This window comes from Microbacterium sp. PAMC22086, from assembly GCF_019443525.1.
Classification (GTDB): domain Bacteria; phylum Actinomycetota; class Actinomycetes; order Actinomycetales; family Microbacteriaceae; genus Microbacterium; species Microbacterium maritypicum.
Window position 1 is genome coordinate 3,238,280 of sequence record NZ_CP080380.1, and the last position, 52,734, is coordinate 3,291,013.

66 protein-coding genes and 1 pseudogene (2 of these 67 only partly in view) are annotated in these 52,734 nt (G+C 68.0%); 26 read left to right on the plus strand and 41 right to left on the minus strand.

Annotation, left to right across the window (positions count from 1 at the left end):
- The 8 genes in view from KY497_RS16020 to KY497_RS16055 are tightly spaced (at most 60 nt apart) and all read right to left on the minus strand, a layout consistent with a single transcriptional unit that may run on beyond the window.
- A protein-coding gene (locus KY497_RS16020) for a hypothetical protein (RefSeq protein ID WP_219869502.1) crosses the window boundary here: on the minus strand, positions 1 to 1,049 show its 5' portion. The gene continues 115 nt to the left of window position 1, outside the view; only the first 1,049 of its 1,164 coding nucleotides appear in the window; its start codon is at positions 1,047 to 1,049; the stop codon falls past the left edge of the window.
- Positions 1,018 to 2,157: a hypothetical protein gene (locus KY497_RS16025; protein ID WP_219869503.1), complete on the minus strand. Its 1,140-nt coding sequence runs from the start codon at positions 2,155 to 2,157 to the stop codon at positions 1,018 to 1,020. Before KY497_RS16025 ends, KY497_RS16020 begins: the two co-directional genes overlap by 32 nt.
- 4 nt (positions 2,158 to 2,161) lie before the next feature.
- Positions 2,162 to 2,647 (minus strand): hypothetical protein, encoded by a 486-nt coding sequence (locus KY497_RS16030; RefSeq protein ID WP_219869504.1) that lies wholly within the window; start codon positions 2,645 to 2,647, stop codon positions 2,162 to 2,164.
- Positions 2,644 to 3,711 carry a tRNA (adenosine(37)-N6)-threonylcarbamoyltransferase complex transferase subunit TsaD gene (gene tsaD / locus KY497_RS16035; protein WP_055870376.1) on the minus strand — a complete coding sequence of 356 codons (1,068 nt, stop codon included), beginning with the start codon at positions 3,709 to 3,711 and terminating at the stop codon, positions 2,644 to 2,646. Before tsaD ends, KY497_RS16030 begins: the two co-directional genes overlap by 4 nt.
- Entirely contained in the window at positions 3,708 to 4,196 is a 489-nt protein-coding gene (rimI, locus tag KY497_RS16040; protein ID WP_219869505.1) for a ribosomal protein S18-alanine N-acetyltransferase, read from the minus strand. The genes tsaD and rimI overlap by 4 nt, the downstream gene beginning before the upstream one ends.
- On the minus strand, positions 4,193 to 4,810 hold the full coding sequence (gene tsaB / locus KY497_RS16045) for a tRNA (adenosine(37)-N6)-threonylcarbamoyltransferase complex dimerization subunit type 1 TsaB (protein ID WP_219869506.1): 618 nt from the start codon (positions 4,808 to 4,810) through the stop codon (positions 4,193 to 4,195). Before tsaB ends, rimI begins: the two co-directional genes overlap by 4 nt.
- A gap of 60 nt (positions 4,811 to 4,870) precedes the next feature.
- Positions 4,871 to 5,242, minus strand: a complete 372-nt coding sequence (locus KY497_RS16050; protein ID WP_141387156.1) for a flagellar assembly protein FliW — start codon at positions 5,240 to 5,242, stop codon at positions 4,871 to 4,873.
- Positions 5,239 to 5,361 carry a hypothetical protein gene (locus KY497_RS16055; RefSeq protein ID WP_258185762.1) on the minus strand — a complete coding sequence of 41 codons (123 nt, stop codon included), beginning with the start codon at positions 5,359 to 5,361 and terminating at the stop codon, positions 5,239 to 5,241. Before KY497_RS16055 ends, KY497_RS16050 begins: the two co-directional genes overlap by 4 nt.
- A gap of 134 nt (positions 5,362 to 5,495) precedes the next feature.
- On the opposite strand from KY497_RS16055, the gene fliS reads away from it, so the two are divergent.
- Together fliS and KY497_RS16065 are read left to right on the plus strand one after the other, a co-directional pair.
- On the plus strand, positions 5,496 to 5,882 hold the full coding sequence (gene fliS, locus KY497_RS16060; protein WP_219869507.1) for a flagellar export chaperone FliS: 387 nt from the start codon (positions 5,496 to 5,498) through the stop codon (positions 5,880 to 5,882).
- The gene (locus tag KY497_RS16065) at positions 5,879 to 6,175 is read left to right on the plus strand and encodes a hypothetical protein (RefSeq protein WP_141387155.1); all 297 of its coding nucleotides are present in this window, start codon (positions 5,879 to 5,881) and stop codon (positions 6,173 to 6,175) included. Before fliS ends, KY497_RS16065 begins: the two co-directional genes overlap by 4 nt.
- Before the next feature lie 238 nt (positions 6,176 to 6,413).
- Here the strand turns inward: KY497_RS16065 and KY497_RS16070 are convergent, their stop codons facing one another.
- Positions 6,414 to 6,740, minus strand: a complete 327-nt coding sequence (locus KY497_RS16070; RefSeq protein WP_219869508.1) for a hypothetical protein — start codon at positions 6,738 to 6,740, stop codon at positions 6,414 to 6,416.
- Positions 6,741 to 6,823: 83 nt separating this feature from the next.
- Positions 6,824 to 7,669 carry a LuxR C-terminal-related transcriptional regulator gene (locus KY497_RS16075; protein WP_229778985.1) on the minus strand — a complete coding sequence of 282 codons (846 nt, stop codon included), beginning with the start codon at positions 7,667 to 7,669 and terminating at the stop codon, positions 6,824 to 6,826.
- A gap of 100 nt (positions 7,670 to 7,769) precedes the next feature.
- Here KY497_RS16075 and hxlB point away from each other — a divergent pair, with 100 nt between their 5' ends.
- Together hxlB and hxlA are read left to right on the plus strand one after the other, a co-directional pair.
- A complete protein-coding gene (gene hxlB, locus KY497_RS16080; RefSeq protein WP_140036070.1) occupies positions 7,770 to 8,372 on the plus strand; it encodes a 6-phospho-3-hexuloisomerase in 603 nt (200 codons plus the stop codon).
- 52 nt (positions 8,373 to 8,424) lie between these two features.
- The gene (gene hxlA / locus KY497_RS16085; RefSeq protein ID WP_140036071.1) at positions 8,425 to 9,048 is read left to right on the plus strand and encodes a 3-hexulose-6-phosphate synthase; all 624 of its coding nucleotides are present in this window, start codon (positions 8,425 to 8,427) and stop codon (positions 9,046 to 9,048) included.
- A 522-nt stretch (positions 9,049 to 9,570) separates the two neighbouring features.
- Here hxlA and KY497_RS16090 read toward each other — a convergent pair.
- Positions 9,571 to 10,708: pseudogene (locus KY497_RS16090) on the minus strand (IS3 family transposase).
- A 180-nt stretch (positions 10,709 to 10,888) separates the two neighbouring features.
- Here KY497_RS16090 and KY497_RS16095 point away from each other — a divergent pair.
- The 4 genes from KY497_RS16095 to KY497_RS16110 all read left to right on the plus strand — a co-directional run bounded on the left by KY497_RS16095 (position 10,889) and on the right by KY497_RS16110 (position 13,695).
- A complete protein-coding gene (locus tag KY497_RS16095; RefSeq protein WP_219869509.1) occupies positions 10,889 to 11,584 on the plus strand; it encodes a hypothetical protein in 696 nt (231 codons plus the stop codon).
- Positions 11,562 to 11,975, plus strand: a complete 414-nt coding sequence (locus tag KY497_RS16100; protein ID WP_046746438.1) for a phage holin family protein — start codon at positions 11,562 to 11,564, stop codon at positions 11,973 to 11,975. The genes KY497_RS16095 and KY497_RS16100 overlap by 23 nt, the downstream gene beginning before the upstream one ends.
- The gene (locus tag KY497_RS16105) at positions 11,972 to 12,535 is read left to right on the plus strand and encodes a DUF3618 domain-containing protein (RefSeq protein WP_218682270.1); all 564 of its coding nucleotides are present in this window, start codon (positions 11,972 to 11,974) and stop codon (positions 12,533 to 12,535) included. The genes KY497_RS16100 and KY497_RS16105 overlap by 4 nt, the downstream gene beginning before the upstream one ends.
- A 62-nt stretch (positions 12,536 to 12,597) precedes the next feature.
- Positions 12,598 to 13,695 (plus strand): YihY/virulence factor BrkB family protein, encoded by a 1,098-nt coding sequence (locus KY497_RS16110; protein WP_218682269.1) that lies wholly within the window; start codon positions 12,598 to 12,600, stop codon positions 13,693 to 13,695.
- A 32-nt stretch (positions 13,696 to 13,727) separates the two neighbouring features.
- Here the strand turns inward: KY497_RS16110 and KY497_RS16115 are convergent, their stop codons facing one another.
- Positions 13,728 to 14,114 (minus strand): TetR/AcrR family transcriptional regulator C-terminal domain-containing protein, encoded by a 387-nt coding sequence (locus KY497_RS16115; protein WP_258185978.1) that lies wholly within the window; start codon positions 14,112 to 14,114, stop codon positions 13,728 to 13,730.
- Positions 14,115 to 14,162: 48 nt separating this feature from the next.
- Between KY497_RS16115 and KY497_RS16840 the strand changes: the two genes are divergently transcribed.
- The gene (locus KY497_RS16840) at positions 14,163 to 14,804 is read left to right on the plus strand and encodes a GntR family transcriptional regulator (RefSeq protein WP_218682268.1); all 642 of its coding nucleotides are present in this window, start codon (positions 14,163 to 14,165) and stop codon (positions 14,802 to 14,804) included.
- Between the two features lie 630 nt (positions 14,805 to 15,434).
- Here KY497_RS16840 and KY497_RS16120 read toward each other — a convergent pair.
- Positions 15,435 to 15,746, minus strand: coding sequence for a putative quinol monooxygenase (locus KY497_RS16120; RefSeq protein WP_033107114.1), 312 nt, complete (start codon positions 15,744 to 15,746; stop codon positions 15,435 to 15,437).
- 107 nt (positions 15,747 to 15,853) lie between these two features.
- Between KY497_RS16120 and KY497_RS16125 the strand changes: the two genes are divergently transcribed.
- Positions 15,854 to 16,795, plus strand: a complete 942-nt coding sequence (locus KY497_RS16125; RefSeq protein ID WP_219869510.1) for a GlxA family transcriptional regulator — start codon at positions 15,854 to 15,856, stop codon at positions 16,793 to 16,795.
- Positions 16,796 to 17,426: 631 nt separating this feature from the next.
- Here the strand turns inward: KY497_RS16125 and KY497_RS16130 are convergent.
- Positions 17,427 to 17,606, minus strand: a complete 180-nt coding sequence (locus KY497_RS16130; RefSeq protein WP_141388300.1) for a hypothetical protein — start codon at positions 17,604 to 17,606, stop codon at positions 17,427 to 17,429.
- 71 nt (positions 17,607 to 17,677) lie between these two features.
- On the opposite strand from KY497_RS16130, the gene KY497_RS16135 reads away from it, so the two are divergent.
- Genes KY497_RS16135 through KY497_RS16145 form a run of 3 tightly spaced genes read left to right on the plus strand, consistent with a single transcriptional unit; the run spans position 17,678 to position 19,589 of the window.
- Positions 17,678 to 18,391 carry a flagellar hook-length control protein FliK gene (locus KY497_RS16135; protein WP_219869511.1) on the plus strand — a complete coding sequence of 238 codons (714 nt, stop codon included), beginning with the start codon at positions 17,678 to 17,680 and terminating at the stop codon, positions 18,389 to 18,391.
- A 14-nt stretch (positions 18,392 to 18,405) separates the two neighbouring features.
- Positions 18,406 to 18,849 carry a flagellar hook assembly protein FlgD gene (locus tag KY497_RS16140; protein ID WP_055870313.1) on the plus strand — a complete coding sequence of 148 codons (444 nt, stop codon included), beginning with the start codon at positions 18,406 to 18,408 and terminating at the stop codon, positions 18,847 to 18,849.
- A gap of 26 nt (positions 18,850 to 18,875) precedes the next feature.
- Positions 18,876 to 19,589 carry a flagellar hook-basal body complex protein gene (locus KY497_RS16145; RefSeq protein ID WP_308813123.1) on the plus strand — a complete coding sequence of 238 codons (714 nt, stop codon included), beginning with the start codon at positions 18,876 to 18,878 and terminating at the stop codon, positions 19,587 to 19,589.
- A 57-nt stretch (positions 19,590 to 19,646) separates the two neighbouring features.
- On the opposite strand, the gene KY497_RS16150 is transcribed toward KY497_RS16145, so the two are convergent.
- From KY497_RS16150 to KY497_RS16170, 5 genes are all read right to left on the minus strand, one after another.
- A complete protein-coding gene (locus KY497_RS16150; RefSeq protein WP_017828242.1) occupies positions 19,647 to 20,054 on the minus strand; it encodes an arsenate reductase ArsC in 408 nt (135 codons plus the stop codon).
- Positions 20,055 to 20,078: 24 nt separating this feature from the next.
- Positions 20,079 to 21,071 (minus strand): metalloregulator ArsR/SmtB family transcription factor, encoded by a 993-nt coding sequence (locus tag KY497_RS16155; RefSeq protein WP_219869512.1) that lies wholly within the window; start codon positions 21,069 to 21,071, stop codon positions 20,079 to 20,081.
- The gene (arsB, locus tag KY497_RS16160) at positions 21,068 to 22,165 is read right to left on the minus strand and encodes an ACR3 family arsenite efflux transporter (RefSeq protein ID WP_219869513.1); all 1,098 of its coding nucleotides are present in this window, start codon (positions 22,163 to 22,165) and stop codon (positions 21,068 to 21,070) included. Before arsB ends, KY497_RS16155 begins: the two co-directional genes overlap by 4 nt.
- Entirely contained in the window at positions 22,162 to 23,142 is a 981-nt protein-coding gene (trxB, locus tag KY497_RS16165) for a thioredoxin-disulfide reductase (RefSeq protein WP_219869514.1), read from the minus strand. The genes arsB and trxB overlap by 4 nt, the downstream gene beginning before the upstream one ends.
- 77 nt (positions 23,143 to 23,219) lie before the next feature.
- Positions 23,220 to 24,743, minus strand: coding sequence for a SulP family inorganic anion transporter (locus KY497_RS16170; RefSeq protein ID WP_219869515.1), 1,524 nt, complete (start codon positions 24,741 to 24,743; stop codon positions 23,220 to 23,222).
- 176 nt (positions 24,744 to 24,919) lie between these two features.
- Between KY497_RS16170 and KY497_RS16175 the strand changes: the two genes are divergently transcribed.
- The gene (locus tag KY497_RS16175) at positions 24,920 to 25,273 is read left to right on the plus strand and encodes a MerR family transcriptional regulator (protein ID WP_141387902.1); all 354 of its coding nucleotides are present in this window, start codon (positions 24,920 to 24,922) and stop codon (positions 25,271 to 25,273) included.
- A 101-nt stretch (positions 25,274 to 25,374) separates the two neighbouring features.
- Here the strand turns inward: KY497_RS16175 and KY497_RS16180 are convergent, their stop codons facing one another.
- Positions 25,375 to 25,470 (minus strand): 50S ribosomal protein L36, encoded by a 96-nt coding sequence (locus KY497_RS16180; protein WP_219870370.1) that lies wholly within the window; start codon positions 25,468 to 25,470, stop codon positions 25,375 to 25,377.
- Positions 25,471 to 25,481: 11 nt separating this feature from the next.
- Between KY497_RS16180 and KY497_RS16185 the strand changes: the two genes are divergently transcribed.
- The 3 genes from KY497_RS16185 (at position 25,482) to KY497_RS16195 (ending at position 27,924) form a co-directional block, all read left to right on the plus strand.
- On the plus strand, positions 25,482 to 25,850 hold the full coding sequence (locus KY497_RS16185; RefSeq protein ID WP_229779045.1) for a hypothetical protein: 369 nt from the start codon (positions 25,482 to 25,484) through the stop codon (positions 25,848 to 25,850).
- Positions 25,851 to 25,944: 94 nt separating this feature from the next.
- Positions 25,945 to 26,649 carry a TetR family transcriptional regulator gene (locus tag KY497_RS16845; RefSeq protein ID WP_258185764.1) on the plus strand — a complete coding sequence of 235 codons (705 nt, stop codon included), beginning with the start codon at positions 25,945 to 25,947 and terminating at the stop codon, positions 26,647 to 26,649.
- Positions 26,650 to 26,661: 12 nt separating this feature from the next.
- On the plus strand, positions 26,662 to 27,924 hold the full coding sequence (locus KY497_RS16195; RefSeq protein WP_219869516.1) for a glycosyltransferase: 1,263 nt from the start codon (positions 26,662 to 26,664) through the stop codon (positions 27,922 to 27,924).
- An 82-nt stretch (positions 27,925 to 28,006) separates the two neighbouring features.
- Here the strand turns inward: KY497_RS16195 and KY497_RS16200 are convergent, their stop codons facing one another.
- On the minus strand, positions 28,007 to 29,308 hold the full coding sequence (locus KY497_RS16200; RefSeq protein ID WP_219869517.1) for an NAD(P)-binding domain-containing protein: 1,302 nt from the start codon (positions 29,306 to 29,308) through the stop codon (positions 28,007 to 28,009).
- Between the two features lie 143 nt (positions 29,309 to 29,451).
- On the opposite strand from KY497_RS16200, the gene KY497_RS16205 reads away from it, so the two are divergent.
- Positions 29,452 to 29,733 carry a helix-turn-helix transcriptional regulator gene (locus KY497_RS16205; RefSeq protein ID WP_055871175.1) on the plus strand — a complete coding sequence of 94 codons (282 nt, stop codon included), beginning with the start codon at positions 29,452 to 29,454 and terminating at the stop codon, positions 29,731 to 29,733.
- 43 nt (positions 29,734 to 29,776) lie between these two features.
- Here the strand turns inward: KY497_RS16205 and KY497_RS16210 are convergent, their stop codons facing one another.
- Positions 29,777 to 29,953, minus strand: coding sequence for a hypothetical protein (locus KY497_RS16210; RefSeq protein ID WP_375140917.1), 177 nt, complete (start codon positions 29,951 to 29,953; stop codon positions 29,777 to 29,779).
- A gap of 199 nt (positions 29,954 to 30,152) precedes the next feature.
- On the opposite strand from KY497_RS16210, the gene KY497_RS16215 reads away from it, so the two are divergent.
- The 5 genes from KY497_RS16215 to csrA all read left to right on the plus strand — a co-directional run bounded on the left by KY497_RS16215 (position 30,153) and on the right by csrA (position 33,274).
- A complete protein-coding gene (locus tag KY497_RS16215; RefSeq protein ID WP_055870274.1) occupies positions 30,153 to 30,551 on the plus strand; it encodes a hypothetical protein in 399 nt (132 codons plus the stop codon).
- A 43-nt stretch (positions 30,552 to 30,594) separates the two neighbouring features.
- Positions 30,595 to 32,295 carry a long-chain-fatty-acid--CoA ligase gene (locus KY497_RS16220; RefSeq protein ID WP_219869518.1) on the plus strand — a complete coding sequence of 567 codons (1,701 nt, stop codon included), beginning with the start codon at positions 30,595 to 30,597 and terminating at the stop codon, positions 32,293 to 32,295.
- 142 nt (positions 32,296 to 32,437) lie between these two features.
- Positions 32,438 to 32,686 carry a flagellar FlbD family protein gene (locus KY497_RS16225; protein WP_055870268.1) on the plus strand — a complete coding sequence of 83 codons (249 nt, stop codon included), beginning with the start codon at positions 32,438 to 32,440 and terminating at the stop codon, positions 32,684 to 32,686.
- On the plus strand, positions 32,686 to 33,051 hold the full coding sequence (locus KY497_RS16230; RefSeq protein ID WP_258185765.1) for a flagellar biosynthesis protein FlhA: 366 nt from the start codon (positions 32,686 to 32,688) through the stop codon (positions 33,049 to 33,051). Before KY497_RS16225 ends, KY497_RS16230 begins: the two co-directional genes overlap by 1 nt.
- Entirely contained in the window at positions 33,023 to 33,274 is a 252-nt protein-coding gene (csrA, locus tag KY497_RS16235) for a carbon storage regulator CsrA (RefSeq protein ID WP_055870247.1), read from the plus strand. The genes KY497_RS16230 and csrA overlap by 29 nt, the downstream gene beginning before the upstream one ends.
- 13 nt (positions 33,275 to 33,287) lie before the next feature.
- On the opposite strand, the gene KY497_RS16240 is transcribed toward csrA, so the two are convergent.
- From KY497_RS16240 to coaA, 8 genes are all read right to left on the minus strand, one after another.
- Complete coding sequence (locus KY497_RS16240; RefSeq protein WP_141387868.1) at positions 33,288 to 34,424, minus strand: hypothetical protein; 1,137 nt, start codon at positions 34,422 to 34,424, stop codon at positions 33,288 to 33,290.
- Complete coding sequence (locus KY497_RS16245) at positions 34,421 to 36,019, minus strand: cell wall metabolism sensor histidine kinase WalK (RefSeq protein ID WP_219869519.1); 1,599 nt, start codon at positions 36,017 to 36,019, stop codon at positions 34,421 to 34,423. The genes KY497_RS16240 and KY497_RS16245 overlap by 4 nt, the downstream gene beginning before the upstream one ends.
- Positions 36,020 to 36,232: 213 nt before the next feature.
- Positions 36,233 to 37,060, minus strand: coding sequence for a response regulator transcription factor (locus KY497_RS16250; protein ID WP_141387864.1), 828 nt, complete (start codon positions 37,058 to 37,060; stop codon positions 36,233 to 36,235).
- Positions 37,057 to 37,542 carry a tRNA (adenosine(37)-N6)-threonylcarbamoyltransferase complex ATPase subunit type 1 TsaE gene (tsaE, locus tag KY497_RS16255; protein WP_371861308.1) on the minus strand — a complete coding sequence of 162 codons (486 nt, stop codon included), beginning with the start codon at positions 37,540 to 37,542 and terminating at the stop codon, positions 37,057 to 37,059. Before tsaE ends, KY497_RS16250 begins: the two co-directional genes overlap by 4 nt.
- The gene (alr, locus tag KY497_RS16260) at positions 37,539 to 38,645 is read right to left on the minus strand and encodes an alanine racemase (protein WP_055877255.1); all 1,107 of its coding nucleotides are present in this window, start codon (positions 38,643 to 38,645) and stop codon (positions 37,539 to 37,541) included. The genes tsaE and alr overlap by 4 nt, the downstream gene beginning before the upstream one ends.
- Entirely contained in the window at positions 38,642 to 39,001 is a 360-nt protein-coding gene (locus KY497_RS16265) for a holo-ACP synthase (RefSeq protein ID WP_017828216.1), read from the minus strand. Before KY497_RS16265 ends, alr begins: the two co-directional genes overlap by 4 nt.
- A 93-nt stretch (positions 39,002 to 39,094) precedes the next feature.
- Positions 39,095 to 40,942, minus strand: a complete 1,848-nt coding sequence (gene glmS / locus KY497_RS16270) for a glutamine--fructose-6-phosphate transaminase (isomerizing) (RefSeq protein WP_127481935.1) — start codon at positions 40,940 to 40,942, stop codon at positions 39,095 to 39,097.
- Positions 40,943 to 41,015: 73 nt separating this feature from the next.
- Positions 41,016 to 41,969 carry a type I pantothenate kinase gene (gene coaA / locus KY497_RS16275; RefSeq protein ID WP_017828214.1) on the minus strand — a complete coding sequence of 318 codons (954 nt, stop codon included), beginning with the start codon at positions 41,967 to 41,969 and terminating at the stop codon, positions 41,016 to 41,018.
- Positions 41,970 to 41,998: 29 nt separating this feature from the next.
- Between coaA and KY497_RS16280 the strand changes: the two genes are divergently transcribed.
- Both KY497_RS16280 and KY497_RS16285 read left to right on the plus strand, forming a co-directional pair.
- Complete coding sequence (locus tag KY497_RS16280) at positions 41,999 to 42,943, plus strand: Ppx/GppA phosphatase family protein (protein ID WP_141387860.1); 945 nt, start codon at positions 41,999 to 42,001, stop codon at positions 42,941 to 42,943.
- A gap of 508 nt (positions 42,944 to 43,451) precedes the next feature.
- Positions 43,452 to 43,730, plus strand: a complete 279-nt coding sequence (locus tag KY497_RS16285) for a helix-turn-helix domain-containing protein (protein ID WP_219869520.1) — start codon at positions 43,452 to 43,454, stop codon at positions 43,728 to 43,730.
- Between the two features lie 36 nt (positions 43,731 to 43,766).
- Here KY497_RS16285 and glmM read toward each other — a convergent pair whose 3' ends face one another.
- The 8 genes from glmM to KY497_RS16325 all read right to left on the minus strand — a co-directional run bounded on the left by glmM (position 43,767) and on the right by KY497_RS16325 (position 50,458).
- Positions 43,767 to 45,125, minus strand: a complete 1,359-nt coding sequence (glmM, locus tag KY497_RS16290; RefSeq protein ID WP_055870223.1) for a phosphoglucosamine mutase — start codon at positions 45,123 to 45,125, stop codon at positions 43,767 to 43,769.
- Positions 45,126 to 45,139: 14 nt separating this feature from the next.
- A complete protein-coding gene (gene rpsI, locus KY497_RS16295; protein WP_017828210.1) occupies positions 45,140 to 45,625 on the minus strand; it encodes a 30S ribosomal protein S9 in 486 nt (161 codons plus the stop codon).
- Positions 45,626 to 45,652: 27 nt separating this feature from the next.
- Entirely contained in the window at positions 45,653 to 46,099 is a 447-nt protein-coding gene (gene rplM, locus KY497_RS16300; protein WP_017828209.1) for a 50S ribosomal protein L13, read from the minus strand.
- 185 nt (positions 46,100 to 46,284) lie between these two features.
- Positions 46,285 to 46,953, minus strand: coding sequence for an endonuclease/exonuclease/phosphatase family protein (locus KY497_RS16305; protein WP_141387856.1), 669 nt, complete (start codon positions 46,951 to 46,953; stop codon positions 46,285 to 46,287).
- Positions 46,954 to 47,090: 137 nt separating this feature from the next.
- A complete protein-coding gene (gene truA, locus KY497_RS16310) occupies positions 47,091 to 47,939 on the minus strand; it encodes a tRNA pseudouridine(38-40) synthase TruA (RefSeq protein WP_219869521.1) in 849 nt (282 codons plus the stop codon).
- 42 nt (positions 47,940 to 47,981) lie between these two features.
- Positions 47,982 to 48,449, minus strand: coding sequence for a ribonuclease E activity regulator RraA (gene rraA / locus KY497_RS16315; RefSeq protein WP_218682069.1), 468 nt, complete (start codon positions 48,447 to 48,449; stop codon positions 47,982 to 47,984).
- 2 nt (positions 48,450 to 48,451) lie between these two features.
- A complete protein-coding gene (locus KY497_RS16320; protein WP_219869522.1) occupies positions 48,452 to 49,993 on the minus strand; it encodes an APC family permease in 1,542 nt (513 codons plus the stop codon).
- Positions 49,994 to 50,092: 99 nt separating this feature from the next.
- Positions 50,093 to 50,458 (minus strand): helix-turn-helix domain-containing protein, encoded by a 366-nt coding sequence (locus KY497_RS16325; protein WP_055877236.1) that lies wholly within the window; start codon positions 50,456 to 50,458, stop codon positions 50,093 to 50,095.
- Positions 50,459 to 50,551: 93 nt separating this feature from the next.
- Here KY497_RS16325 and KY497_RS16330 point away from each other — a divergent pair, with 93 nt between their 5' ends.
- Positions 50,552 to 51,400: an SDR family oxidoreductase gene (locus KY497_RS16330; RefSeq protein WP_219869523.1), complete on the plus strand. Its 849-nt coding sequence runs from the start codon at positions 50,552 to 50,554 to the stop codon at positions 51,398 to 51,400.
- 66 nt (positions 51,401 to 51,466) lie between these two features.
- Here KY497_RS16330 and KY497_RS16335 read toward each other — a convergent pair whose 3' ends face one another.
- The 3 genes in view from KY497_RS16335 to KY497_RS16345 are tightly spaced (each overlapping or abutting the next) and all read right to left on the minus strand, a layout consistent with a single transcriptional unit that may run on beyond the window.
- On the minus strand, positions 51,467 to 51,832 hold the full coding sequence (locus KY497_RS16335) for a hypothetical protein (RefSeq protein WP_219869524.1): 366 nt from the start codon (positions 51,830 to 51,832) through the stop codon (positions 51,467 to 51,469).
- On the minus strand, positions 51,829 to 52,452 hold the full coding sequence (locus tag KY497_RS16340) for an Asp23/Gls24 family envelope stress response protein (protein WP_219869525.1): 624 nt from the start codon (positions 52,450 to 52,452) through the stop codon (positions 51,829 to 51,831). Before KY497_RS16340 ends, KY497_RS16335 begins: the two co-directional genes overlap by 4 nt.
- Positions 52,449 to 52,734 carry the 3' portion of an RNA polymerase sigma factor gene (locus tag KY497_RS16345; RefSeq protein ID WP_218682729.1) on the minus strand. It continues 281 nt past the right edge of the window, so the window shows 286 of its 567 coding nt (coding positions 282-567); its start codon lies beyond the right edge, outside the window; its stop codon occupies positions 52,449 to 52,451. Before KY497_RS16345 ends, KY497_RS16340 begins: the two co-directional genes overlap by 4 nt.

Here is a 52,734-nt window from a genome sequence, read left to right on the forward strand (position 1 = left end):
AGATACGGCGTCTGCCACCTCGTGAACCGCGCCTCGACAACCGTCGAGCCGACCTCCGCGCCACCGAGGCCGTCGATCCGCGCGTCGATCCCCGACTCCCCCGCATCGCTGGGAGACTCGCACGTCGTCAGATCGCCGGCGTCGACGATGAGGCACTTCTCGACCTCGCCCTGCTCCGACACGCGGTCGCCGACCCATACCGGCTGCGTCCGGAACGATCCGACGATCGTGAGGGAGAAGGCGAAACCCTCGTCGGCCAGTTCCTCGGCCCGTGCGCGCTCTGCGCCGGCGTACTGCGAGGACAGGGCCGACGACATCGACCACCGCTGGAGAGCGACCATCGGCTCCCCCGCTGTCGACACGAGCATCGTTGCGCTCACACCCCCCAGACTCCGGGTATCGTCTTCGGGATCGTCGATCGGAACGGGGAAGGACACGCTCAGGCCACGTCCGATGTCGCCGGTGGGAAGGCAGTTCGACTGCGAACGGTCGCCGATGTCGAGGACCAGGCACACGACGCCGCCATCGTCCTTGGTCGCGTACCAGGCCAACGCATCCTCGTCCTGCGCGACCGCAAGGAGTGACCCGCTGTCGAAGTCGGCGGCGGCGAGCGCATCACGGCGCTCCTGCTGCGCGGCGGACAGGGCGATGCCGTCGGCGCGTGGCGCGAACAGCGCCCCACCGATGCCGACGCCGAGTGCCACCGTCATCACCGCGAGCGCCGACACGCCCACTCGGTACCTCCGCAGGACACGACGAACGGTGCTGAGCGAGCGCCGATCCTCGGTGACGGTTCCGGGCTCCGGAGCGTCGACGACGGCATGCCCGCCAGCGTCGTCGGGGACATCGGCAGGAGCGGGCGACGGCTGCTCGGGCGACGAATCCACACGGGTCTCGACGGCGGGGGGCGTCACCGGAGATCGTCTCGCGTCCTCCAGCTCCCGCAGCCGCCTGGTCTCGGCATCCGTGAGGATGCCGTCACGACCATAGGCCCGGCGGTGGAGCGCCCGCAGCTCGTCAGCGTCCGTCTCCGCCTGCACCGTCGGCACCCCCCTCACGTGTGATCATGAGCGAGGAGCTCCCGTCACTCCAGGTCGGAACCTCCAGGCGGACGACCTCGCCGCTCTCCTCATCGACCACGTTCAGCACCAGCGTGGCGCTCTGTTCCTGCAGAGTGAGCGCATCGGCGCAGACCCGAGGGAACCGGTCATCCGAGCCGTCGTAGATCAGACAGGTCTGAAACGACTCGAGCGCCATCCCCGTCCACACCGGCACCTCACCGTCGTAGCCGATGACCCAGAGCGAGTTGATCTCGAACCCCTGCGCCGCGATCCGCTTCGCCTTCTCCGCCTCACCGGCGTTCGCATATGTCACACCGTTGGTGGTGCCGGGTCCATACTCCGCCGTGTAGGTGGATACGGCGGGTTCGCCGGACGCGGTGAACATCATCTGCACGTTGAGCTCGCGCCTGATGTCGTCCTTCGACTCCACTGTGACCGCCCCGAAGAGCCCCGAGCCCTCGACGGTCTCCGTGCGCTCGCAGGTGGGCAGTGCCGACGCGGAGGTCGCCACAAGCAGGCAGGTGATCGCGCCGTCGTCCTTGGTCGCCGCTGAGATGACCGCCCCCTGCTCGACGGCGAGGGCGCGCACCGATCCCGGGTCGTAGCGCCCTCCGGCGATCAGCGCGCTCTGCCATTCCTGCTGCTGCGCGCTCAGGGCGACCGGGGTCGCAGCCGACCGGCCGAACAGCAGCCAGCCCACGCCGACCCCGACGACGAGCAAAGCCGCGACGGCGAGCACGGCGGGCCGCCAATGCGCGCGCCATAGGGATCGCGCGGACTCCCCGGTCCCCGGTGAGCCCTCTGCGACAGGCGACGGATGCCCCTCCGCCGCGTCGGGTGCCGCGGCCTCGACGCCCTGATCCCCTGCCTCAGCGCTCGCGGAACCAGCGTCGTCCGACGACTCCCCGCGGTCGGGAGGCGACACGGTATCGGCGGTCGGGGCGAAGTCGAGCCCCACGGGTTCGACACCCGGCGCAACACGGCGCTCCTCCAGCGCGCGCAGTCGCACGGCGTCGGCATCGGTGAGCGACGCCTCGCGTCCGTAGGCCCGCGCCTGCAGGGAGCGCAGCTCCTCGAGCTCGTCCGCGTCCAGCATCGGCTCAGCCGAGCCTCTCCAACTGCATGCCGGCCCAGACCAGCCAGCCCAGGCTGTAGACCGTCGCGCAGAGTCCGAGAACGAGCGCCCAGCGCGCGATCGCGCGACTCTCGACAGGGCGACGCAGAGACATGATTGCCGCGACGACCGCGACCACGGCGACCGGGATGCCCCAGCCGACGAAGAACGACGCCCCGAGCGCGACGATCGCCGCCAGCAGCGCCCACGGCGCCAATCGGGTGTCGTCGACCGGCATGGATCCCGTCGACGGCTCCCACTCCGTGTCGTCGGGAGCATCGATGTCGGGACCGGTCGCGACGACCGGCTCGATGCCGACCGGACCCGTCGGCAGCCTGGTGTATCCGTCTCGGCGGGAACCGGGAAGACGGGCGGAACCTGCGGGGTGCTCGACCTCGTCGCTGGGGCCTTCGATACGCGCCGCCGGCGTCGCCGAGGACCGCGCCTCGGGAGTACCGGGGACGTCACTCATACCGACACCGCCTCCGCGATCTGGATCTCGGTCACGGGCAGCGTCGAGTCCGCGCCGAATGCGAGGGTGGAGGGGCGCCGGCCGGAGGAGATCAGCTCGGACGCGAGGGCGGCGATCATCGCGCCGTTGTCGGTGCACAGCGACAACGGCGGGATGCGCACCGTGACGCCTGCGGCCTCGGCGCGCTCCAGAGCGACCTCGCGCAGACGCCGGTTCGCGATCACTCCCCCGCCGAGCAGCAGCCGCGGCACACCGAGGTCGGCGCAGGCGGCGAGCGCCTTCGTGACCAGAACGTCGACGACCGCCTCGCGGAAGCTCGCGGCGACGTCGGCGAGGGGAACCTCGACCCCCTCGGCTTCGCAGCGCTCGACCCAGCGGGCCACGGCCGTCTTCAGCCCCGAGAACGAGAAGTCGTAGCGGTGCTTCGCCAGGTCGGAAGCACGGGACAGGCCACGGGGGAACCGGATCGCCTCCGGGTCGCCGTCGGCGGCTGCACGGTCGATCTCCGGACCACCCGGGTACGGCAAGGACAGGAGGCGGGCGACCTTGTCGAAGGCCTCTCCCGCGGCGTCGTCCATCGTCTCCCCCAGCAGCTCGACGTCGGTGGTGAGGTCGCGCACATGCAACAGCGAGGTGTGACCGCCGGATACGAGCAGGGCGATCGTGGGGTACTCGAGCGGAGCGGAGTCGGCGGTGAGGATATCGGCGGCGATGTGGCCGACGAGGTGGTTCACGGCGTAGAGGGGCTTGTCGATCGAGACGGCGAGGCCCTTCGCCGCACCGACGCCGACCATCAGTGCACCGGCGAGTCCTGGGCCGCTCGTCACGGCGACGGCATCGAGATCATCCAGGCCCACTCCCGCCTCGGCGAGGGCGGCATCGATCGCGGGCTGCAGTGCCTCCAGGTGCGCCCTGGCGGCGACCTCCGGTACGACCCCGCCGTACCTGGCGTGCTCGTCCATGCTCGACGCGATGGTGTTCGACAGCAGGGTGCGTCCGCGCACGATGCCGATGCCCGTCTCGTCGCAACTCGTCTCGATGCCGAGAACCAACGGTTCGCTCATGCCTTCGCCTCCTCGGTGGCGGTGACGGGCACCGTGCGACGGCGCAGATCCAGACGCATCACGATCGCGTCGACGTCGTCGGGCTGATAGTAGTGGGGACGGCGAGCGATCTCCTCGAATCCCTCGGCGAGGTAGAGTCCCTCGGCCGAAGGGTTGTCGGCTCGCACCTCGAGGAACACCTCGCGTGCACCGCGTGCTGCGGCCTCCGCGAGCAGCGCACGCAGCAGGATCCTGCCCCGCCCCTGGCCGCGGTACTCGGCGAGCAGGGCGATGGTCTGGATGTCGGCGTCGGCGCTGCCGTGGAGGGCCCGCACTCCGCCGTATCCGATCACCGCACCGTCGTGCTCGTCGACGAGGTAGCGGCCATGCGGGCTCGCGAGCTCGGCGGCCATGGTCTCCGCGCTCCAGGCGTCTGTCGGGAAGGACCGGTTCTCGATCGCCATGATCGCGTCGAGGTCGTCGACCGTCGCGTCGCGAAGGGTCATGTCCCCACCTTCTTCGGCGCACCGGGAAGCGTCACATCGGGGTGACGCATGTAGAGGGGCTCCTCGCCGGCGAGCGTGCGACCGGTGGCAAGCGCGCGGGCCCCGACCCGCGCGAGATCCGATGCGGAGAGCGTCGTCACGTCGATGCGCCTGATGCCGTCGAGGTGCGCGTCGGCGTCGGCGGCCCGCACGAGCACGGTGTCGGCGACGACGACCGGGATGCCGTCGTCGTCGAGACCGTCGAACACGGTGATGGCGACCTCGCGCCGACGGGCGTCGGTGACGATCGCGAAGGGAGCGGTCTCGTTCTCCAGCACCGTCAGAGCCGCGGCGAAGTGGCTGGGGACGGGGACGACGGGCAGGCCGCGTCCGAGTGCGAAGGCACGCGCCGCGGCGATGCCGATACGCAACCCGGTGAAGGGGCCGGGCCCCATGCCGGCGACGACGTGGGTGATCTTCGCGTCACCCGCCTCGCGGAGCACATCGACGAGGAGGTCGCCGATGACCTCGGCGTGGCCGAGAGGGTCGACGGCACCGGCTTCGGCGCGTCGCTCCCCGTCGGCATCGATGAGGGCGACAGCCGTGCCCAGGGAAGTGTCGACGGCAAGGATCACGACTCCAGATTAGCCGCCGTCCCGCGAGGGAGCTCCCCGCAGGCGCCGGAGGCCCCGGGCTCAGCCGAGCGGAGCGCGCAGCGGGTAGTCCTGATCCTCGAGGATCACCTGCGAGGCGGCTCCCGTCGTCTGGTTCACGATCACGGGGGCGAGGAGGTTCACACTCACGCCCTCGGCGGACGGGTGGGCGACGACGAGGATCAGCGCGTCATCCGGCGATTCGAGCGCCAGACCGTCTGCCTGCTCGTCGGTGAGGGTCGGCGCGTACGCGCTCAGCACCGTTCGAGGATCCACCAGATACAGACGCAGCTCGGTGTCGTCCACGGCCCGCAGCGAGAACAGCCCGTCGGCACCGTCGACGGGAGTCAAGGCGAAATCGACGTGGGGTGCGAGTCCGGGCGGCGGGGCGAGGAAGGTCAGTGCGGCGGTCATCGGAGGAAGTCCATGAGCGAGGGCTGGAGCACGCGCGCATTCACCGCGAGCGCGGAGCGGTACACGAGCTCCTGCGCCTGCAGGCGCACGAGCACCTCGATCGAATCGACGTCCTCCACCACCGTCCTGCGGGACTCGAGCGCACCTACGCCCGTCTCGAGGTCATGCTGTCGCAGCTGCAGTCGCAGTCCTCGTACCTGTCGTCGCAGATCGCCGCCCTGCCGGGCTCGAGCTCGAGCTCGGGGAAGTGAGCATGAACGCCGCCCTGCGTGCCCAACAGCGCTACCGCGACGACGCCGTGCTGTCCGCACCGCCCGAGCGCCTGGTGACGATGCTCTACGACCGTCTCCTGCTCGACATCGAGCGCGGGGAGAGCGCACAGCGCTCCGAGGACTGGGAGGAGGCCAACGCCCAGCTCCAGCAGGCACAGGCGATCGTCTCGGAACTGTCGTCATCGCTCACCGACGAGTGGAGCGGCAGCGCCGGCCTGCGCTCGCTGTACGTGTTCCTCTCGCAGACCCTCATCGGAGCGAACATCGGTCGCGACCCCGAGCGCACGCGCGCCTGTCATGAGATCATCGCCCCGCTGCGGGAGGCGTGGCACGAGGCCGCCCGCACGGTCGCCGAGGCGCGATCATGAGCCTCGACGAGTGGACCGCGATGCTCGACCGGCTCGAACAGGACGCCGGACGGATCCTCGCCGCCGCCCCCGGCACCGCTGTCGACACCGACATCGCCCCGTGGACCCCGCCGACCACACCGCTGCCCGCCGCTCTCGCCGACCGCGCCAGGCGCGTCGTCGAGCTCCAGCGTTCGGCGATGGAGCGCACACGGGCCGACCTCGACGGCCTGCGCCAGCACCTGGGCGCCGTGAGCCGGATCCCGAGCACCCGCCGCCCGGAGGAGCCCGCCTATCTCGACGTCGACGGGTGAGACCGCTCTCTAACATCGCGGAAGATCCTGCCGGTTCGACGCTGGGCCTGTCGCGCACCCTCGTGCATCGCGAGCCACAGAGGCCGCGCGACGGCCGCCCGAGTTCGAGGCCATAGACGCCGAGATCGAACGGTACGTTTTCGGCTAACCAGGCGACTCGAATGATGCTCCGGATCTCGGATCTTCCGTAGTCAAAGATCTACGACGCGGACCTCATCCTGTTCAGCGCTACTGGTGCTTAGTCTCCTGGGCACGTCGGCGCGCCTCTGCGTCTAGATCCCACCGCCTGACAGCGGCCGGGCGGCTGAGCCGCCACCGCAGCCCCAAGGGTGTGGGTGTCGCCCTCGTCGCCGTCGGTCGCGTGCTCCACGATCCAGAGGTCTGCGGCTTCGCCCCTCCCGAATGCTCGCAGGATTCCGGCCAGCGCGTCGACCTCGGGGCAGCTGAGGCGCACGGCCAGGTCGTCGGCGGTGTCCCCGCGGGAGCACACGAAGGCGAACTCGGCCACTGCGTCGAGGAGGGTCGGCTTCTCCGGTGTGGGGCTGGTGGTGATGGTGTCGGACATGGCGTCTTCCCCTCGATGGTGGCGCGGGGTACTGCTACGGATGCCACCCCAGCGCCTATAAAGGAGGGCGAGGGTCCGTCGAGTCAGGCCCTGCTCCTGGTCGAGCTCGCGGCAATCGCTGTCAGCTCTCCCCTCGACCGAGCGCCCGTTTTGCGGAGCAGATTCGACACGTGGAACTTGACGGTGTTGTCGCTGATTCCCAGTTGATCCGCGATTGCACGATTGCGAGCTCCCGATGCCACCAGGCGGAGCACATCGCGCTCCCGCGGGCTGAAGTTCACCGAGTCCTCGAGCGGCTCTGCTTCTGCCGGGGGGTCGAGCGGGAGCCGGATGTCGAGGGATGTCCCCCAGCCTGTCGTCGACGACACCTCCAGGTCGCCGTCGAGAGTAGCGACACGTTCGGCGATGGGCCTGATCGCGTCGTCGTGGGCGCTGATCTCGCCCTGACCGTCGTCGCGGATGCCGATGAGCAGGTTGAGGCCGTCGCAATCCCACTGGATGCGCACCCGTTTCGCCTCCTCCTGGTCGACAAGCGCGAGCACCGCGCTGCGAACGATCGCGCGAGCCGCATGAGCCACCTCCCCTGGCAGCGCCCGCCCACCGGTCGGCGGTTCGACGAACTGCACGTCCAGGCCGCCGAAGCGCGCGAGCGGACGAAGGTCGGTACGGAGCCGCGCGAATGCCCCATCCACCGGCTCCAGCATGGTGCCCAGCTGCTGGTCGGTCGTGATGCGCAGCTCGATCAGGGCAGCGGATGCCAGATCGAGCGCCGTCGCGCGGCTTGCGCGGTCCTCCAGTCGCGTCGAACGAAGGACCGCGAGAATCGACTCGAGCGTCACAGCATGCCGATCAGCCTGTTCGGCCATCGCCTGCGCGTGCTCGACCTGAAGCCTGCGAGAGACCGGACCGAGCTCGTTGTTGTTGCTCACCGCTTCAACCTACCCGGCCAACCTGTACCTACCGCAATGGGTAGGTCCACTCTACCGCCGGGCGGGCGCGTCGCTGCCGCAACCCGGCGACCATGGATACATGACTGCTGTGGACCGTGACGTATCGACGCCCTCGCCACCCGACGTGACGGCATCCCTTTCCCTCATCCTGGAGGAAGTCAGGGCGACGACCGACGCGGTGATGACACACCGAGTGGACGACCTCGACAACCTCGCCGAAACCCTCGCGAATGCCAGGCGGATCTTCGTGCTCGGAGCGGGCCGTTCCGGCATCACCCTGCAGATGACTGCCATGCGCCTCATGCACCTCGGTCTGACCGTGCACGTCGTCGGCGACGTGACCACGCCGGCGATCGGCCCCGGCGATGTGCTGCTGATGGCAAGCGGCTCAGGAACGACGACATCGATCGTTCGTGGGGCGGATGCCGCGGTGAAGGCTGGCGCGAAGGTCGCCGTCATCACAACAGCCGCAGCGTCGCCGTTGGCTGCGCTCGCCACCGCCGTGGTGGTCGTGCCGGCCGCGGGAAAGCTGGACCGTTCCGGCACCGTCTCGGCGCAGTACGCGGGCGGTCTGTTCGAGCAGACCGTCATGCTGCTCGGCGACGCTCTGTTCCACAGCCTCTGGCTGCGTTCGGGGCAGAGCGCAGACGAGCTCTGGCCCCGGCACTCGAATCTTGAATGACACCACCTCCTTGTATACGCGGAGGCTCGCACCACAACCAGAAAGAAACACTATGAAGTTGCAGTTCGCCATGGACACCCTGACCACCGAAGCAGCGCTCGAGCTCGCCGCTGCCGCCGCGCCACATGTCGACATCCTCGAACTCGGCACGCCGCTGATCAAGAGCGCGGGCCTGTCGGCGATCACCGCCGTGAAGGCTGCGCACCCGGACAAGATCGTGTTTGCCGACCTCAAGACGATGGACGCCGGCGAGCTCGAGGCCGACATCGCGTTCGCCGCGGGCGCTGACCTCGTCACCGTTCTCGGTGTCGCCGGTGACAGCACCATCGCCGGAGCGGTGAAGGCCGCGAAGAAGCACGGCAAAGGCATCGTCGTCGACCTGATCGGTGTCGCCGACAAGCCCGCCCGTGCCCGCGAGGTCGTCGCCCTCGGCGCCGAGTTCGTCGAAATGCATGCCGGACTCGATGAGCAGGCGGAAGAAGGCTTTACCTTCGCCACTCTCCTGCGTGACGGAGAAGCATCCGGTTCGCCGTTCTCGGTCGCCGGTGGTATCAATGCGAGCACCATCGCCTCCGTCCAGGCATCCGGCGCGCAGGTCGCCGTCGCTGGCGGAGCCATCTACGGCGCACCAGACGTCGGCGCCGCTGCCGCCGAATTGCGCGCCGCGATCGCCTAGCCCGAGTCGATGTCTGCATGGGGTCGCGGAACACCCACGAACCCATGCGGCCTTCGATTGCACCCTGACTGACCACCGTGACCACCCCCCCTACGCGTCTGTCTCGGTGACACGAGAGGGTCAGACGGATACGCGGATGTCGTGGATGATCTGGAGAGACAGCGCGTTCGATTTCGGGAGAGCGGACAGCGACGGTGGCTGGACACCAAGCTCCAGGTATGCCGGGTGGAGTGCGCCAACGACCCCGCCCGCCGCGTTTGTGCGATCCCTGCTCTGGGCCACGCCTCGAGCATCATTTGATTCCGCGTTCGCTCAGCAGGACTGAAGCACCGAACGCACGCGCGTGCGCCAACGATTGCACTCCCGTCGGCGAGTGTGCTTCTTCTACCCGGCTTTTCAATCCGTCATAGACGGAGTGGTTGCACCGTCCCCCTCCTTGGTGCCCACTCCGAGCGGGGTGCCTCGACCTGTATGGTGGGCACCCCGTGCTTCATGCGATATGAATCGGCCTGACTTTCGTTCCTATCGGGAGCCTTGTCCGACAGGTGCCGGATTGGCTGATTCCTGGTCAGCGTAATACGCCTGTTCGACCTCGGCGGGTGTTCGCATGTCGAGCTCGCCGTGGAGGCGGGAGTTGTTCCACCACCACACCCATTCGAGGGTCGCGAGCTCGACCTGCTCGACGGTGCGCCAGGGCCCGCGCTGGCAGATCAGTTCGGTCTTGTAGAGGTTGTTCACGGCCTCGGCCATCGCGTTATCAAAGCTGTCGCCGACGGTCCCGGTTGAGGGGACAGCGCCGAGTTCGACGATCCTCTCGGTGTAGACCATCGCGGTGTAGTTCGACCCGTGGTCCGCGTGATGGATGAGTCCGTCGAGGCGCCCACCGGCGTTCCAGGCGGCCATGTCCAGGGCCTGCATCGGCAGGATCTCGGAGCGCAGCGTCGCCGCAACGTTCCAGCCGACGATGCGGCGGGAGTAGACATCGGTGACGAATGCGACGTAGGCGAACCCGGACCAGGTGGCGACGTAGGTGACGTCGCAGACTTGCGGACACCGCGAACCCCGGCGAGGCGCATGAGGCGTTCGGTCTGGTCGCGACCGATGTCCCAGCCTTGCCGTCGCATGAGGGCGTGCATCTTCCGGCGCCCGTAGACGCCGTAGTTCTCCGCATGCAGCCGGGCGATCTCGGGCACGAGCAGATCATCCTGCAGCTGCCGCGCGGACGGCGCGCGGCCCACCGCGGCGCGATAGCCGCGTGAGGTGAAGAATCCTCTCACCGCCGGTCGCAGGACCTGGCAGATGAGCTCGACCCCGAAACGATCCCGGTGTTCGTTGACGAACCGGATCATCTCGTCGAGGGGTGGTCGAGCTCCTTCGCGAAAAAGATGCTCGCAGCCCTGAGGATCTCGTTCGCCTTCCGCAACTCCGAGACCTCCTTCTGCAGCCGCTTGATCTCCGCCGCCGCATCCGTCGTCAACCCGGGCTTCACGCCCGCGTCGACCTCGAAGCGGCGCTGCCAGAGGCGCAGTGTCTCCGGGCTCATCCCGAGCAGCCCGGCGACGTGACGGACCGCGCTCATCATGTTCGGGTGCGACGGTCGCGTCTCCGCGAGCATCCGCAACGCCCGCTCACGCATCTCCGGCGAATACTTCCTGTTCATCGTGTTCCATCCTTGCTTGAAGAACGGAACGAAAGTCAGGCCGATTCAAACTAAGTCTCTCTGTGTGCTCGGCCTGAATACACTGTAAGTCTGTTCGGAGCAAGGGTCCTGACCGAGGCGGGGGAGACGGTTTAGAACGGGTTCCACCGACTGTTCGGTCGGTCCGCGAGAGGAGCACTAATGTCGGACAACTATGAGACGTCCAGCCCGAGCGGCTCGGGCGTGAACGCCCCCGGTTCTTCGGGCAAGGTGGATGCTGTCAAGCAGGAAGCCACAGACCTGAAGGACACGGCGGCGACTCAGGCGAAGGACGTTCTTGGCACCGCCAAGGATGAGGCTGCGACCGTCGTGGGGGAGGCGAAGACGCAGGCGAAGGATCTGTATGCGCAGACGCAGCGGGAGCTGTCGGAGCAGGCGAACACCCAGCAACAGCGTCTTGCCGGTGGTCTTCGCTCTGTCAGCGACGAGCTCGGCTCCATGGCCACTAACTCGGAAGGCAGTGGCGTCGCCAGCGATCTGGTCCAGCAGGTGTCGGGGCGTTTGTCTGCTGCCGCAACCTGGCTCGGCGACCGGGACCCTGGTTCTGTGCTCACAGAGGTCAAGCGATACGCACGCCGCAAGCCCGGCACGTTCATCCTCGCCGCAGCGATCGGCGGCATCGTTGTGGGGCGCCTCACCCGCGCCCTCGCCGCGAATGCTTCCGACGATAAAGACGCCGCTCCCGTGCCGGCACCTCCGCAGGTGCACCCTGACCCGTCCGTGCCCGTCCCCGTGGTGAACGACACGGGCGCTGGCACGCCCATGTACTCGCAGGCGGCAGCAAGCCGTCCGGACATTCTGAGGGAGGACGGCTATGACCGACCCGACACCGTCTGAAGCGAAAGCCGCATCGACCTCGATCGGAGATCTCCTCGGGGAAGTGTCCCGTGACATTTCGACGCTGATGCGCCAGGAGGTCGCCCTCGCCAAAGCAGAGTTGAAGGACTCGGCCACGAAGTCCGCCAAGGGTGCGGGCCTGATGGGTGCCGCCGGCTACGGCGCACTGATGGCGGTGTTCTTCCTGTCCGTCGCGCTGTGGTGGGCTCTGGGCACACTGATGGGCGGCGGCTGGTCCGGCGTTGTCGTCGCGGTCCTGTGGGCAGTCATTGCCCTGATCCTGTTCCTGGTCGGGCGCAGCCAGATCAAGCAAGTGAAGGGCGTCCCGCAGACCGTGGACACCCTGAAAGAGATCCCCGAAACGCTGAAGAGAAATGAGGAGAACCGATGAGCGATTCACCCGACGAGATCCGCGCCGACATCGAGCGGACCCGCCACGACCTCGGCATGGACGTGGACGCCCTGGCCGATAAGGTCTCCCCGTCGAAGATCGTGGACCGACAGGTCGACAAGGTCCGTGGCGCCTTCACCTCCGTCCGTGAGCGTGTGATGGGCGCCGCGGATGACGCCGGCTCGTCGCTGTCGGATGCGGGCTCTCACGCCGGAGATCTGAAGGACCGCGCGGTCGCCAAAGCAGAAGGGAACCCGCTGGCGGTCGGACTGATCGCGTTCGGTGCCGGCCTGCTCGCGGCGTCGCTGATCCCCGCGTCATCGAAGGAGAAGGACCTCGCTGCAACCGTGAAGGAGCAGGCGCAGCCGCTGGTTGACGAGGTCACCGATGCTGCGAAGGATGTCGGCGAGCATCTGAAGGAGCCTCTGCAGGCGTCGGTCGAATCCGTGAAGGCGTCGGCGCAGGAGTCCGTCGCCACCGTTAAGGACGAAGTCCAGGGCGCGGCCGGCGACGTGAAGGACCAGGCCCAGCACGCTCGCGAGAACATCTCCGACAGCTGAACCCGCAGGAATCGGGCGGGCCCGTCAGACGACGGGCCCGCCCCTTTACGAAGGAGCTCGCGATGAGCAGCACAGCCCCCGCCACCCCGCGCAACGCCCCGGACCCCGAAGCATCAGGAAAGCCGGATTCCCCAGACGATCTGCACAAGAGATCCTGGAAATACGTACTGCGCAAGACGATCCGCGAGTTTTCTTCGGACCAGTGCACGGACATCGCCGCGTCGCTGACGTACTACGCGGTGCTCTCGCTCTTCCCAGGCCTGATTGCGATCTTTTCGCTGCTGGGTGTCGTCGGACAGGGTAAAGCCGCCAGCGACGCGGTGCTGGGCATCATCGAGCAGGTCGCTCCCGGCGACACGGTCGACACGATCCGCGGGCCGATCGAGCAGATCGCCGAGTCTCCGGGTGCCGGTTTCGCTCTCATCACCGGCATCCTGCTGGCCATCTGGTCAGCATCCGGCTACGTGGGAGCGTTCAGCCGCGCGATGAACCGGATCTACGAGATCGAAGAGGGCCGGCCGTTCTGGAAGCTGAAGCCCGCCCAGCTGCTGGTCACCGTCATCACCATCGTGCTGCTCGTCATCGCCGCGATCATTCTTGTCGTCTCCGGCTCGGTCACCAAGGCGATCGGCGACGCACTCGGCATCGGCGACGTACCCCAGACGATCTGGTCCATCGCCAAGTGGCCGTTGCTCATATTCATCGTGGTGTTGGTCGTCGCGATCCTCTACTACGCCACCCCAAACGCGAAGCAGCCGAAATTCCGGTGGATCAGCATGGGAGCGCTCTTGGCGATTATCGTGCTGGCAATCGCCACCGCAGCGTTCGGGTTCTACGTGGGCAACTTCTCCAACTACGACCGCACCTATGGCTCCCTTGCAGGAATTATCATTTTCCTGCTCTGGCTGTGGATCGCCAATCTCGCCCTACTCTTTGGGGCGGAGTTCGACGCTGAGCTCGAGCGCGGCCGCCAACTGCAGGCCGGCATCGCGGCGGAGAAGGACATTCAACTCCCGCCGCGCGATACCCGCAAGAGTGACAAGGCCGCGGCGAAGGAACAGGAGGACGTCGAGAAGGGCCGTGAGATCCGGCAGAACGCAGACCCGGACGACGACACAACCGAGAGCACCACCACTCGAGGAAACCTCAGAAAACGCTGACGGTTGCGCGGCCCGAGACACTCACGTGGCGGCTATTGGGTCAGCTCTCGGGCGAGGCGGTCGAGGAGTACTTCTAGTGATACCTCGAACTCCTCGTCGGAGCGGTCTTCGCTCAGAAGAGCCCGTAGCCGGAGCACCTCCGGCGCGTCCTGCAAGCTGATGCTGCCGTCGTGCTCGGGGATATCCGCGTTGCCTTCGTCGGGAGGTTCTTCCACAGGGGCCGTCTCAGCCCCCCCCCCCCGCACCGCGGACTCCAGCAAGAGTTGGCCGAGCAGGAAGCTACTGAAGGCCCGATACGCATCGACCGCTTGAGCGTCGGTAAACCCGTGCCCCAGAAGCTTGCTGAGGAACGTGTTCACCATCTCGACGCTACGAAGCGGAGGGCGCAGCCAAGGGGCCGCGGGATGACGGCTCGCCACCAAGGGAAATGCCTGAGGATGATCGATCGCGCTGCGTAAACTGCGCGTATGGTCATCGAACCTGCGCCCGTTGTCACAGAACCGACCGTCGCTGAAGAGCAGTGGGTTCTGGGAGCTGAAGAGCTTTTCCGGCGACTCGCCACCCGAGTCGCCGATGGCACGTACGCACCCGGAATGCGGTTGAGCGACAAGACGATCGCGGCGGATCTCGCTGTGACTCGGACCCCGGTGCGTGAGGCGATCCAGCGGCTTGCGCGGGCGGGCCTCATGGAGGTGCATGCGAGTCGGTACTCCATGGTGACTGACATCACCGTGGAGCGCTCGCGAGTTACTCGTGAGTTCGCGGCGCAGCAGAGCAGTGAGATCATCCGGGAAGCGGCGATCGGCCTCTCGGAACCCGACCTGTCGCACACCTGCGATCTCATCCACCGTGCTATTGACTCATCGATCACGGGGCGCGGGTGGATTGAAGCCCACGTTGAGCTGTTCACGTTCCTGACGGACCACGCACTCAACGATCTCTACCGATTGATGTTGAGCGATTTCTGGTACGTCATCTTCCGCGACCTGTATCTCGGGACCCCTCGTGTGAGCACCCACGAATCTCTGGAAGAGCTCGCATCCGCGATGCGCGCCAGAGATGCGAACGCCGGGGTCAGCGCTGTCAGAAAGATGCTTCAGCTGAAGTAGCGGAACTGAACAGCCGCTTCCGAACTGCCGGCTCGATTGAATGTGTGGCCCCGAACCGGCCCGTGCGGGCGCACTCTTCAGCGACTCCGCCGATCTGCGCCCAGTCATCGGCGGCATCGTGGAGAAGACTTGAGTGACTCGCCATCGGCAGCGTAATCATCTTGCGGGACAGGACGTGAGCGAGGATCCTGGATCTGCCAGACGACGCCGGGGGGCTCGTCTGGACGTAGTGACACCGGCGGGCAACGGCGTCACTCGGGGCGCCTCGTATCAGCGACTCCTCCCTCGCGCGAGGCGCCCCGTGCCCTCGTCGGCTCGAGGCCAGATCCGGTCGTCGGTGACGACGAACGCGACCTTGATCAGGCGGTTGAAAAGGACTCCCGCCGGAGATCACGACGCGACCGTCACGGTGGGAGCCACCTGAAGCAGAGGACACCATCGGAAGATGCCCCCAGGCACCGAAAGGATCCTCTCACCGGACCATACGCCTGCCCGGTGGGGCGTACCACCCCTACTTCGAGCCACACCTGCGATGTGTCAGACCGGCGAAGCTGGAACTGGCGATGCCCAGCCGAACGACAGAAGTGCGGACCGGCTCGGCGGGGCGCGATCGTCTCGTGCGTTGGCGGACTACGGGAGCTTGGACGCGAGGACGTCGGCCGCCAGGATCTCGGGTGCTGCGCCGAGGAGGTGCTGGTTGGCCATCAGGGCTGCGACGATGGCGCCGTTGGCGTGGGCGTCGCGAGCGGCCTCGTCGGGGAATGCATCGAAGATCCAGAAGGTGTCGGCGTGGGTCCTGACCGCGAACCAGACAATCGTTCCTACTTCTTCGTTGGCGAGTGCGACAGCGCCGGCGAGCAGATCGGCGACCGCGTCGTGCTGTCCATCGGCCGCGACGATCTTGGCAACGAAGGCATACGGAAGTGATGCGGGTGTGGACATGAGGGACTCTCCTTGACGTCGGGGTTCTTCGTGGGACGAGTTCAGCGTATGACGAGCGAGGGCCGGTGGGTAGTGGCGTATACGGCAGTATTGCTATTGTTTACGTCATGCGTATCGGACTGATCGCGATCGACGGCTGCTTCGGTTCGGCTATCGCGTCGATCATCGACATCGTGCGGGTGGCCGACGGAGCCCGCGGCGATGTCGACCCGCGGATCGACCCGATCGAACTCGCCATCCTCGGACCGAAACGGCGAGTGACCACGACGGCATCGATGACCCTGTCGGTGGACCACCCGCTGCCGGAGTCCGGAGAGTTCGACGTGGTCGTCGTCCCTGCGCTTGGAACCCTCACGGCCGCCGCGACCCACGACGCCCTCCAGAGCCGAGATGCTCGTTCGGTCATCGCCTCACTCGGGCGCCTCGACGACGCGACCACCCGGATCGCCGCGGCGTGCACCGGCGTGTTCGCCGTCGCCGAGACCGGACGGATGCATCATCGGCGGGCGACGACCAGCTGGTTCCTGGGGCCGGAGTTCCGGAAGCGCTATCCGACCGTCGCCCTCGATCTCGACACCATGGTCGTGGTCGACGGGAACCTCGTCACCGCCGGCGCCGCGTTCGCCCACATCGACCTCGCGCTCTCACTCGTGCGATCGATCAGCCCCGACCTGGCCCAACATGTCGCCAAGCTCCTCATCATCGACGAGCGTCCGTCGCAGGCGGCCTTCGTCGCCTACGAACATCTCCGGCACGAGGACCCGATCGTCGTCGAGTTCGAACGCTTCGTGCGCGCCCGCCTGGACGAACCGTTCAACGTCGCCTTCGTCGCGCAGTCGCTCGGCACCAGCCGGCGCACCCTCGAACGACGAGTCCGTGCGGCGCTCAACCTCACTCCGCTCGGCTTCGTCCAACGGCTTCGCATCGAACGAGCTCGGCACCTCTCAGCAACCACGGACTTCACCTCCGCCGAGATCGCGCTACGGGTCGGCTACGCAAACGCCGAGACTCTGCGCTCCCTCCTGCGCAGGGAGCGACGCCGTTCCTGACCTATCGCCATGCCTGTAGCCGGTGTCCTAGCGCTCGACTGGAACCACCTCTCAGCACGTCGCGTCGACGCTCCTGCGTCGCCCCTGGACGACCCACTCGACACGCCCGCAGCGCAGGTCATGTGACGTGCCCCGGCTTCCCGGACGGTCGGGGTTGGGTGGCTGTGATGTCGCCGCGTTCTCGTCGAGGGGGTCAGCAGACTCGATCAGGGTCGACTGGGATGAGCCGCGAAGGCGGTCAGGTCAGGGCGGCCGAAGCCGGCCGGCGGGGTAGCGTCGGGCACGTCGAGGTCTTTCGGACGGATGGCGTAGGAACCTCCATCGTCGGGAGACCTCGACGTCTATCTGCGGACCGACGCGCCCGGCTGACCTACACCCTCATCTGGGAAGAGCCGCCAAACCCTGGGCGACACCGGCGCGGTCCGTGATTCGCTCGATGCTTGAGCCCGCGATCGTCGAAGATCTCGATCGCAGCGTCGAGGATTTTTTTACGAGCTCGCGCACGGGCACGTTCGTTCGTTTCAGCGCGGTCGACCATACGATCGTCTCTTCTCAGATCAGCCGAGCACTGCACTAGCGCTCGGTTTCTAGCGAAAACTACGCGCGGGTAGAGGCCTAGCGCCTACGGCGTTCAGTTTTCTTTCTCGGCGGATTCATCTTCCTCGGCATTGAAGTGAGAGGGGGAACCGGTGAAACCTGCTGCTACTCCGTCGGGATCGGCCGGAATGGTGTTGTCTTTGCCGAGCCCGCCAGGCTTGACGATGCCGTCAGGATAGTTATCGGACGTCGAGGTGTTGCTCTCTTCAGTCATCAGATCACCATTTCTGTCGCGTGCGTTGGGAGAAAGTAAGCGTACCGCCCCACGGGGTGAATGGGATGACAATGACGTGCTCGCTCCGTCATTGGCCGCTGCGCAACCTGGACTGCGAAACGCCCCGTCATGTCATCGCAGGGCAGGCCACTGAGCGGTGTACTCATCGATCGCTGGATGCGTCATGGAGGTGCCGCCAGCGCCGGCCCGTCCAGATCGCTCCTCCCCCGACGCCCGTCGCCGCCGCAGCCCCGGCCGCTGTCGCCGCCGCACGGCCGGCACTGCTCCCGCAGATCACCGCACCCGTGATCTCGCTCGCGCAGGCTCCGGACGGAGACCACAGCCTCACCCTGACGGTGTCGCCGGAGAACCTCGGTCCTGTGACGGTGCGCGCGCACATCTCGGGTGGGGCCATCCACATCGAGCTGCACGCCCCGAACGACCTCGGTCGCGAGGCGCTGCGTGCGATCCTCGTCGACCTGCGCCGCGACCTCGCAGCCGCGGCACCGCAGGCCTCGCTCCTGCTGTCGGCCTCGGACGACAGACCCGCATCCTCGAACCCGCAGCACTCCGCCCACAACAGCACCGGAGGCGGGACCGGCTCCTCCAACGGTGCCACGACCGGAACGAACAGCGGTGAGCCGGGAGCCGCCGACGCGAGAGGCCGAGACGCAGCACATCCCTCGTCCGGTGACAGAGCGTCCACCGACCTGACATCGCCGACCGATCCGGCATCCCCCGTCCCCCTCATCTCGCCGCACGGCGGCATCGACGTCTTCGCCTGATCCGAGAGGAATCCATGACCACGGTCGACCCCATCTCCGGCACCATCCCGCCCTCCGGAGTGCAGACGGGCAGCACGACGCCCCCGACCGAGCGCAAGAAGACGCTCGACTCGGAGGTCTTCCTGAAACTCCTGGTGACCCAGCTGACCAATCAGGACCCGAGCTCGCCCATGAACACCAACGAGATGATCTCGCAGACCACCCAGCTGGCCTCGATGGAGCAGCTCACCGCGCTCACGGCGACCTCGACCGAGAGCTTCGCGCTCAGCATGCGCCAGACGGCCGCCGCGCTGATCGGCCACGAAGCGCAGTACGTCGATGAGAAGGGCGTCACCCAGAAGGGCATCGTCACCTCGGTCTCCTACGCCGGCGCTGTCCCGCTCGTCACCATCGGCGACGCATCCATCCCTCTCGACGCCGTCTCCGGTGTCTCCCTCGCCCCCCGTTCGCAGTCCTGACCAGTCCCTTCCAGAAAGGCATCACCATGCTCCGCTCTCTGTTCGCAGGTATCTCGGGTCTGCGTTCGCACCAGACCATGCTCGCCCGCGTCACCGGCAACCTGCCCTCCGGGGCAGCGGTCGGCGAGCAGCTGGTGCGCAACATCAAGACCTACGACGCCGAGGGTACGGCCACGTCGCTGCGCCTCACCTTCACCCGCACCGCCACGGGCTGGAGCGTCACCGAGCCGGGCGGCACGAACACCGCTCTCACGTTCACCGACGGCAAGCAGGCGGCGGCCTCCTCCATCGTCTCCGGCGGTGTCACGGTCGACCTCTCCGCCGTCACCGGGTTCGCGGATGTCAGCGACGTCGCGATCAAGGAGCAGAACGGCAAGCCGGCCGGCACGCTGAGCTCGTACGCGCTGATGAACGACGGCAACCTCGTCGGCACCTTCAGCAACGGCGACACCGAGGTGCTCGCCCGCGTCGCCCTGGCAGGGTTCGTCAACCCGGGAGGACTCGAGAAGGCCGGCTCCTCGCAGTACCGCCCGAGCGGCAACTCCGGCGAGCCGACGCTCGGGCAGGCGGGCACCGACGGCCTGGGCGGCATCATCAGCGGCGCGCTCGAGATGTCCAACGTCGACCTGTCGCAGGAGTTCACCAACCTGATCGTCGCGCAGCGCGGCTTCCAGGCGAACGCCCGCATCATCACCACCAGCGACGAGGTGCTGCAGGAGCTCACGAACCTGAAGCGCTGAGCCGTGGGGCGGCGCGGCGGCGCGTGAGACCACGAGCCGCCGCGCCGTCACCTGTGGTCAGAGCAGTTCGCTCACCAGCTGCTCGATGCGCGCCCGGATGTCGTCGCGGATCGGCCGCACGGCGTCGATCCCCTGGCCGGCCGGGTCGTCGAGCTTCCAGTCCTCGTAGCGCTTGCCGGGGAAGAACGGGCACGCGTCGCCGCAGCCCATCGTGATGACGACGTCAGACGCCTGCACGGCCTCGGTCGTGAGCACCTTGGGCTGCTCGGCGGTGATGTCGATACCGAGCTCCGCCATCGCTTCCACAGCGGTGGGGTTGATCTGGTCGGCGGGCATGGAGCCGGCCGAGCGGACCTCGATGCGGTCGCCCGCGATGTCGCGAAGGAACCCGGCTGCCATCTGGGAGCGTCCGGCGTTGTGCACGCAGACGAAGAGGACGGAGGGCGTGGTGGTCGTGTCGGTCATTGAGACTCCTGGTGAGAGATGTGGTCAGGGAAGAAGGTCGTCGACGAGCGCGCGCACGCGTGCGGCGATGTCGTCGCGGATGGCTTCGACGCCCTCCCGCGAAGCGAGGGCGGGATCGCCGACGGCCCAGTCGTCGTAGCGGACGCCGGGGATGATCGGGCAGACGTCGCCGCACCCCATGGTGATGACGACGTCGGCCGCACGGACGGCGTCGTCGGTGAGGGGCTTCGGGAAGCGCTCGGCGGCCAGGTCGCCTTCGATCTCCGCGAGGATCGAGCGGACGTGCGGGTGGATGACGTCGGCGGGGGCCGATCCTGCCGAGCGAGCCACGACCTTGCCGGCCGCCAGCTTGTTGACGAGCGCGGCGGCGAGCTGCGACCGCCCCGCGTTGGCGACGCAGACGAAGAGCACCTGCGGGACCGCGGCATCGCGATCGCGGGTGAGGTCGGCGAGGCGCTGACGCGCGAAGCGCTCCGTGAGCGGCACGAGAGCGGAGGTGACGCGGGCGCTGCGCGCGAGCGCCGTGTACGACTCGCGGACGGTCGTGAGCACGACGTCGGAATCCAGCTCCGGAACCTCCGCGGCAAGCTCCTGGGCAAGACGGGTGACGCGCGCGTCGAAGTCGGGGCGCCGCCCCCCGTCGTCGGCGGAGACGCTCCAGGGCGCGACCGTGGCTGGTGCGAACGAGTCCAGCAATGCCGTGACCGCGCGGCGCCGGCCCGGGGTGATCCGGTACCAGACCCAGGTTCCTCGCCGCTCGGAGGTGAGGACATCGACGTCTTTGAGCACCTTGAGGTGGTGGGATACGGTCGGCTGCGACACCTCGGCGAGCTCGGCGAGGTCGCACACGCACGATTCTCCGCGCGGGTCGGACGCGATGGCCGACAGCATCCGCAGCCGCAGCGGATCCGACAGAGCCTTCAACGTTGCAGCAACCGAGGAGGCAGCCTCCTGCCCGATCGCATGCGTGGCGACGGGACTGCAAGTGTCGTCTGCGGTCGTCGGGGTGACATTCATGACGAGATCCTCTCAGCGGTGTACGGGTCGGTGTGGAACCAGCGCCGGGCGGCCCAGAGCGAGACATAGACGAGTCCGACGAGAACAGGGACTTCGATCAGCGGGCCGACGACTCCGGCGAGGGCCTGGCCGGATGTCGCACCGAACGTGCCGATCGCGACGGCGATCGCGAGCTCGAAGTTGTTGCCGGCGGCGGTGAACGCCAGGGTCGACGATCGTGCGTATCCGAGGCCGAGCGCCTTGCCGGTGAACAGGCCGACGAACCACATGATCGCGAAGTACGCCAGCAGCGGGAGTGCGATCCGGGCGACATCCCACGGACGATTCGTGACCTGCTCACCCTGCAGGGCGAACAGCAGCACGATGGTGAACAGCAGGCCGTAGAGCGCCCAGGGGCCGATCCTCGGGAGGAAGCTGTCTTCGTACCAGTCGCGTCCCTTCGTACGCTCCCCGATGAAGCGGGAGGCGAATCCCGCGACGAGGGGGATGCCGAGGAAGATCAGGACGTTCAGCGCAATCTGTCCGATCGAGATGTCCAACCCTTGTGAGTCGAGTCCGAGCCAACCCGGAAGGACGGTGAGGTAGAACCAGGCGAGCAGCGAGAAGGCGACGACCTGGAAGACCGAGTTGATGGCGACGAGCACGGCCGCGGCCTCGCGGTCGCCGCAGGCCAGGTCGTTCCAGATGACGACCATGGCGATACAGCGCGCGAGCCCCACGATGATGAGGCCCGTGCGGTATTCGGGCAGGTCGGGCAGGAACGCCCACGCGAGGGCGAACATCAGCGCCGGGCCCACGAGCCAGTTGAGCGCCAGCGACGAGAGCAGCAGCTTCTTGTCGCCGGTGACGGCGGCGACCTTGTCGTAGCGGACCTTCGCGAGCACCGGGTACATCATCACCAGCAGGCCGAGGGCGATCGGGATCGAGATCCCACCGACCTCGAGGCGGGCCAGGAGGTCGGAGACGCCGGGGATGAAGCGGCCGATGACGATGCCGCCGATCATGGCCAGGCCGATCCAGAGCGGCAGCCACCGGTCGAGGGTCGACAGGCGGCGAACGGAAGGTGCGGTGGTGGGTACGGTCGCCGTGCTCATGCGAGGAGCGCCTCCCGCTTCTCGGCGATGACGGGCTCTGCCTCGTCGAGAGCCGCGAGGTAGTGCTGCGCATCCTGCGCTGCAGCACATCCGGTGCCTGCGGCGGTGATCGCCTGGCGGTAGGTGTGGTCGACCAGATCACCGGCGGCGAAGACTCCTGACACGTTCGTGCGAGTGGAGGGGTGCTCGACGAGCACGTAGCCGTCGGCATCCGTGTCGACGAGTCCGGCGACGATCTCGGAGCGCGGATCGTGCCCGATCGCGACGAAGACTCCCGTAGCAGGCAGCTTCCGCTCGGCACCGGCCACGGTGTCGCGCAGTTCCACCGCCTCCACCTTCTCCGCACCGATGAGGCCTGCGACCTCGCTGTTCCACGCGATCTCGATCTTGGGGTGGTCGAGCACGCGCTGCGCCATGATCTTCGAGGCCCTGAACTCACCCCGACGGTGCACGACGGTGACCTTCGAGGCGAAGCGGGTGAGGAACAGCGCCTCCTCCATCGCAGAATCCCCGCCGCCGACGACGACGATCTCCTGCTCGCGGAAGAAGAAGCCGTCGCAGGTGGCGCACCACGAGACGCCGCGGCCGGTGAGTCTCTCCTCATCCGCGATGCCGAGTTTGCGGTAGGCGGAGCCCATCGTCAGGATGACGGCGCGAGCGAGGAAGGTCTCGCCGGAGCCCGTCTCCACGGTCTTGAGGGGGCCGTCGAGGTCGACCAGGACCGCGTCGTCGAGAAGGATGCGGGCGCCGAAGCGCTCCGCCTGCGCGCGCATCGACTCCATCAGCTCGGGCCCCTGCACACCATCGACGAACCCGGGGAAGTTCTCGACCTCGGTCGTGGTCATCAGCGCGCCGCCTGCGGTCACGGACCCGGCGAGCACCACAGGGGAAAGACCCGCGCGCGCCGCATACACGGCCGCGGTGTACCCCGCAGGGCCGGACCCGATGATGACCAGCTCAACCTGTTGAATCGACATGTGTCTATATTGACACTCATCGATACCCCCTGCAATCTCCGACGGAGGAGTTCACGTGTTCGTCACCTTGCCGCCTGCTAGTGCCCTGTCCCAAGATTGCCCGTGAGCCGTTGACGGAACGCCGCCGCGGTGTCGTTGAGGCCATGGATCGTGACGGACTTGCCGAGGCGCTCGTACTTGGTGACGACGGCATCGAGAGCAGCAACGGTCGAGGCGTCCCAGATGTGCGACCGGGTCATGTCGACGACGACCCGGTCCGGATCTTCCGCGTACGCGAATTGGGTCGTCAGGTCGTTGCTCGACGCGAAGAACAGCTCCCCGACGACTTCGTAGCGAGCGGCAGCGATCCCCTCCTCGTCCACCACAGTGCGCGTAACGGTGACGAAGTGTGCGACCCGTCGGGCGAACATCACCATCGCGGCGAGCACTCCGAGGATGACGCCGATAGCGAGGTTGTGCGTCCACACCGTCGCGATGACAGTGATGAGCATGACGGCCGTCTCGCTCTTCGGCATCCGACGCAACGTCGAGGGGCGGATGCTGTGCCAGTCGAAGGTCGCGACGGAAACGAGGATCATCACAGCCACCAGCGCCGCCATCGGGATGATCGCCACCACGTCGCCGAGCGCGAGAACAAGGACGAGGAGGAAGACACCGGCGAGGAACGTCGAGATGCGCGTGCGCGCGCCCGAGGCCTTCACGTTGATCATCGTCTGGCCGATCATCGCGCATCCGCCCATTCCGCCGAAGGCACCGGAGAGCACGTTCGCCACGCCCTGGCCCCACGCCTCGCGCGTCTTGCGGGAGTGGGTGTCCGTGATGTCATCGACCAGCTTCGCCGTCATGAGCGACTCGAGCAGGCCGACGACCGCCATGGCGAGAGCGAACGGGCCGATGATCCCGAGTGTCTCCAGGGTCAATGGCACCTCCGGGATGAAGAGTTCGGGCAGACTCTGCGGAAGCTCACCCTGGTCACCCACGTTCGGCACGCTCCATCCGAACACCACGACGGCCGCTGTCAGCAGCACGATCGTCACCAGCGGAGCCGGGACCACCTTCGTGATGCGCGGCATCAGGAACAGGATCGCCAACCCCACGGCGACCAGCGGGTACACCAGCCACGGCACGCCGAACAGCTGCGGCAGCTGAGCGGTGAAAATGAGGATCGCGAGCGCGTTCACGAAGCCCACCATGACCGAGCGAGGAATGAAGCGCATGAGCTTGGCGACGCCGAGGAGGGCCAGCACGATCTGGATCAGCCCACCCAGCAGCACCGTGGCGATGAAGTAGTCCATCCCGTACTCTCGGGCCACCGGGGCGATCACGAGCGCGATGGCTCCCGTCGCCGCGGTGATCATCGCCGGGCGGCCACCGAGGAACGCGATGGCCACCGCCATCACGAAGGAGGAGAACAGACCCACCCGGGGGTCGACGCCGGCGATGATCGAGAAGGCGATTGCCTCGGGGATCAGCGCCAACGCGACAACGAGGCCCGCGAGGACCTCGCGGGTGAGAAGCCTGGGACTGCGCAGCGCCTGCAGCACGGTGGGTTCGATCCGATAGCGCGATGCGCTGTCCTTGGTCGGAATGACAGCAGTCAATGTGCTCTCCTGAGTCGGGCTCGCGAACGAGCGGCGATACGCGCGCGGACACGCAGGCGCCGAACAGCTCGACGCGGAAGAATGGGGATGCCGAAGGGGCACACTCGCAGACTCTAACGTAACGTGAGGTTTGCTGACGAATCGACGAAGGCGGATCAGTGGAGAACGTGCAGACTATGCGCATCGGCGAAGTGGCCGAACAGACTTCCTTGTCGTTCCGCACGCTTCGCCACTATGAGGACGTCGGACTGGTGATTCCCTCCGGTCGCACGGAGGGCGGGTTCCGGCTCTACACGCCGAGGGACGTCGCACGACTCATGATCGTGCGACGGATGAAACCCCTGGGCTACTCGCTGGACGAGATGCGGGCGCTCCTCGACGTCGTCGACGCCCTGGTCAATACACCCGAGGATGAGCAGCTGCGCGCAAGACTCAGCGCGCTCCGCGACGAGGCCGGCGCTCGTCGCGCGAAGCTCGCGAGCCAGGTGGCGATGGCCGACGAGTTCCTCGCACAGCTCGCCCAGATCTGAGACGCCCCGTCTCATCCGTTCGGCACCGTCGCGATCACGTCGACGAGGCGCACGGCGAAGGGGCCCGGCGGATCATTCCGCCGGGCCCCTTCGCGTCGCACTCACCCCTGTCGCCCCTTGAAGCGCGGGCTGAGCTTGTTGATGACGAACACTCTGCCCCGGCGGCGCACCACTTGGGCGCCCGGCTGATTCTTCAGGGACTTGAGGGATGACGCTGATCGACACCGCGGCCAAGACCCTCGAGGTCGTCGATCTTCCCGAGGGCGTCGAGTACACGTTCCGCGACATCGTCCGCGGGCCGAAGGACCTCGCCTACATCCTCAGCAGCGACGGTGCCATCCATGTGCTCGATCCGGAGTCCGGTGACATCACCGACAGCTTCCCGGTCGTGAAGGCGTGGGAAGGTCCGGCCGAGTGGCAGGACGCCCACCCCGCCATCGTCGTCGCCGGGAACATCGCGTACGTCACCGAGCCTGCCGCCAACAGCGTTCATGCTGTGGACCTCACCACCGGCAAGGTGCTCGCCAGCACCGAGCTCGACGTGACGCCCAACGAGATCGCCCCCGCCGCGGGCTGACCCCACGACGGTCGAGGGGTGGAGGGCGTCTCGGCGCTTTCCACCCCTCGCATGGTGGCTGGATTTCGCTGAACATTCGTTTAGCATTCTGAATATGCGTTCAGCATCCGCAGACCTCACGACCAGAGCGCGCATTCGCGACGCGGCGATCACACGGTTCGGCCAGCAGGGTTTCGCTGGCACCAGCCTGCGTCAGATCGCACAGGACGCTGCCGTGAGCCCGGCTCTGATCCTGCACCACTTCGGAAGCAAGGATGGGCTGCGGGAGGCGTGTGACGCGCACGTCGTGAGCGAGTTCCTCTCCGAGCGCGACGGCATGACCGGTGCGGACGCTTCACGCCTGCTGCGAGAGGCGCTGGATTCGCTGGAGAAGCGCAGCGTCGCCCTGGACTACCTCGCCGGGATGCTGGTCGACGATTCCACCGCGTCCGACCGGCTCTTCGACACGTTCCTCGCCGGTACCAGAGAGATGCTCCGAGAACAGGTCGCGGCTGGAACGATGCGCGAGCAGTCCGATCTCGAAGCGACAGCCGTGTACATCACGCTCTACGGCTTGGGGCCGGTCATCCTGCGTCGCCACCTCGCCCGGGCCTTCGGAGAGAGCTCGCTGACGACCTCGTTGCTGGAGCGCTCGACCATCCCTGTGCTGGAGTTGTACACGCACGGTCTCTACTCGGACGATCGTCTGCTCGTCGCTGCGAAGGAAGCGCTGGGCGGGCACAGCGGCCCGAGCTCGGACAAGGGAGAGAACGACCCGACATCGCCACATGAGCGCGTGCGCTCCGCCACCGCGACGTGAACGGCTGAGTCGATGCGCGCACTCATCTTCACGTTGGGCACCCGAGGTGATGTCGACCCCTACGTCGCCCTTGCATCACGGCTTCAGCGGGAGGGGCATGCGGTCACCCTGTCCGCGCCCGGCGTCTACCGAGAAGACCTCGAGCGACGTGGCATCCGGTTCGAACCCATGGGCGACGCGATGCACGATGAAATGCGAGCACTGATGGCGGACTCACGGGGTCCTGTCGAAGCAGCGACGCTCGCCCGGCGCATGTCACAGGCGATGCGACGCTCCCTCTCCGAGCAGTGGACGGTGGCGCAGAAGGTCGATCCGACCGTCATCGTGTCTCACCCGAAGGCGCTGGCCGGAGTCCACATAGCCGAGCGACTCGGCATTCCCTTCGTCGCCTCGCTCCCACTCCCCTTCCTCACTCCGACGCGCGACTTCGCCATCCCGTTCGTGGCTCGCCGATTTCCCGGACCCGTCAACCATCTGAGCTATCAGTTCAACCGCTTCACGGCCCTCGCCTATGGGGGGATGATCAATCGGTTCCGCACTCAGACGTTGGGGATGCGACGAACCAGCCGGATGAGCGACTATCTGCACCGTGATGGCGAACGCGTACCGGTCCTCTACCCCTTCAGCCCCCATGTGGTTCCGCCGCCTGCCGACTACCCGGATTCCGCTCACATCACCGGCTACTGGTTCCCTGAGAACGACAGCGACGAGTGGACGCCACCGCCGGCGCTGAGGGAATTCCTCGAAGCCGGTCCTGCGATCTACATCGGCTTCGGGAGCATGGGGTTCGGAAAACCCTCAGCGGAACGGAGCAAGACGGTCCTCGAGGCTGTCCGGCACGCCGGGGTCAGAGCCGTCGTCGCGAAGGGGTGGGGCGGCCTCGACGACATCTCCGACCCGCGCATCCACGTCATCGACGAAGCCCCGCACCGGTGGCTCTTCCCCCGCGTCGCTGCCGTCGTGCATCACGGCGGGGCAGGGACGACAGCGGCCGGTCTCAGGGCGGGTCGCCCCAGCCTGATCTGCCCGGTGCTGGGAGACCAGCCGTTCTGGGGATCCCGAGTGCACGCGCTCGGGGCCGGGCCGCGCCCTCTTCCGCTGCGGAGAGCGACAGCGGCGACTCTCGCAGCGGGCATCGACGAGCTCGTCTCGACAGAAAGCTACGCCGACAGTGCAGAAACACTCGCGCAGTGCATCTCCGGCGACGACGGCACAGGTGAAGCAGTGCGAGTGCTGGAACGGCTCGATGCTGGCGGGGCGCCGCTGACGAGGTGAACTCCGGTGCCGGGTATCTGCCTTCTCCTCGAGCGACGAGGCCCGGGAGAGGCCCCCTCGTCGCCGCTCCCTCCGAGCTCGATCAGCCGACGACGACGGGCCGCGCACCGATCTGCAGCGTGGAGGGGGCGGCGCAGCAGCTGCCCGCGTTGTCATCGAAGTCGCCGGCCCCTCCGCACACCCCGGTGTCCGGAAGCCTGAGTTCGCGGCGATCAGCTGCCTCGCGATCGCCGGCGAGGTGAGCGGCGACACTGCGCACCTGCTCGAAGCCCGTCAGCGCGAGGAAGGTCGGCGCCCGACCGTAGGACTTCGCGCCGACGATGAAGAATCCTCGCTCCGGCTGCACGAGCTCACGCGCCCCGGTCGCACCCACGGATCCGCAGGAGTGGATGTTCGGATCGATCTCGGATGCGATACCGGCGACGGCTTCGAGCGTGGGATCCAGGTCGGTCCTGAGCTCGCGCAGCATCTGCAGGTCGGGTCGGAAACCCGTGAGCGCGAACATGCGCCCGACGCCCCTGACGACGCGCCCGTCTTCGGCGATGACCGTCAGCCCTTCGGCCTCCTGCCGGAACTCGGCGACGCGGAATCCGGTCACCAGGTCGACGATTCCGTCGTCGATCACCTTTCGTGCGCGAGAGCCGAGAGCCGCGCGCTCCGGCAGTTCGTCGCCGGCACCGCCACCGAACACGTTCGCGGCGCTCCCCCGGCGCAGCATCCACGTCACCCGTGTTCCCGGGGCGCGCCGTGCCAGCTCGCTCAGGCGCAGCACGGCATGCGTGGCGGAGTGCCCGGCCCCCACGACGACGACGTGCGAACCCGCGAGTTCCGAGACATCGGCCGGGATCCGATAGGAGATCGCACCAGCCGCCGCGGCCTCTCCGAGAGCCGGGTAGCCGTCGGCCCCGGCCGGGTTGGGAAGACCCCAGGTGCCGCTCGCGTCGATCACGGCGCGAGCGAGGAGTCGGGATTCCCGACCATCGGCGTCGACCGTATGCACGACGAACGGCTGGCTCCTGCGCCCTCCCTCGACGACCTTGTCGCGTCCCTGACGTGCGATTCCGGTGACTGTCGTCGCGTACCGGATCCGCTCGCCCAGAACCTTCGCGAGCGGCGCGAGGTATCCGCTCACCCACTCCGCCCCCGTGGGATACCCCGCCGCGGGTGCGGTCCAACCGGTCGGCTCGAGAACGCGACGCGCGGCCGCGTCCGTGAGCTCCGGCCACGAAGAGAAGAGGCGCACGTGACCCCACTCGGATACGGCGGCCGCGGGACCACGGCCCCGCTCGACGACGACCACGTCCTCCTCGCGTTCGACGAGATGCGCCGCGGCGGCGAGGCCCTGGGGGCCGGCTCCGATGACGACGACGGGAAGCTCAGACATCACATCTCCTCGGATTGAGAATTTTCAATATGAAGACTGTCTCCCACCTATCGAAGATTGTCAATACGTGACAGGATGGGCGAGTGACCCTGCCGACGACGATCGAAGCCCGCACCTGCTGCGTCCCTCCTGTCACCGCGACCATGACCGTCGAGGATGCGGAGCGCGTCGCCCGGGTGTTCAAGGCGCTGGGAGACCCCACTCGGGTCAGACTGTTGTCCCTCATCGCCGCCGGGTCCGGCGGTGAGGCCTGCATCTGCGACCTGACCGAGCCCGTCGGCCTCTCGCAGGGAACGGTCTCCCATCACATGAAGCTTCTGACCGAAGCCGGTCTGGTCACGCGAGAGCAGCGCGGCAAGTGGGCGTACTTCGCGCTGAACGCCGACGCGATGGAGGCCGCAGCCGACGCGCTCCGCGCGGTCTGAGCACCACCGCACCACCGCACCGCCGCAGGTCGTGCCCCGCGACCTATCCGAGCTCCCGGAGCTCCGACGTCATCTCTCCCCCGGCATCGCCCGTGTTGACGGTGCCCTTCGGCTCGAACAGGATCGCCTGCACCTCCTCGTCGGCTCGCGGGCAGTGCTCGACACCCTTCGGAACGACGAAGACGTCGTTCGGCCCCAGCACCACATCACGATCGCGCAACTGGATCGTCAGACGCCCTCTCCGAGCAGCTTCACGACCTTGACGTCGTAGTCGTTGACGCTGGCCAGCCGGTGCGGCTGCCAATGCTCGGTCATAGTTGCCAGCGCCGCCTGCACATTCCGCACATCTTCGTTAACATCGTCAGCTTAGGACGCCCGACTTCGCCGGTACTGTCGTCTCTGGGAGAAAGGAGGCGGTCATGAACGCGGTCGATGCTGTCGGAATGATCGCCGAGATCCTCTCATGGGTCGGACTCGGTGTCGGGCTCCCGCTGCTCACGATCGTGCTGCTGGTGAAGGTGCACGACGGTCCCTGGCTGCCCCACGAGGTCGTCATCCTCGAGGAGGAGGACGGCCGGGCGCGCGCCCGCTGGTTCACCGCCGGCGACTTCTGGGAGCGGCCGCTCCGGGCGGAGGAGTCCGTCCATTGGCGTGGCAGGGAGGACGCCGACGCGTTCATCAGCGCCCGACACCCGCGCCTGATGAGGTTCGAACCCCGACGCCCCCTCCTCCATGCGCTCCAGGTGCTCGGGATCACCCTGGCCGGCGTCGGCGCGGCCGCGGTCGCCGTGTCGATCATCCTGCTGTTCGTCGGCTGAGGCACAGCGCCCGCGAAACGCGATCCCGGGGGAGGATGGAGACATGCCCGACTCTCCCCTCGCCTCCCGGCCCTGGCTCGATTCCTACGCCGAGGGCGTCCCCGCCCAGATCGAGGATCCGTCGCAGACCTTGCCGGAGATGCTGTCGGCGAGCGTGAAGGCCTTCGGTCGACGCCCGGCGCTGGACTTCTTCGGAGCGGTGACCACGTACCGGGAACTCGGAGAGCAGGTCGAGCGCGCCGCTGAGGGCCTGCGCCGGCTCGGGGTCGGTGCCGGCGACCGCGTCGCTCTGGTGCTGCCGAACTGCCCGCAGCACGTCGTCGCGTTCTACGCGATCCTGCGATTGGGTGCGATCGTGGTCGAGCACAACCCGCTCTACACCGCGCGCGAACTGCGACACCAGTTCGAGGATCACGGCGCACGCGTCGCCATCGTGTGGGACAAGGCCGTCGACACGATCGCCGGATTCCCCACCGACGTCAGGGTCGAGCACATCGTGAGCGTCGACATCACCGCGGCGATGCCGCTGTCGAAGCGCCTCGCCCTGCGACTGCCCCTGCCCCGGGCACGCGAAGCCCGCGCGAAGCTCACCGGCACTCCGAAGGCGCGGCACCTCGTCACCTGGAAGAGCCTCGCCGATCACCGGCGGATCTCAGGGCGGGTGCCGGCGCCGACACTCGACGACATCGCCCTGTTGCAGTACACGAGCGGAACGACGGGCGTCCCGAAGGGAGCGATCCTCACGCACGCGAACCTCCGGGCCAACGCGATGCAGGGACGAGCGTGGGTGCCGGGACTCGTCGACGGCGAGGAGACGTTCTACGGTGTGCTGCCGCTGTTCCACGCGTACGGGATGACGCTGTGCCTCACCTTCGCGATGAGCATCGGGGCCCGGCTCGTGCTCTTCCCCGCGTTCGATCTGGGACTGGTCACAGCGGCGGCGCGCTCGACGCCTCCCACCTTCCTTCCCGCTGTGCCGCCGATCTATGACGCTCTCGCCCGCGCAGCCTCCCGGGGGACCATCGACCTCTCGACCGTGCGCTTCGCGATCTCCGGAGCGATGAGCCTTCCGGTGGCCACCGTGAAGCGCTGGGAGGAGGCGACGGGCGGTCTGCTCGTGGAGGGTTACGGCATGACCGAGAGCTCGCCGGTCGCGCTCGGCAATCCGATGGGTCCCACCCGCCGTCCCGGCACCGTCGGCGTGCCCTTTCCGAGCACGGAGATCCGCGTCGTCGACCCCGCTGACCCGACGGTCGACGTGCCCTCCGGAGAACCCGGCGAACTCCTCATCCGCGGCCCGCAGGTCTTCCAGGGGTACTGGGGGCGGCCCGGCGAGACGGCCGACGCTCTGCTGCCGGACGGCTGGCTCCGATCGGGCGACATCGCCCAGGTCTCCTCGGACGGGTTCGTGATCATCGTCGACCGCCTGAAGGAGCTCATCATCACCGGCGGCTTCAACGTGTCGCCGAGCGAGGTGGAAGACGCCCTCATCGCGCACCCCGATGTCGTGGCCGCCGCGGCCGTGGGTCTTCCGCGACCTCATGGCGGGGAAGAGGTCGCCGCCGCCGTGGTTCTCCGCGACGGCGCTGCTCTCGACGTGGACGCGCTGCGCGACTTCTGCCGCACCCGGCTCACCCCGTACAAGGTGCCGCGCCGCATCACCGCCGTCGACGACCTCCCCCGCTCCCTCATCGGCAAGGTGCTGCGTCGACAGGTGCGGGACCAGCTTCTCGCCGAGCGCTGATCGTCCTCCCTCACGGGATCCTCCCCCACGGGCACGACTAACGGCTGACGCCCTCCAGCCGACAGTCACCTCCGACAGCCCAGGACGGGCCGTCGGGTCCGCGCTCCCCGGAACGCGGACGGATCTTTCCAGGATGGAGCCCATGATCATCCTCACGCGCCTGAACCGTTCGCGGTTCGCGGTGAACCCCGACCTGATCGAACGCGTCCAGGCAACGCCGGACACGACGCTCATCATGGTCGACGGTGCGACCTTCGTGGTCACCGAGACGATGGATGACGTGATCGCGCAGATCACCCGGTTCCGCGCCGGAGTGCTCGCCACGGCCGCCGCTCTGATCAGCACCGCCGGAACGGATTCAGACGCCCCCGCTTCCGAGGTCGGTCTCTGATGGATCCGTCTCTCATCCTCGGACTGGTCCTCGCGTTCGGTGCCCTGATCGCCATGATCAACCTCGAAGGCGCCGACCCGCAGCGCATGGAAGCCGTGGTCGAATCGGTGAAACAGGCCGTGTCCTCGGTGCGCGAGGGCGGCGAGCCGGTGCTGGTGTGCGCGCCGTCTCTGCGGCCGGCCGTGCGACGCCTCGTCTCGGCGCAGACGGACGGCCTTCCCGTGCTCTCCTACACCGAGGCGACCGCCGCCGCCCTCACGATCGAGACGGTCGGGGTCGTGCGGGACATCCCCGCTCCTGCGGTCGGCGTCGTCCCCGCAGCACTAGGCTCAACGAATGCTGGTTTTGACGAGGCGGATCGGTGAGAGCGTGCGCATCGACGGCGACATCGAGATCACGCTGCTCGAGATCAAGGGCGACAGCGTGCGGATCGGCGTGAAGGCGCCCCGCGAGACGCGCATCCAGCGCACCGAGATCATCGAGGCCGTCGTCGCCGAGAACGTGTCCGCCGCTGCCGAGACCGATGCCGGTGCGGAAGAGGCCATCGCCGCTGCCCTCGCTCGGGGCCGGGAAGCCCGACCCTCCTAGTCGAAGGTCGACCTCAGCCGGATGCCAGGTCCGCCACCGTGGCCCGCTTCCACTGGTCGCCGCCGGCAGCTCGCGCTCTGTCCGCCGCACTGCCCGCCGCGGTGACGAGGGCGTCATAGTCGTAGCCGAACACCGATGCGGTCGCCCAACCGATGCTCGCCGACGACCGGATGCCCATCACCGCGGTCTCGGTGTCGATCACCGAGATGCGCGTCAGGATCTCGCGCAGATGATGGCGAACCGACTCGTCGCTGCCGCGGATGATGACCATCGCACGGCCGTCTGCGACCCGATCGGCATCGGCCGACGCCGGCAGGGTCTCCTCGATGTCCTGGTGGAAGCGATCGACGATGAGGGCGAACGCCGCCCCCGTGGACGCCTCACGGAGGTCGGCGGGATCGTCCAGCCGGATGTCCAGGATCGACCACGGCTGATCGCTCTGCGCCTCGGCCTTGCGCAGCCGTCGACGCGCCCGCTCGGCGATGTCACCGGCAGCGTCCTTCTTCTGCTCCGATCGCACCAGCAGCACCAGGGTGAACGCCGCGCAGGTGCTGACCACCACGGTGCCGACCGCGTTGAGCCCCCGCAGTGCGCTCAGTTGGGCCTCGGTGCCGGCACCACCGGAGACCAGCGCGGTCGCGGCGCTCACGAGGGCGACCACCACGAAGCCGCACGACGCGAGAGCCAGCGGCAGCACGATGTCTCTGACGGCCGATCCGTCGCGCAGCAGCTCGTAGGCCACCAGACCCGCGAAGACGGCGCTGCCGAGGAAGACGAGCTGGAACGCGGGCATGTACCAGCCGGTGCCGGCCGTGGTCACCAGGAGGGTGGGAGAGGCCAGGACGAACAGGACGATCGGCCACCGACGGGCCCGCCGCCCGAAGTGCATCCGCAGACCGATCCAGACCAGAGGTTCGAAGCACAGCAGGAGCGCGGACGCCGCCCCTCGCAGCATCGCGATGTCCGTCTGCTGGCCGGCGAGCCAGAGGTAGGCCCCGAGCATCCCCAGGCCGAAGGCGCCGCCCCAAGCCACCGTCGCCCTGCTCGGACGGGCGAGCGTGCCGAGCCCCACGACCATGACCGTGAGCACCGTGACCACGGCCACCATGCTGGTGGTGATGTCGACGTTGACGGGAACGAGAGGGTTCACGCCTGTACCTCCTCGGGGGAACGCGGCGGGAATCGAAGTGTCACGCAGGTGCCGATCCCCCGCTCGCTCGAGACGTCGATGCTGCCTTCGTGCGCAGCCACGATCTCCCGCACGATCCCCATACCCAACCCTGTGCCGCTGATGCCGGCGCGCACCGCCCGCTCCGCGCGGAAGTACGGCTCGAACACCCGTGACAGCTCTTCGGGCGTCATCCCGAACCCGTTGTCGATGATCGAGACCTCCGCCTGACCGGTGTCGGCCGTGTCGATCGCGACGTCGATGCGCCCGCCGGCCGGGGTGTACTTGGCGGCGTTGCTGAGGAGGTTGTCGAGCACCTGTCGCAGCCGGAAGGGATCGCCGGAGATCACGAGGCTCGTCGCTCCTGCGATGACCAGCTCCTGCCGGTTGCCAGAGAAGACCGGTGCGTACGAGGCTGCGGCCTCGTCGACGACCTCTCGCAGGTCCACGGGGGCGAACGGCTCCTGCGCGGTGCGACTCGTCTGCTGGAGGATGCTCGCGACCAGGTCCTGCATGCGCTCGCCCGCGTGCGCGATGATGTCCAGCTGCGCCGGCACGCGCCCGGGGAGGTCTTCGCGCTCACGGAGCAGGTCGACGTGCCCGATGATCGCCGTGAGCGGATTGCGCAGCTCATGGGAGACCACGGCGTTGAAGGCGCGCCGCTCCTCATCGGCCTCGAGCAGGGCCGTCACGTCGTCGATCACGACGAGCGTGATGTCCTCCCCCTCGCCCGCACTGGCCATCGACTGCGTGCTCACCTCGAGTGCACGCCACTGCCCCCTGCCGTCGAACAGCCATACCCTCTCGGCCTGCAGCTGCTCCCCGCTGGCGGCCCGCGCCAGCGAGGTGCGCGAGGGCGGCAGCGCGGTGCCGCGCCGCGCGTCGTACTCGACGGAGGCCGAGGGCAGCGCCGCGCCGAAGCGGTCGCGCCCGTAGAGCGCACGGTAGGCGTCGTTCATCTGGAGGACGCGCCCACTCGTGCTCACGACCACGAGCGCGACCCTCAGCGCATCGACGATCTGGACGACCCGTCGCTGATTGGCCTCGGCCCGCTCAGCCGCACGATTGACCTGCTCGGAACGACGCTGCAGCAGCCGTCGCGCGGCGCGGGAGCGCTGTGAGCCGATGCGGATCGTCACCCCGAGGAAGCCCAGCGTGATCACGAGAGTGAGCACCCGCAGCAGGATATCGGCAGGCGCGCCGCTGTGATCCGCGAACGCCACGAGGGTGGCGCTGATGAAGGCGATGCCGCCGAGCACCCACGGCAACGTGAAGTAGGTGGCCAGCCAGACGACGGGGAAGACCCAGAGGAAGCCGAGCCTGATGTCGGGGGCGTTGGTGGTGAGCCCCACGGCGAGCGCATCCAGAAGCGGCACGGCCGTCGCCGCGGTGCGCGGGAGTCGATGCCACGGCACAGCCAGGGTCGCCACCGTGGTCAGAATGACGAGACCGAATCCGGCGACCACGAGGGGGTTCGCGAAGGTCTGGGGCTTGAAAGCGGTGATCATGACGACGATCGCCACGATGCTGCCGGTGAAGACGAGCTGCCAGCGCCAGATGGACACCGTGCGGACCATCAGTGTCCACCCTCCCCTTCGAACCTCAGCTTTGCCGCAAGATTACTCAAAGATCGTTCGAGCCCGCTCTTCAGGCGGCCTCTCGCCCCTAGCATTCTCAGTGGGGGCCGATACTGCGACTGGGGCACAACGCAGACGCTGGGGCCGCGCGAGTGGGGATTCGCAGGCGATCGGGGCCGTGGTTGGGGAACCACGGCCCCGCCCCCTCGGTCTTCACGAGCCCTCGTCCGACGTGAGCCGGTAGCCGACGCCGCGCACGGTCTCGATGTAGCGCGGCTGCGTCGTGCTGTCGCCGAGCTTTCGTCGCAGGTTCGCGATATGCGTCTCGATCGCCCGCTTGTCCGGCTCGCTCACGTAGTCGTTCGACCCCGGCGGCGCAGCGCGCAGGCCTCGGGCGAGATCGGCCTTGCCGCACACCCGCTTCCCGGCCTCCAGCAGCATCGCGAGCAGGTCGAACTCGGTCGGTGTGAGCTCTATCCGTCGCTGCCCGATCAGCACCAGTCGCGTGTCGAGGTCGAGGCTGAGATCGCGGTGCACCCTGCCACGCCACGTCAGGACCGTCGCTCCGTCCAGCGCCTGCTCTGCGCCGGGATCGGACCTGCCGTTGTCCGGGAGTCGAGGGCCGGGCACGCGCGCGTCGGCGACGCCGGGGGCGGGGAGCCGCGGACGCCGCAGAAGAGCCTCGATACGGGCGCGGAGCTCGCGCGGGCGGAACGGCTTCACCAGGTACTCGTCCGCTCCCGAGGTGAGCCCGAGGACCACGTCGGACTCTTCGGAGAGTGCGGAGAGCATCATGATGAAGGTGTCGCTGACCCGCCGGATCCGCCGGGCGACCTCGAAGCCGTCGATGCCGGGAAGGTTGATGTCGAGGGTCGTGATCACCGGATGGTGCTGTTCGACGGCAGCGAGCCCCTCGACGCCGGAGCCCGTGAGGATCGTCTCGAAGCCGGCCGCGAGGAACACCTCGTCCAGGAGTGATCGCACGTCGGGATCGTCTTCGATGATCACGGCGACGAGTGCGGGCGTCGACGTCGAGGTCATGCGGCGCTCTCGCGCACGATCGTGACGATCCTCGGCGCATCCGAATCGAGCTCCGAAGGGTCGAGGTCGTCCGAGGACCCCACAGGCCGCTCCACCTCGATGTCCCACCAGGAGTCGGCCAGCTCCTCGGCCATGCCTCTGCCCCACTCGACCACCACGACGGAGCGCTCGAGGTCGAGGTCGAGGTCGTCGAGCTCCGCCGCCGAACCGAGGCGGTAGGCATCGACGTGCACCAGTGGCGCTCCGCCGACCAGCGAGGGGTGCGTGCGGGCGATCACGAAAGTGGGGCTCTGCACGGGACCGCGCACCCCCAGACCCTCGGCGAGCCCGCGGGTGAAGGTGGTCTTGCCCGCTCCGAGCGGACCCGTCAGGACGAGGAGGTCGCCGGCTTCCAGCTGTTCGCCGATGCGCAGGCCCAGCTGCTCCATCTCCTCGGCGGTCGCGATCTCCCGACGACCGAGGAACGCGGGGTCCACGCTCACGAGGCCCGCCGGGGCACGCGGGGACCGATGCGGGTGACGATCTCGTAGTTGATGGTGTCGGCGGCATCGGCCCAGTCCGCCGCTGACGGCACGCCGAGGGTGGGGTCGCCGAACAAGACGACCTCGTCGCCGATCGAGACCGGGGTGTCTCCGACGTCGACGACGAACTGATCCATCGCGATGCGTCCGACGTTCACGAACCGGCGTCCGCCGATGGAGACCGGGAGCTTCCCCGACGCATTGCGCGGCACCCCGTCGGCGTATCCGAGAGGCACGAGGACCAGCGTCGTGTCGCGATCCGTTCGATGGTCGTAGCCGTAGGAGACGCCCGTCCCGGCCGGCACTCTGCGCACGGCGGCGATCGCCCCCCGCAGCGTCATCGCCGGACGCAGGCCGAGCTCGGCGGAGCTGCGATCGTCGAACGGCGACAGGCCGAAGAGCCCCACGCCGATGCGCACCGCGTCCAGGCGCATCTCCGGCAGGTCGATGGCAGCGGCGGTCGCGGCGATGTGCCGGATCTCGGGGTGGATGCCGAAGGACGCTGCGGCGGCGACCCCCTCTTCGAACTTCGCGAGCGCTGCTCTGTCGTCTTCCGCCGAGGTGTTGGAGAGGTGACTGAACAGTCCGACGATGCGAAGGCGTCCGATGCGTTCGAGGCGCGCGGCCTCGGCGAGCACACGCCCCCAGTCCGCCGGGGCGATGCCGTTGCGCGACAGACCGGTCTCGAACTTCAGGTGCACCCCGACCGGGCGGTCGACCGCAGCAGCGGTCGCGGCCGCCTCGAGCTGATCGAACGACGAGATCCCGACTTCGATGTCCTGGGCCGCCGCCTGCTCGAACCGCTCTCCCGGAGCGTGCAGCCACGCCATGATCGGTGCATGCACACCCTGCCGGCGCAGCTCGAGCGCCTCGGGGATCTCGGCGACGCCGATGCGGGTGGCACCAGCCGAGAGCGCCGCGACCGCAGCCATCGCCGCGCCGTGCCCGTAGGCATCGGCCTTCACGACGGCGATCACCTCGACACCGGTCAGGCGTCGGAAGTGCCGCACGTTGTCGGCGATCGCGTCGAGGTCGATGCTCGCTTCGCGGAAGGGGGCGGTCACAGCGGTGCTCCTTCGGCGACGACGAACGCCGCGGCGAGACCGGCGTCGTGGGTGAGGGTGAGATGCAGCGTGAGGATGCCCCGTTCTTCGACGACCGCAGCCGTCGACCCGGACAGCACGAAGTGCGGGCGCCCCGAGGGCTCGGAGGCGATCTCGATCTCGGTCCAGTGCACGCCGTCGGAACCGCCGAGCGCCTTGATCAGCGCCTCCTTGGCGGCGTAGCGCGCGGCGAGGGAGGGAAGACGGAGAGTGCGCTCGGAAGGGGCGAAGAGCCGCTCACGCAGCCTCGGAGTCCTCTCCATCGTGCGCTCGAACCGTGGGATGTCCACGAGGTCGATGCCGGTGCCGATGATCACCCGTTCAGCCTACCGAGCGTGCGTTCGGTTGAAATCGCCCAAATGGCTCCGTTCCCGTGGAAACGAAGCCATTCCGGTGATACGAGAAGAGCCTTACTCGACGGTGACCGACTTGGCGAGGTTGCGCGGCTGGTCGACGTCGAGGCCCTTGGCCGTGGCCAGTGCCATCGCGAAGATCTGCAGCGGCACGACGGCGAGCAGCGGCTCGAACATCGCCCCGGCGAGCGGGATGTGGATGACCTCGTCGGCGAACGGCAGCACCGCGGCGTCGCCCTCCTCGGCGATCACGATCACCCGGGCACCGCGCGCGCGGATCTCCTGGATGTTCGAGACGACCTTCGAGTGCACGAGTGCCGAGTGACGCGGGGAGGGGACCAGCACGAACACCGGCTGCCCCGGCTCGATGAGCGCGATCGGACCGTGCTTGAGCTCACCGGCGGCGAAGCCCTCGGCGTGGATGTAGGAGATCTCCTTGAGCTTGAGCGCACCCTCGAGCGCGATCGGGTAGCCGACGTGGCGCCCCAGGAACAGCACCGAACGCGTGTCCGCCATCCATCCGGCGAGCTGGGTGACGTGCTCCTGCTCGCTTTCGAGCACCTTGGCGATCTTCTCCGGAAGCGCCGCGAGCTCTGCGACGTCGACCGAGGCGTCGGCGATCGCGCCGCGCACCCGACCCATGTGCAGGCCCAGCAGCAGGAGCGCGGTGATCTGCGCGGAGAAGGCCTTGGTCGAGGCCACAGCGACCTCGGGTCCGGCGTGGGTGTAGACGACGGCATCCGACTCGCGCGGGATCGTGGCGCCCTGCGTGTTGCAGACCGACAGCGTGCGTGCGCCGCGTTCGCGGGCGTACTTCACGGCCATCAGGGTGTCCATGGTCTCGCCCGACTGGCTGATCGACACCACGAGCGTGTCGGCGCCGATCACCGGGTCGCGGTAGCGGAACTCGTGGGCGAGTTCGACGTCGACGGCCACGCGTGCCCACTGCTCGATCGCGTACTTGCCGACCAGCGCCGCGTAGGACGCAGTGCCGCAGGCGGTGATGATGACCCGGTTGATGCCCACGAAGAGCTCGTCCAGTCCGTCGAGCTCGGGGATGACGACCTGGCCGTCGTGGATGCGCCCGCGGATCGTGTTGGCGACGGCCTCGGGCTGCTCGGCGACCTCCTTGGCCATGAAGCTCGACCATCCGCCCTTCTCGGCGGCGGCGGCATCCCAGGACACGTCGAACGGCTCGGGCTCGACGGGCGTGCCGGCGAAGTCCATGACGGTGACGGACTCCGGCGTGATCGAGACGATCTGGTCCTGGCCGATCGCGAGCGCCTTGCGCGTGTACTCGATGAACGCGGCGACGTCGGAGCCGAGGAAGTTCTCCCCTTCGCCGAGGCCGATCACGAGCGGGGAGTTGCGACGGGCGCCGACCACGAGGCCGGGGTGGTCCTGGTGCATCGCCAGCAGGGTGAACGCGCCCTCGAGGCGGTTCACGATGCTGCGGAAGGCCAGCTGCAGGTCGCCGCCGTTGCCGGCGTACTCGCGTCCGAGCAGGGCAGCGGCGACCTCGGTGTCGGTCTCGCTGCGGAACACCACGCCGTCGGCGAGGAGCTCGTCACGCAGTGCGGAGAAGTTCTCGATGATGCCGTTGTGGATGACGGCGAGCTTGTCGTCGTCTGCCAGGTGCGGGTGCGCGTTGCCGTCGGTCGGTCCGCCGTGGGTCGCCCAGCGGGTGTGTCCGATCCCGGTCGACCCATCGGGCAGAGGCGCGTCGGCGAGCGAGTCGCGCAGCACGGCGAGCTTGCCCGCCTTCTTGCGCATGCCGAGCACGCCGTCTCCGTCGATGACGGCGACACCCGCGGAGTCGTATCCGCGGTACTCGAGGCGGGCGAGGCCTGCGAGAAGGATGTCCTGGCTGGGGCGCGGGCCCACGTATCCGACGATTCCACACATGGGATCAAGAGTAAGACGGTTTTTTTGCGAGTCGTCCGTACATTCTTCGGACGGCGACGGTCCGGCTGCGGCCTCAGAGTTTGCGCAGCAGCACCGTCTCGACATCGTGGTCGGCGCCCTTGCGCAGCACGAGCCGTGCGCGGTGCCGCGTGGGCATCACGTTCTCGACGAGGTTGGGCATGTTGATCTCGTTCCAGTAGCCGAGGGCCGTGGTGATCGCCTCCTCGTCGGTGAGGTGCGCGAACACGTTGAAGTACGAGGACGGGTTGCTGAAAGCGGCCTGGCGGAGCGCGAGGAAGCGGTCGACGTACCACTTCTCGATGTGCGAGGTGTCGGCGTCGACGAAGATCGAGAAGTCGAACAGGTCGCTCACGGCGACATCGTTCGGAGCGGGCGGCGGCTGCAGCACGTTCAGTCCCTCGACGATCACGACGTCGGGCCGGCGCACGACGACGTTCGCATCCGGCACGATGTCGTAGCGCATGTGGGAGTAGAACGGGGCCCGCACCTCGGTGGCGCCGCTCTTGACCTCGGTGAGGAACTCGATCAGCGCCCGACGGTCGTACGACTCGGGGAACCCTTTGCGATCCATGATGCCGCGGCGCTCGAGCTCGGCGTTCGGGTACAGGAATCCGTCGGTGGTGACCAGCTCCACCCGAGGCGTTCCCGGCCAGCGGCTCATGAGCTCGCGCAGCAGACGGGCGATGGTGGACTTGCCCACAGCCACGGAACCGGCGACGCCCACGACGAACGGCGTCGTGGTGTCGTCTTCCTGGAGGAACGACGAGGTGGCAGCGCCCAGTCGCTTCGTCGCGGTGGCGTAAAGGCTGAGCAGACGGCTCAGCGGCAGGTACACCTCGCGCACCTCGGTGAGGGAGAGACGGTCCCCGATGCCGCGGAGCTCGACGACCTCGGTCTCGGTGAGCGGCTGATCGAGCCCGGCCGCCAGGCGCGCCCACTCCGCGCGTCCGATCTCCCGATAGGGCGACAGTGGCAGCGTGGGGTCGGCGGTGGTCACGGAGTACATCGTATCCGGGGGGCGAGTAGTCTCTTCCCGTGCGCCTGGGAGTCCTCGACATCGGATCCAACACCGTCCACATGCTGGCGGCCGACGTCCGCCCCGGCGGACGGCCGCTCGCGACGACGAGCGACAGGACGGTGCTGCGCCTCATGCGCTACCTCACGCCCGACGGCTCCATCTCGGAAGAAGGCGTCGTCGCCCTCGTCGCCGCGGTCGCGCAGGCGCGGCGCGTGGCGGAGAGCGAGCGCGTCGACGCGCTGCTGGCCACGGCGACGAGCGCCGTCCGCGATGCGCGCAACGGAACCGAGGTCATCGCCCGCATCGAAGCGGCTCTCGGCCAGCCCTTGCAGGTGCTCGATGGAGAGACCGAGGCCGAGCTGACGTTCCTCGCGGTGCGACGCTGGTTCGGCTGGTCGGCCGGACAGATCCTGCTCCTCGACATCGGGGGCGGTTCACTCGAGATCGCCGCAGGAGCGGAGGAGATGCCCGACGCTGCGGCATCCGTTCCCCTCGGCGCCGGGCGAATGACGGTGCAGTTCCTGCCGAACGATCCTCCGGGCGAGAGCGATGTGGAGCGGCTGCGCGCCCACGCGGCGACGACTCTGGCCGATGTCCTCCCGCGGTTCGTCGCGCTCCCCCGACCCGATCACGTCGTGGGGTCGTCGAAGGCCATCCGTTCTCTGGCCCGGCTGGTCGGCTACCCGGCGCCGGGGTGGTCCGGAAGCGAGCGGATGCTGCTCCCCCGGGCGTCGCTCGGATCGTGGATCCCACGCCTCGCACGCCTTCCCGCCTCCGCGCGTCAGGAGCTGCCGGGCATCACACCGGATCGCACGTTCCAGATCGTGGCGGCCGCCGTGTCGTTGCACGCCGCGATGACCGCCTTGGACATCGACGAGCTCGAAGTGTCGCCGTGGGCGCTGCGTGAAGGCGTGCTGCTGCGGTACATCGAGCAGCTGGGTTGGAACGACTCCCGACGCTGAGCGACCGGTCGCACGGAGGGACAGGCTCTGTTGCCGCCTCCGTCGCCGCCGGTCGTCGATGCACCCGGACTCGTGGCGAAAGAGCACAACGGCCCGTGGATGCCGGTCGGGAGCGGGCTCGTGATCGCGCCGTCCGGGATCGCCCAGCACGTGCGCTGCGCAGGCTCCTGGAGCATCACCGCCGCGTGTGTTCCCCGGGCCGCGCTCGGAGCATTCGTCGCGGCACTGCCCGCCACCGCTCGGGTCCTCGAGGAGCGGCGCCCGCTGGACCGCGCGATGCAGGCCTTCGTCGAACAGGTCTTGGCCGTCGACGACACGGCGACCGCGATCGAACGCTACGCGATCGAGCGCCTGATCGTGGAGATGAGCGGAGGCCATCCTGCTCGACCGCATCGACGGGGCATCCGGGCACCGTTCCCCCCACGCCGCTCTGCGCGACAAGGCGGTCGCTGTCATCGCGCAGCAGTGCAGCGACCCTGCGCTGAACCCCGCACGGGTCGCCCGCGAAGTGCGATCATCGCTGCGTCAGCTGCAGCTGGTCTTCGCGGAGGCGGAGAACAGCGTGGCCTGCGAGATCAGGCGTCAGCGGGCGCGTCTGGCCAAGTCGCTCCTGCTCGACAGCCGGTTCGACTCGCTGAGCATCGAGCAGGTCTCGCAGCGTGCCGGCTTCCCCTCACCCATCAGCCTGCGTCGCGCACTCGAGGAAGAGTACGGCGCCACCCCCCGTGCGCTTCGCGCCCACCGCGAGGCCGCGCAACGCCCCCAGAACGAGACGGCCGACCGCTGAACACAGCGGTCGGCCGTCACTGAATCTGTGCGGACGTCAGAGCGATAGGCGCTCCTGCACCACCGCCGCGAGGCGTCCGGCATAGGCATGCACCGACTCGGCGTCGGCCGCCTCCACCATCACACGCACCAGCGGCTCGGTGCCGGACTTGCGCAGCAGCACGCGTCCGGAATCACCCAGCTCGATCTCGACGTCGCGTACGGCCTGCTGCACGACCTCGTCGTCGGAGACGCGGTCCTTGTCGACATCGCGCACGTTGATGAGAACCTGCGGGTAGATGGTCATCACCGATGCGAGCTCGGCGATCGACTTCTTCTGCCGCGCCATCTCGGCCACCAGGTGCAGGCCTGTGAGGATTCCGTCACCCGTGGTGGCGTACTCGCTCATGATGACGTGACCGGACTGCTCGCCGCCGAGCGCGTAGCCGCCCTCGTTCATGTCCTCGAGCACGTAGCGGTCTCCGACAGCGGTCTGTCGGACGGTGATCCCGTGCTCGCGCATCGCGACATGCAGACCGAGGTTGCTCATCACCGTCGCGACGAGGGTGTCGTCGGTGAGGTGACCGCGCTCCTTCATGGACACCGCGAGGATGGCCATGATCTGGTCACCGTCGATGTGGTTTCCCTCGGCATCCACCGCGAGGCACCGGTCGGCGTCGCCGTCGTGAGCGATGCCGATGTCGGCGCCCAGACGCACGACGGCCTCGGCGAGGTTGTCGAGGTGGGTCGAGCCGACACCGTCGTTGATGTTCCAGCCGTCGGGGTCTGCCCCGATGACGGTCACCTCGGCGCCGGCGTCGCGGAACGTCTCCGGTGAGACGCCGGATGCCGCGCCGTGGGCGCAGTCGAGCACCACGTGGATGCCGTCCAGGCGGTTCGGGAGCGATCCGAGCAGGTGCACCACGTAGCGGTCCTCGGCGTCGGAGAACCGATCGATGCGACCGACTCCGGCACCCGTCGGGCGCAGCTTGTCGCCGGCCATGGCCTCTTCGATGCGCTGCTCGACCACGTCGGGAAGCTTGCGGCCTCCGCGGGCGAAGATCTTGATCCCGTTGTCGGGCGCAGCATTGTGCGACGCCGAGATCATCACGCCGAAGTCGGCGTCACGGTCGGCGACGAGGAATGCGAGCGCGGGCGTCGGAATGACTCCCGCCTCGAGCACGTCGACTCCGGAGGAGGCGAGACCTGCGGCGACGGCCGCGGCGATGAAGTGTCCAGAGACCCGGGGGTCTCGGGCGACTACTGCGGTGAGTCGCTTGCCTTCGGCCTTGCGAGCCTCCGCAGTACGGCCCTGGCCCAGGACGACAGCAGTCGCCTGGGCCAGGGTGAGCGCCAGGTCGGCGGTGAGGATGCCATTGGCGAGTCCTCGCACACCGTCCGTGCCAAAGATCGGCATCGGAGCAGTTGACCTTAACGCTTCGAGTACTGAGGCGCCTTACGGGCCTTCTTGAGTCCAGCCTTCTTGCGCTCCTTGACGCGGGCGTCGCGCGAGAGGAAGCCGGCCTTCTTCAGGGTCGGGCGGTTGTTCTCCTCGTCGATGCCGTTCAGCGAACGGGCGATGCCGAGGCGAAGCGCACCGGCCTGGCCCGAGGGGCCGCCGCCGGAGATGCGCGCGATGACGTCGTATGCACCGGCGAGGTTCAGCACGGTGAACGGGTCGTTGATCAGCTGCTGGTGCAGCTTGTTCGGGAAGTAGTCCTCGATCGTGCGGCCGTTGACCGTGATCGTTCCCGAGCCGGGGACGATGCGCACGCGGGCGATGGCCTGCTTGCGACGGCCGACAGCGGCACCCGGGACGCTGAGGACGGGGCGGGGAGCCGCCTCGACCACGTCGGTCTCGGGAGTCGACGTCGAGAAGTTCTGGGGGGTTTCGGTGGTGTCCTGGATGTCAGCCACGAGTATGTCCTTTAAGTCTTACGGCGCTTACTGGGCGACCTGGTCGAGGGTGTACGGCGTCGGCTGCTGCGCGGCGTGCGGGTGCTCGGCACCGACGTACACCTTGAGCTTGGACAGCTGCTGGCGGCCGATGCTGTTCTTGGGGAGCATGCCACGGATGGCCTTCTCGACAGCGCGGACCGGGTTCTTCTCGAGGAGCTCGGCGTAGGTGACCGACTTCAGGCCGCCCGGGTAACCGGAGTGGCGGTAGGCCATCTTCTTCTGGAGCTTCTGACCGGTGAGCGCAACCTTCTCCGCGTTCACGATGATGACGAAGTCACCCGAGTCGATGTGGTTGGCGAAGGTCGGCTTGTGCTTGCCACGCAGGAGCGTAGCGGCGTGCGAGGCCAGACGGCCGAGAACGACGTCGGTGGCGTCGATGACGACCCAATCGCGCTGGACTTCGCCAGCCTTGGGGGTGTAAGTGCGCGTCACGATAGTGCTGCTTTCTTGTGTCGAACGGAGAAGTTCGTGAATCCCACTCCGGGGTGGTTCTTCCCGACAGGGAGGAACACGCCAGTGGAGGGCTCACGTTCGGACGATGCCCCTTCTCCGCGAGCGGGGAAAGGCACCAAAGAGAAATCATACGCCACGCCGAGCCGTATGCCCAAACCACGGGCTCAGTCGGGCTTGACCGTCACGAGGATCGGCCGGTGATCGCTCGCCCCCTGCGGCAGGGTCGTGATGCGCTCGATCTCGAACCCCGTGGAGGTGGCGAAGTCGTAGTGCCCGCGGAAGACGCGGTAGCGCGTGTAGGTGTGGTCGTCGCTGAGAGAGAGCGCGTACCCGTGGTCGCGCACGGCCTGGCCGAGGTTCTCCTTGAAGATCGGGTAGTTGTAGTCCCCCACCATCAGCTGGGGCAGACCTTCGCCGAGTGCCGCGAGGTCGGTGAGCGCGGCACGGATCTGGTGGCGTCGCAGGGAGTTCAACGCGGTCAGCGGTGCTGCGTGGAACGAGGCGACGATGAAATCCTGGCGGTCGTCGATGTCGCTCAGCCGCGCACCGAGCACGCGCTCGTGCGCCGGTTTCGCGATGCGGTCGTGCAGCGACTTCTTGAGGCCGAGCATGCGGATCGCCTGCAGGCGGAACGTGCTCGCGCGATAGAAGAGCGCGAGTCCGAGGCGGTTGCCCTGGGTGGCGTCCGCGAGCACGAGATCGCCGATCTGCGCCGGCAGCTCGGGCACGTCGCACTCCTGCAGGCAGAGGATGTCGGGATCGTGCTCGCGCACCAGCGCCGCGAGTTCGCCGGCGGCCCGGTGCTTCTGGAGGTTGTACGAGATGACCTTCATGACCGTTCCACGCTACTCGCCCCTGCTGTGCCCCGGCTCCGGATCGTCGTCGTATCCCCAGCGGATTCCGAGAACGCCCGGACCGAGAGCACGCGCACATCACGATGTCTGCGACGCTGCCGGGCGGCGCCGTCATCTCAGCCGCTCGCTCCATCGCGACGGGCGCGGGTCTGAGTGGCACGGGACGAGAGCAGCTCGTCTGCGGGGTAGCCGACCTCGGTGAGGATCAAGCCGCGAGCGGCCAGCACCTTGAACTCGCTGGTCCGGGTGAGCGCATCGCGCAGCACCACGAGGTCGTCGACGTCGAGGCGCCCCTCGCCCACGGCCACGCAGGCGCCCACGAGCGCGCGCACCATGCTGTGACAGAACGCATCGGCCTTGACCTCGGCGACGAGCACGCCGTCGGCATCGCGCTCCCAGCGGTATTCGAGCAGGGTGCGGATGGTCGTCGCCTCCTCACGCGGCTTGCAGTACGCCGCGAAGTCGTGCAGTCCGATCAGTGTCCTCGCCGCGGCATCCATCGCGCGTTCGTCGAGGCGACCGCGGACGACGGTCGTGTCGTGGCGGCGCAGCGGATCGTAGCCCGCCTGCCCATCGGCGAGACGGTAACGGTAGCGTCGCCAGACGGCGGAGAACCGGGCGTCGAACCCCTCAGGAGCGATCGACGTGCGGGTCACGGTGACATCGGAGTAGGCGCCGAGCACTCCCCGCATGCGCCCGGCGATGGTCTCGGCTGGTTCCAGCGGTGCACGCCCCTGCCTCGCTTCGATGCGCGACCACTGCTTCTCGTCGAGGTCGACGTGCGCGACCTGCCCGCTCGCATGCACTCCGGCGTCGGTGCGGCCGGCCACCACGAACTGCACGTCGGAGCCGACGATGCGCGCGAGCGCCGCTTCCAGCGTCCCCTGCACCGTGCGGAGAGTCGGCTGCTTCGCCCACCCGCGGAAGTGGGTGCCGTCGTAGGCGATGTCGAGACGGATGCGCACGCAGCAAGCCTAGGACAAGCGCCCGGTACCACCGGGCGACCCTCAGCGCTCGACCAGGATGCCGTCCTCATCGCTGTAGAGATGCGCCCCGGGTCGGAACACCACTCCAGCGATCACGAGCGTGACGTCGAGCTCGCCCGCACCGAGCTTGGCGCTCTTGCGCGGATTGGTGCCCAGCGCCTTGACGCCGAGGTCGAGCGCATCGATCGCGACGCGGTCGCGGATCGCCCCGTTGATCACGACGCCCGCCCAGCCGTTCGCCACCGCTGACGCCGCGATCAGGTCGCCCATGAGCGCCGTCTCGAGCGAGCCTGCACCGTCGACGATGAGCACGGCGCCCGCACCGGGTGTCGCCAGCACGGACTTCACGAGCGCGTTGTCTTCGAAACAGCGGACGGTGCGGATCGGACCGTCGAATGCCGACCGTCCGCCGAACGAGCGCAGCTGCAGCGAGAGCGACTGGATCCCCTCTTCGAGCTCGTCGTAGAGATCTGCCGTCGCGACCGGCATCCTCAGATGCCTCCGTCGATGGAACGGATCGTCACGGCGGGCTCGTCCGGCACCATCACCTGGGTCTCCCGGTTCAGGCTCTCACCGCGGAAGAACCGCTTCGATCGAGGGAACAGGTACCAGAGGAACATCAGCACCAGGCCGAAGGCCAGCGAGCCGACGCCGATCACGAACGTACCGCCGATGCCGAACAGGACCGTGTAGCCGTAGTCGACGTCCCACATGTCGATCGCCGACTGGATGAACGCCCAGGCCAGCATGAGCCCGCCCAGCAGCGGGAACAGGCCCTTGAAGAAGAACTCGCGGGCGGAGGAGGTCAGATCCTTGCGGAAGTACCAGACGCAGGCGAACCCGGTGATGGCGTAGTAGAACGCGATCGCGAGCCCCAGCGAGAGGATCGAGTCCTGCAGGATGTTGTCGCTGATCAGCGTCATCCCGACGTAGTAGAGCGACGCGACCACGCCCATCACGATGGTCGAGAACGACGGGGTCTTGTAGGTCGGGTGCACCTCCTTGAACCGGGCGGGCAGAGCGCGGTACACACCCATCGCGAGCGTGCCGCGAGCGGTGGGGAGGATCGTGGTCTGGGTCGACGAGATCGCCGAGATGATCACCGAGACCACCAGCACCCAGCCGAACGGTCCCAGCAGCCCGTCCTTGATCGCCAGGAAGAAGTCGTCGGCGTTCGCCTCGTTGCCCAGGCCCGTGCCGTCTTCTCCGAGACCGGCGTACATCATGGCCGCGATGGTCACGGCGACGTAGGTGAACAGCAGGATCACGGTCGTCAGGAGCGCTGCGCGGCCCGGAATGCGCTTCGGGTCCTTCGTCTCCTCGTTCAGGGCGAGGCAGGTGTCCCATCCCCAGTAGATGAAGAGTGCGAGCAGGATGGCCTCGGTGAACCCCGACCAGTCGGTGAACGCGAACGGGTTCATCCACTCCCAGTCGAACGGGGTCGGATTGGGTGCGGTGCCGGCGAAGAACTGCCAGAGCGCGGTGACGACGAAGATCGCGAGCGCGAGGTACTGGATGCCGAGCAGGATGTTCTGGATGCGCTCGCCGATCTCGACCCCGCGCCAGCTGACCCAGGTCATGGCCGCGATGAAGAGCACGGCCACCACGACGACCCGCCAGTCGTTGTTCTCCAGGTCCTGCCCGATCAGCGACCAGAAGTAGACCGAGGCGATCTGGGCCAGGTTGGCGAGCACGACCATGCCGGCCACAGCCACACCCCAGCCGCCCATCCAGCCGACCCACGGGCCGAAGGCCTTGGTCCCCCAGGTGAAGGTCGTCCCGCAGTCGGGGACCACGTTGTTGAGCTCGCGATAGGCGAAGGCGATCAGGAGCATCGGGACGAAGGCGATGATGAAGGCGATCGGCGCCTGGGCGCCCACAGCGAGCACCACGAAGCCGAGCGTCGCGACGAGCGAGTAGACCGGCGCCGTCGAGGCGAGACCGATGACGGTCGAGCCCCAGAGCCCCAGTGTTCCCGCAGCCAGACCCTTGCCGTCGGGTCGTTCCAGATGAATCGGCGTCGTTGCTGCCATGTCAGAACAGTAGAGCCACCGCGGTTATCGCGTCAACGGGTTTCTTCGACCGTCTGAATCCGAAGCGCGGAATGGACCTTCACGACGGAATCCGTGGAATCAGGGCCTTTCGAGCATGCCGTCAGCGTGCTCGGCCACCCACTCCATCAACGGCAGCATCCTCTCCATCAGGTCACGCCCGAGCGGGGTCAGGCTGTACTCCACGTGGGGCGGCACGGTCGGGAGGGATTCCCGGTGCACCAATCCGTCTTCGGCGAGCGTACGCAGGGTGGAGGCGAGCATCTTCTCGCTGATGCCGTCGACTTCCCGTCGCAGCGCGCCCCAGCGGTGGGTGCCGTCGGACAGGCAGGAGAGCACGAGAACGCCCCACTTGCTCATGATGTGATCGAGGATGACGCGCGTGCCGCAGTTCTGATCGAAGACGAACGGAGTGGATTCCTTTATCTGCGCGAAACTAACCGTCATGTGGGTACCTTACTTCAAAGTGGGTACCCGCTGGATGGAATGCGGGATGCCCGCTCTCGGGTTGTCGAGGATGTCACTTACGAAAGGACCCTCATGACCAGCCTCGTCACCGGTGCGACCGGCAACCTCGGCCGTCTCATCATCGCCGGCCTCCTCGAGCGCGGCACCGACCCGCAGTCGATCGTCGCCGGAGCTCGCAACACGGCCAAGGCCGCCGATCTGGGCGTGCGTGTCGTGCACCTCGACTACACCGACGCCGCCTCGGTCGCGACCGCCGTCGAGGGTATCGACACCGTCGTGCTGGTCTCCGGCTCCGAGGTCGGTCAGCGCGTCGCCCAGCACCGCGCGGTCATCGATGCGGCGAAGGCCGCCGGCGTCTCGAAGCTCGTCTACACGAGTGTGCCGAAGGCCACCACGAGCGACCTGATCCTGGCACCGGAGCACAAGGCGACGGAGGAGCTCATCGCCGCCGCAGGTGTGCCCGCGGTGATCCTCCGCAACAACTGGTACACCGAGAACTACGTCGCCGACCTCACCCGCTCCGCCGAGACGGGCGTGCTCGCCGCCGGTGCCGGGGACGGACGTGTCGCCTCGGCGAGCCGCAGGGACTTCGCCGAGGCTGCGGCCGCAGTGGCGCTCGAAGACGGGCACATCGGCGAGGTGTACGAGCTGGCGGGCGACGTCGCCTGGACGTACTCCGACCTCGCTGCGACCTTCTCCGAGCTGACCGGACGCGAGGTCTCGTATGTGCGTCTCGGTTTCGACGACCAGGTCGCGGCGCTGCGTGAGGCCGGCCTCGACGAGGGCACGGCCGGATTCGTCGCCGCGCTCGACGCCGGCATCAAGGACGGGGCACTCGCCGACACCGACGGCACGCTCGCGCGTCTGATCGGTCGCCCGACGACCCCGCTCCTCGAAGGACTGCGCGCCGCCTCCGCCTGATCGCTTCCGCAAGACCGAGTGCCGCCGTCCCCCCGGACGGCGGCACTCGGTGGTCGTAGGCACGGGTCAGGAACCCACGTGCGCCTGCCCGTGCGCGCCGGCCTGCACGTGCGCGACCGTGAGCGTGATGCTCTCCCGCTGTATGCCGCGCGCCCCGAGCAATGCGTCGATGACCGCGTGCACAGTGCGGAGGATCTCCGCCGACTTCGCGCCGGAGTCCACACCGAGCGTCGCCTCCACCGCCACCCCGTCGCCCGCGGCGACCACCGACACGATCGGCTCGTCGTCCTTGCGCACGCCGATCGCCTCGGCTCCCGCGCGCAGCAGGTTGGAGATCAGGGAACCCGATCGGTAGACGCTGCGAACGCCCGGCGTCGACCGCAGCGTCGCCTCGATCGCCGCGGCGAGCTCGTCGCGCTCCTCCGCCCTCATCGGCTCTCTCCCGCCCACGACGACACCTCCCGGACGTCCTTGATCGCGATGTCGATCGCGATCACGTTCAACTCGGTATGCGCGCGAAGGCCTCGATCGACCTCGGCCCGCAGCTCAGCGGCGACCTTCGGGATCGACTGACCGTGCAGAGCGCTCGCGTCGATCTCGATCCGGATCGGCGCACCCGCCTGCGTCACGTCCCCGTCGAGTCGACAGCGCCCGACGAGGAGTCCCGGCACGGCATTCTCCGCAGAGCGGGTGAGGCCGCGCACCGCTCCCTCGGTGATCGCGAGATCCACGTGCGGATCCGGTGACTCGAAGGGGATGCGGCGTCCGGCGCGCGCATCCATCGCGATGCCGCTGAGGATGCGATCGACCCAGTTCTCGTCGACCGGGGGTTCGGCTGCGGCTTCTGCGGCGATGAGCTCAGCACCGAGCCCCTGCAGCCGTTCCAGTGCGTCCAGCGCCAGCTGACAGCCGGGCGACTCGTCGATCGAGCGATCGGCGGGCTGTCGCCCCGCGTCGAGATAGTCGGTGAGCTCGTCGAGCGTGTGCCCGTCGAGATCGGTCGGTTCCAGGCCGAGCCAGCGGACTTCGCGAGTCTCTCTCTCGTCGGTCATCGCCACTCCTCCATCCGTACGATCATGTATTTCCGGGCCCGCGCGAGCAGGCCGCGCGCGGTCGAGACGGGGATGTCGAGCTCCTCGGAGATCTCCTCATAGGAGTATCCGCCGATCTCCCGCAGCACCCAGCATTCGCGCTGCGCATCCGGCAGCTCTCGAAGCGCTGCCCCGAGGGCGGCGACGCCCGCACGCGCCTCGACGACCGCGGTCGGTGAGGCATGCAGCGGAGCCGGACGGTCGATCGAATCGATGTCGACGGCCGGGCGGATCGCGCGGATG

Excerpts from the sequence above, each read along its gene's own strand:
- KY497_RS16025 (WP_219869503.1), bottom strand. The coding sequence starts at position 2,157 with ATGCTGGACGCGGACGAGCTCGAGGAGCTGCGCTCCCTGCAGGCGCGG.
- KY497_RS16030 (WP_219869504.1), bottom strand. The coding sequence starts at position 2,647 with ATGAGTGACGTCCCCGGTACTCCCGAGGCGCGGTCCTCGGCGACGCCG.
- tsaD (WP_055870376.1), bottom strand. The coding sequence starts at position 3,711 with ATGAGCGAACCGTTGGTTCTCGGCATCGAGACGAGTTGCGACGAGACG.
- rimI (WP_219869505.1), bottom strand. The coding sequence starts at position 4,196 with ATGACCCTTCGCGACGCGACGGTCGACGACCTCGACGCGATCATGGCG.
- KY497_RS16050 (WP_141387156.1), bottom strand. The coding sequence starts at position 5,242 with ATGACCGCCGCACTGACCTTCCTCGCCCCGCCGCCCGGACTCGCACCC.
- fliS (WP_219869507.1), top strand. The coding sequence starts at position 5,496 with ATGAACGCCGCCCTGCGTGCCCAACAGCGCTACCGCGACGACGCCGTG.
- KY497_RS16065 (WP_141387155.1), top strand. The coding sequence starts at position 5,879 with ATGAGCCTCGACGAGTGGACCGCGATGCTCGACCGGCTCGAACAGGAC.
- KY497_RS16070 (WP_219869508.1), bottom strand. The coding sequence starts at position 6,740 with ATGTCCGACACCATCACCACCAGCCCCACACCGGAGAAGCCGACCCTC.
- hxlB (WP_140036070.1), top strand. The coding sequence starts at position 7,770 with ATGACTGCTGTGGACCGTGACGTATCGACGCCCTCGCCACCCGACGTG.
- hxlA (WP_140036071.1), top strand. The coding sequence starts at position 8,425 with ATGAAGTTGCAGTTCGCCATGGACACCCTGACCACCGAAGCAGCGCTC.
- KY497_RS16095 (WP_219869509.1), top strand. The coding sequence starts at position 10,889 with ATGTCGGACAACTATGAGACGTCCAGCCCGAGCGGCTCGGGCGTGAAC.
- KY497_RS16100 (WP_046746438.1), top strand. The coding sequence starts at position 11,562 with ATGACCGACCCGACACCGTCTGAAGCGAAAGCCGCATCGACCTCGATC.
- KY497_RS16105 (WP_218682270.1), top strand. The coding sequence starts at position 11,972 with ATGAGCGATTCACCCGACGAGATCCGCGCCGACATCGAGCGGACCCGC.
- KY497_RS16110 (WP_218682269.1), top strand. The coding sequence starts at position 12,598 with ATGAGCAGCACAGCCCCCGCCACCCCGCGCAACGCCCCGGACCCCGAA.
- KY497_RS16840 (WP_218682268.1), top strand. The coding sequence starts at position 14,163 with ATGGTCATCGAACCTGCGCCCGTTGTCACAGAACCGACCGTCGCTGAA.
- KY497_RS16120 (WP_033107114.1), bottom strand. The coding sequence starts at position 15,746 with ATGTCCACACCCGCATCACTTCCGTATGCCTTCGTTGCCAAGATCGTC.
- KY497_RS16125 (WP_219869510.1), top strand. The coding sequence starts at position 15,854 with ATGCGTATCGGACTGATCGCGATCGACGGCTGCTTCGGTTCGGCTATC.
- KY497_RS16130 (WP_141388300.1), bottom strand. The coding sequence starts at position 17,606 with ATGACTGAAGAGAGCAACACCTCGACGTCCGATAACTATCCTGACGGC.
- KY497_RS16135 (WP_219869511.1), top strand. The coding sequence starts at position 17,678 with ATGACGTGCTCGCTCCGTCATTGGCCGCTGCGCAACCTGGACTGCGAA.
- KY497_RS16140 (WP_055870313.1), top strand. The coding sequence starts at position 18,406 with ATGACCACGGTCGACCCCATCTCCGGCACCATCCCGCCCTCCGGAGTG.
- KY497_RS16145 (WP_308813123.1), top strand. The coding sequence starts at position 18,876 with ATGCTCCGCTCTCTGTTCGCAGGTATCTCGGGTCTGCGTTCGCACCAG.
- KY497_RS16150 (WP_017828242.1), bottom strand. The coding sequence starts at position 20,054 with ATGACCGACACGACCACCACGCCCTCCGTCCTCTTCGTCTGCGTGCAC.
- KY497_RS16155 (WP_219869512.1), bottom strand. The coding sequence starts at position 21,071 with ATGAATGTCACCCCGACGACCGCAGACGACACTTGCAGTCCCGTCGCC.
- arsB (WP_219869513.1), bottom strand. The coding sequence starts at position 22,165 with ATGAGCACGGCGACCGTACCCACCACCGCACCTTCCGTTCGCCGCCTG.
- trxB (WP_219869514.1), bottom strand. The coding sequence starts at position 23,142 with ATGTCGATTCAACAGGTTGAGCTGGTCATCATCGGGTCCGGCCCTGCG.
- KY497_RS16175 (WP_141387902.1), top strand. The coding sequence starts at position 24,920 with ATGCGCATCGGCGAAGTGGCCGAACAGACTTCCTTGTCGTTCCGCACG.
- KY497_RS16185 (WP_229779045.1), top strand. The coding sequence starts at position 25,482 with ATGACGCTGATCGACACCGCGGCCAAGACCCTCGAGGTCGTCGATCTT.
- KY497_RS16845 (WP_258185764.1), top strand. The coding sequence starts at position 25,945 with ATGCGTTCAGCATCCGCAGACCTCACGACCAGAGCGCGCATTCGCGAC.
- KY497_RS16195 (WP_219869516.1), top strand. The coding sequence starts at position 26,662 with ATGCGCGCACTCATCTTCACGTTGGGCACCCGAGGTGATGTCGACCCC.
- KY497_RS16200 (WP_219869517.1), bottom strand. The coding sequence starts at position 29,308 with ATGTCTGAGCTTCCCGTCGTCGTCATCGGAGCCGGCCCCCAGGGCCTC.
- KY497_RS16205 (WP_055871175.1), top strand. The coding sequence starts at position 29,452 with ATGACCGTCGAGGATGCGGAGCGCGTCGCCCGGGTGTTCAAGGCGCTG.
- KY497_RS16215 (WP_055870274.1), top strand. The coding sequence starts at position 30,153 with ATGAACGCGGTCGATGCTGTCGGAATGATCGCCGAGATCCTCTCATGG.
- KY497_RS16220 (WP_219869518.1), top strand. The coding sequence starts at position 30,595 with ATGCCCGACTCTCCCCTCGCCTCCCGGCCCTGGCTCGATTCCTACGCC.
- KY497_RS16225 (WP_055870268.1), top strand. The coding sequence starts at position 32,438 with ATGATCATCCTCACGCGCCTGAACCGTTCGCGGTTCGCGGTGAACCCC.
- KY497_RS16230 (WP_258185765.1), top strand. The coding sequence starts at position 32,686 with ATGGATCCGTCTCTCATCCTCGGACTGGTCCTCGCGTTCGGTGCCCTG.
- csrA (WP_055870247.1), top strand. The coding sequence starts at position 33,023 with ATGCTGGTTTTGACGAGGCGGATCGGTGAGAGCGTGCGCATCGACGGC.
- KY497_RS16245 (WP_219869519.1), bottom strand. The coding sequence starts at position 36,019 with ATGGTCCGCACGGTGTCCATCTGGCGCTGGCAGCTCGTCTTCACCGGC.
- KY497_RS16250 (WP_141387864.1), bottom strand. The coding sequence starts at position 37,060 with ATGACCTCGACGTCGACGCCCGCACTCGTCGCCGTGATCATCGAAGAC.
- glmS (WP_127481935.1), bottom strand. The coding sequence starts at position 40,942 with ATGTGTGGAATCGTCGGATACGTGGGCCCGCGCCCCAGCCAGGACATC.
- coaA (WP_017828214.1), bottom strand. The coding sequence starts at position 41,969 with ATGTACTCCGTGACCACCGCCGACCCCACGCTGCCACTGTCGCCCTAT.
- glmM (WP_055870223.1), bottom strand. The coding sequence starts at position 45,125 with ATGCCGATCTTTGGCACGGACGGTGTGCGAGGACTCGCCAATGGCATC.
- KY497_RS16305 (WP_141387856.1), bottom strand. The coding sequence starts at position 46,953 with ATGAAGGTCATCTCGTACAACCTCCAGAAGCACCGGGCCGCCGGCGAA.
- rraA (WP_218682069.1), bottom strand. The coding sequence starts at position 48,449 with ATGCCGGTCGCGACGGCAGATCTCTACGACGAGCTCGAAGAGGGGATC.
- KY497_RS16320 (WP_219869522.1), bottom strand. The coding sequence starts at position 49,993 with ATGGCAGCAACGACGCCGATTCATCTGGAACGACCCGACGGCAAGGGT.
- KY497_RS16325 (WP_055877236.1), bottom strand. The coding sequence starts at position 50,458 with ATGACGGTTAGTTTCGCGCAGATAAAGGAATCCACTCCGTTCGTCTTC.
- KY497_RS16330 (WP_219869523.1), top strand. The coding sequence starts at position 50,552 with ATGACCAGCCTCGTCACCGGTGCGACCGGCAACCTCGGCCGTCTCATC.
- KY497_RS16335 (WP_219869524.1), bottom strand. The coding sequence starts at position 51,832 with ATGAGGGCGGAGGAGCGCGACGAGCTCGCCGCGGCGATCGAGGCGACG.
- KY497_RS16340 (WP_219869525.1), bottom strand. The coding sequence starts at position 52,452 with ATGACCGACGAGAGAGAGACTCGCGAAGTCCGCTGGCTCGGCCTGGAA.